This window comes from Methylobacterium symbioticum, assembly GCF_902141845.1.
GTDB lineage: Bacteria > Pseudomonadota > Alphaproteobacteria > Rhizobiales > Beijerinckiaceae > Methylobacterium > Methylobacterium symbioticum.
Map to the genome: position 1 here is coordinate 1 of NZ_CABFPH010000044.1, position 42,563 is coordinate 42,563.

Genomic DNA, 42,563 nt, shown 5'->3' on the forward strand with positions numbered 1-42,563 from the left:
CGTCCGCCACCGCCTGAAGACGGCTCTCCGGCAGACGCCGCAACGCCGCAGGCTCCTCAAGACCGTCAAGAATCGACGTCACGCTCTCTCTCTCGGCCACGGTCCACCTCGTCTTGGCCCAGGATTGGTGCAGGCCTTGCCGATCGGCGCGGAACTCACTCCACGTCGAGGGGCGCCGTCCCTTCGGCGCGCCCGTCCGGCCCGAGGGTGATCCGCTGGATCCGCGCCTCGGCCCGCTTCAGCAAATGCTCGCAATGCCGCTTCAGCATCTCGCCGCGCTCGTAGATCGCCACCGACTCGTCGAGCGGGACGTCGCCGCGTTCCAGGCGGCGGACGATCTCCTCGAGCTGCTCCAGCGCCTTCTCGAAGGGCAGGTCGGGAGCGGACGGGGCGGTGTCGGGGCGGCTCGCGTTCATCCCAGAGGGCTTCCTTTGGACCGGTTCTAGGGCGGAGCGCGCCCCCGCGACAACCCGAGGGCTCCTGCGGAGGCGGGCCGGCCCACCGTTTTCGGCTTGGCTGGCGTGGTTCGGCCACACCCGTGAGGAGGCGGCCCGAAGGCGGCGCTACGCGACGGCGAGATGGAACGGCGCGCCCTCGAAGGCGTCGGCGCCGCGTCCGATCGACTCGATCGCCGCGACCATGCGGCCCTCGCGCCCAAGCAGGCGGTCGGCGAGCTCCACGAAGCGGCGGTTGGGTGTGGCCGAGGGCGAGGCGGCGCGCAAGTCGCGCGCGAGCTCGGCCTCGTCGCGCTCCGGGTTGAGTGCGCAGGCGGCGATATAGGCCGCAGCCGTCGAGCGGCTGATCCCGGCATAGCAGTGGATGACGAGTGGCTTCTCCCGGGGCCAGGCGCGGACGAAGGCGAGGATCTGCTCCACATGCGCATCCTCGGCGAGGACGTGGCCCTCGCGCGCCGCGGCGATGTCGCTCACCGCGATCACGGCGCGGCACTCCGGTGGGACGGATGGCGGCAGCTCCGGGGCCGCGCCCGAGGTGAGCAGGCTGAGAACATGGCCGGCACCGGTCGCCGCGACGGTCTCGGGCAGGCGGGCGAGGGAGCAGACGTGAAGGCTCGGCACGGGGGTGGTCTCGGCTCTATGCGGCGGCAAGCGTGGTGAAGCGGTCGAGGTAGCGCGCCTGCGCCGCGGCAGTCGGCCAGGGCTCGGCGAGGGCCAGCACCGCCTCAGGCAGCGGCTCGGCCCGGCCGAAATAGCGCGCGGCCTCCGATTCGGAGAAGCCTGCCAGCTGCACGGCCTCCACATGGGCGGCGATCCGGTCGGCGCGCTTCACGAGGCGGGCGAAGGCGGGATCGGGCGCCGGCAGCCCGAAACGGCGGCGGATCGCGGACAGCAGCCGCCGTTCCACACCCCGATAGGCGTCGCCGATCGCGCCCTTCAGCGGCGAGATGATGTCGCCGATCACGTATTCGGGCGCGTCGTGGAGGAGGAGTTCGAGCCCCTCCGCCCGCGTGCAGCCGGGCCTCAGATGCCGGCCCACCGCCTCGACGAGCAGACTGTGCTGCGCCACCGAGAAGACGTGCTCGCCCGCAGTCTGCCCGTTCCAGCGTGCGACCCGGGCGAGGCCGTGGGCGATGTCGGCGAGCTCGATGTCGAGGGGCGAGGGGTCGAGCAGGTCGAGGCGGCGCCCCGAGAGCATGCGCTGCCAAGCCCGCGGCGGCACGGCGCTCACCGGGGACCGCCGAGGCCGGCGCAGGGGGCATGGCGGTGGCAGCCGACGAGATGGTCGTTGACGAGCCCGGTCGCCTGCATGAAGGCGTGGACGATGGTCGGCCCGCAGAAGCCGAAGCCCTCCGCCTTCAGGGCCTTGCTGACCCGCCGCGACAGCGGCGTCTCGGGCAGGATGTCGGCGCGGGACCCGGCGCGGCCCTGGACCGGCGATCCGTCCACGAAATTCCACAGGAAGGCCGAGAAGCCCGGGCCGCGTTCCTCGATCCGCAGCCAGGCCTGGGCGCCGCGGATGGTCGCCTCGATCTTGGCCCGGTTCCGGATGATGCGGGCATCCGCCATCAGCCGGGCGACATCGTCCGCGGTGAACCGGGCGATCCGCTCCGGCTCGAATTGCGCGAAGGCCTCGCGAAAGCCCTCGCGGCGGCGCAGGATGGTGATCCAGGAGAGACCGGCCTGGAATCCGTCGAGGATCAGTTTCTCGTAGAGCGCGCGTCCGTCATGCTCCGGCACGCCCCACTCCGTATCGTGGTAGGCGACGTAAACGGGGTCGAGCCCGGCCCACCAGCAGCGGGGGCAGCCATCGGGATGGGCGATGAGGCCGGTCTCGGACATGCCCTCGGTTTAGCGAGAACAGGAGCGGAACGCCATCGCTCAGGCCGCCGGCTCGCCCGCCGCGTCCGGCATCGCGAAACGCGCATAGGCCGGACGCTCCAGGACCACCGGCCTGTCCCCGGCCCGCAGCGTCTCGCCCGCGCTGAGCGCGTCGCCGAGGCGGTCGAGACGGATCGTGGCGAGGCCCCGCTCCCCGGCGGCGCTCCCCGTCGTGCCGAGCACCTTCCCTCCGGCCGTGACCTCGGTGCCCGGGCTCGCGGCCTCGCCCGCCGGATAGCGCGCGGCGAGCAGCCGGGTGCGGGCGGTACCCCGGTGCTGCATGCGCGAGACCACCTCCTGGCCGACATAGCAGCCCTTGCGGAAGTCGACGCCGCCGAGCTGGTCCATCAGCGCCTCGTGCGGGAAGGCGTCGCCGTAGGCGAAGTCGCGTCCGCCTTCGGGCACTGCCAGAGCGATGCGATGGACGTGGTAATCCTGCGGGCTCGCATCCGCCGAGAAGGCGCCTTCCTCAGCGTAGAGGCGGGCGCCGCGATCGACGGCGCGGGTATCGGCCGCCCCCCGGACCTCCCCCCCCGTGGCGGCACCGTCCCAGGCGGCGGCGACGGCCCCCGTTGGGTCGGCGGCGGTCTCGACCTTGGCGCGCAGCCGGTAAAGGCCGAGGCGCTTGGCGAGGCCTGCGGCCTGGTCGGCGGCGCAGTCGAGGCGGAAACCGCCCTGTATGCGTGAGATCAGGAAGTCGAACAGGATCTTGCCCTGCGGCGTCAGCAGGGCGCCGAGCCGAGCCTCGGCCTCGCCCAAGGTGACGACGTTGCAGGTCAGCACGCCCTGGAGCAGGTCCGGGGCGTCCTCGCCCGTCACGGTGACGAGGGCGCGGTCCGGCAGAAGCGCGATCGGCATGACATCTCCTGAAGACCTGCGGGCGCGCCGGGGCTGTGCCGCGCGCGCGACCGTGACATAAGCCCCCCCGGACAGCGCCTCAACCGCCCGGGAGATCTCCGATGGACCAGCCCTTCGACCTCGTCCTCGCCGGGGGCACCGTGGTGAACCATGACGGCGAGACCCGGGCCGATCTCGGCATCCGGGCCGGGCGCGTCGCCGAGATCGGCGATCTGACGGGCCGCGACGCCGCAGAGCGGCAGGATTGCACCGGCCTCCACCTCCTGCCCGGCGTCATCGACAGCCAGGTGCATTTCCGCGAGCCCGGCCTCGACCACAAGGAGGATCTCGAATCCGGCTCGCGCGCCGCGGTGATGGGCGGCGTGACGGCGGTGTTCGAGATGCCGAACACCAATCCGCTCACCACGAGCGCCGAGACGCTGGCCGACAAGCTGTCCCGCGCGCATCATCGCATGCATTGCGACTTCGCCTTCTGGGTCGGCGGCACCCACGAGAACGCCGATCAGGTGGCCGAGCTGGAGCGGCTGCCGGGGGCGGCGGGCATCAAGGTCTTCGTCGGATCCTCCACCGGCGCTCTGCTCGTCGAGGACGATGCGGGCGTGCGCGCCATCCTCAAGAACATCCGCCGCCGCGCCGCCTTCCATGCGGAGGACGAGCCGATGCTGCGCGAGCGCAAGGCCCTGCGCGTGCCGAACGATCCCGCCTCGCACCCGGTCTGGCGTTCGCCCGAGGTGGCCCTCAAGGCGACCGAGCGCCTCGTGGCGCTGGCCCACGAGACGGGCGCGCGTATCCACATCCTGCATATCTCCACGAAGGAGGAGATGGCCTTCCTCGCCGGCCACAAGGACGTGGCGAGCTGCGAGGTGACGCCACCCCCCCTCCCCCTCGACGGCGCCGAGGCCTATCCCCGCCTCGGCACGCTGGTGCAGATGAACCCGCCCGTACGCGACGCCGAGCACCGGGCCGGGATCTGGCGCGGCCTTGCCCAGGGCGTCGCCGACGTGCTCGGCTCCGATCACGCGCCTCACACGCTCGAGGAGAAGGCCAAGGCCTATCCCGATTCGCCCTCCGGCATGACCGGCGTCCAGACGCTGGTGCCGGTGATGCTCGACCACGTGGCGGCGGGACGGCTCTCGCTCGCCCGCTTCGTGGACCTCACCAGCGCCGGCCCGAAGCGGCTGTTCGGCATCGCGCGCAAGGGCCGCCTCGCGGTCGGCTACGACGCAGACGTGACGGTGGTGGACCTGAAGCGGCGCGAGACCATCCGCAACGGCTGGATCGCCTCGAAATGCGGCTGGACGCCCTATGACGGCGTCACCGTCACCGGCTGGCCCGTCGGCACCGTGGTGCGCGGCGCCCGCGTGATGTGGGACGGGATCCTGACCGCGCCCGCCCGCGGCGAGGCGGTGCTGTTTGAGGAGGCGCTGGGGACAGCCTGACGGGCAGCGATTTTCCCTCCCCCCGCAGAGGGGGAGGGAGGGGCCGTGTCGATCGTTATGCCTGGCGCCGCGCCCTCGCTCAGTGCTGCAGCGTCGTCGTGAAGGCACCGCCGCGGATGCGCTCCGGGAACCCCTCCGCGTAGCGCGCGGTCGCCTCCTCACCATAGGTGGTGACGAGTTCCTGGAAGGCGGCGAAGAGGGCGGCCTGGGCCATGCAGTCGGCGTCGAGTCCATCGAGGCAGCCTTCGGCAAAGGCCTCCGAGACGTAACTCAAGGCGACGCGCTTCTCCTCCACATCGGCCTCGACCGGGGTAGGGTGAAAGGTCTGGTGAAGCATGGCGCATCGTTTCCCTCGCGCCGGGCTGGGGACCCGGCGACGAGGCGAATGATAGGCGGCTCGATGGGCGCAGACCAGTCGGGAATTTCGAGTCGGTTAACGCGACCCGGATGATTTGCTCTTTCCGGCAACGGATCGCCGGGTGTTGCGCGCCTGCATCAGCCCCCGAAACGACCGGCCAGGCCGTGCGACAGACGCTCACCCTCGGCCACGAAACGCGTCACCGCCTCCTGTGCCGCCGGCGTGCAGATCCGGTAGGTCACCGCATAGGCGCGGTAGCCGCGATTGAAGGCGCCGGCGAGACGGTCGCGCCGGTTCGGGGTGACGCCCTCGGCCTCGATCAGGGCCTTCATCCGGCTCGGCCATTCCGCCGCGTCTGGCGCCGCGCAGAGTCCGCGGAGGAAGGCCAGAGACCCGATGATCTCGGCGAGCCGCATCAGGTCGCGGTCGTAGGGGGCGGGCTGCTCGGGCGGCGGGGGCGGCTCCTTTTCCTTCTCCGGCGCCTTCTGGGCCGGCCGGGCCCCGCGCTGCTGGGCCTCGGCAGGCGAGCCCGCCCCCATCAGGGAGAGGCAGCAGAGCAGGGCGGCGCAGGCCCGCAAGATCCTGGGATTCCAAAGGGATTTGTCCCTTTGGCCGGAAGCCGGAGCTGATGCTCGGATGTCTACACCAGGGCTCCGCCCTGGACCCGCAAAAGCGGTGACCCCTTTCGAAACCCAGACCTGATCCATCACAGGCTGGGCTCCAGGGCAGCGACCCGAGCGAAGGCTTCCGTCAGCGTGCCGACCAAGCCGGGTGTGGTCGCGAGGCCTGCGACCTCGTCGAGCCGGGCCCAGCGCACGTCGAGGGCTTCCGGCCCCGGCATCGGTTCGCCCGCCGTCCATAGTGCGGCGTGGGGCAGCACGACGTAGTGATGGCGAGCCCGGCCGTCACCGTCGCGCTCGATGATCTCGGTGGGGGTCAGCACGCCAACCACCTGCGCCTCCAGGCCGACCTCTTCGTGCAGCTCGCGCAGAGCCGCTTCAGCCAGCGTCTCGCCGGCCTCGACCTTGCCGCCGGGCAGCGTCCAGACCCCGCGCATCGGCTCGTTGGCGCGAGCGGCGAGCAGCACCCGGTCGCCGCGGATCACCGCGATCGAGGCGCCGACGATCGGCCGCGCCGGAAAGAGCCGCGTCTCCGCCCTGCTCACGGCGCCACCACGGCGACACGGCCGTCGGCCAGCCCGACGAGGAGGCGGGACGCAGGCCCGCGCCCGAGCGCGGCGACACCGGTCGCGGCTGGGGCGGGCAGGGGTGCGCGCAGGCGCTCGCGCGGCGGGCCGCCCTTGAACGCGACCACGGCGAGGGCGGTCCCGCCCGCGGAGGGGAGGGCGAGTTCGGCCGAGCCCTCCTGGTCCGGCTCGACCAGGGCGGCGAGATCGACCTCGGGCGGACCGGCGGCGTAGCCGGGAGCCTCTCCGACGAGGGCGAAGGCGTCCGGCGCGACCGACCAGAGCTGGAGTGTGCCGTCGCCCTTCACGGCGGCGGCCTGCGGCACGGCCGGTGCCGTGAAGGGGGCGATCGCCGCGAGCCGGATCGGGCCGCCGGCCTGCGGGGCGGTGCGCGCGAGGACGGACCAGTCGGCGCCGTCCTTCCGCCCGATCAGGGCGAGGCCGCCGTCCGCACCCGTCAGGGTCGCGGCGAGGAAGGCGGGCTTGCCCGCCAGCCGCAGGGCCCGCGGCCGGGACGTGGCAAAGACGGAATCGGAGCCGGCCGGGACCGTGGCGGTCGTCACCGGCACCGGCTTCGGCTCGGCGCTGACGGCCATCGGCTGGCGCTCGCGGATGGTCAGCGCGGCCGCGCCCGGCAGGCCGCCACCGCCGCGGGTCGGCCCGGTGAGGTAGGCGCTCAGGGCCCCGGCCAGCGCACGGCGCGAACCGGGCAGGGCACCGCGCGGCGTCTCGGCGGCGGCGAGCCCCTCGATCGCCTCGGCGCCGAGCAGGGTGGTGCGGATCTGTCCCTCGGCGAGGCTCAGCGCGGCCCCCCCGCCCTCGCCCCAGACGACGACGACCGGCGCGCGATCCTCCTCGCCGGATTCCGGGGCGGGATCGCCCGATCGCGGCCGGGCGAGCGGCAGGAGGCCGGAGGTCGCCACCGCGACCGCGACCTCGCTCGACGGACCGCGCATGGCGGTGACGCGGAAGGGCAGGTCGAGCACGCTCACTTGCGGCTCGGCCGCGGCAGGTCCGGCTGCGGCCAGTGCGATCAGCAGCGCGCCGGCCCGCCGGGCGGCATCAGACATGCTGGCCGCCGTTGATGTGCAGCTCGGCGCCGTTCACGTAGGAGGAGGCCTCGGTACAGAGGAAGTAGATCGCCTTGGCGACCTCGTCCGGCGTGCCGAGCCGGCGCTGCGGGATCTGGTCCACGAGCTTCTCGGTGCCGGGCGAGAGGATCGAGGTGTCGATCTCCCCGGGAGAGATCGCGTTGACGCGCACGCCGAGCGGCCCGAAATCCGCGGCCATCTCGCGGGTGAGGCCGGCCAGCGCCGCCTTCGAGGTGCCGTAGGCGGCACCCGCGAAGGGGTGGACGCGCGAGCCCGCGATCGAGGTCACGTTGACGATCGAGCCCTTGGCGCGGGCGAGCTCCGTCTTCAGACCTCCGGCGAGCAGGATCGGCGCGAAGAAGTTCACCTGGAAGACCCGCTGCCAGTCGGAGAACGGGGTGGCGATGGCACCGAGCCTCACGCCATCGGGCCCCTTGGGCGAGATGCCGGCATTGTTGACGAGGGCGTGCAGCACGCCGCCTTCGGCCGCCAGGCGCTCGGCCACCTCGCGCACGCCGCGCTCGGTGTCGGCGGCATCGGCGAGATCGACCTGGAGATGATCCTCGGCCCCCATCTCCCACGGGCAGTTCTCCGGGAAGGGATGGCGCGAGCAGGTGATGACGCGCCAGCCGGCCGCTGAGAAGCGCTTCACGGTGGCGTGGCCGATGCCGCGGCTCGCCCCCGTGAGGAGCATGATGCGGCGGCGCTCGTTGACGGGTGTGGCCAAGACCTGCCTCGCTGCGATCCGCGGCTGCCCAGGGGCGCCGCCCGCCGACGGACTGAGGAGGTGGTCTAAGCGCTGCGGGGCGGAAAATCCAGGCCGTGCGCCGCGGCATGGGCGGGCGTGCGCGGCCCTTGACCGGGGCCGGGCCGCGGTGTCTGGCAGGGCAGAGCCCCCGAGGAGCCCCGCATGTCCAGCCCCGACCGCGACCGCCTGCCGCCGATCCCCGAGGAGGCGCTCAGCCCCGAGCAGCGGAAGGCGGCTGCCGCCTTCGCCGAGACCCGCGGCACCCCAGTCTTCGGGCCGTTCTGGCCGTTGATCCGCAGCCCCGAGATGATGCTGCGGGCGAGCGACATGGGGATGTATCTGCGCTATGGCAGCGCGCTGCCGCTGGGCCTGAGCGAGTTCGCGATCCTCGTCGTCGCGCGGCTCTGGAGCCAGCAGGTCGAGTGGCACATCCACCACCCCATCGCCCTGAAGGCAGGCGTCCTGCCTGAGACCGCCGCCGCCCTCGCGGAAGGCCGCCGGCCGGAGACGATGAGCGCGGACGAGGCGCTGGTCTACGCCTTCTCGACGGAATTGCAGGTGAACCGCGCGGTCTCGGACGCCACCTACGCGGCCCTGGTCGCCCGCTTCGGCGAGCGCGGCGCGATCGATCTCGCGGGGATCAACGGCTACTACGCGCTGCTCGCCATGACCATGAACGTCGCCCGCACCGCGCTGCCGGAGGGCACCGAGCCGCCGCTGAAGCCGCTGACGCCCTGACCCTCCGTCAGCGCGCCGCGCCGTCGGCCCGGGCGAGCTCGCGCCATTCGAGCACCAGCCGCTCGAAGGCGGCGAGATCCTGCGGCGCGATCCGGCCGAGAGTGCGCCCGACATAGGCGGCCTGCGCGGCGAGCCCCCGGACGGCGAGGTCGCGCCCCGCCTCCGTCAGGTGCAGCGCGTGCGAGCGCCGGTCCCCGGGGATGGCGTGGCGCTCGACGAGCCCGGCCTCGACCAGCCGGTCGATCAGCCCCGACACGTTGCCCTTGGTGACGTAGAGCCGCTCGGCCAGTTCCTGCTGGGTCAGGCCCTCGCGCTCGGTCAGCGTCGAGAGCACGTCGAATTGCGGGATCGACAGGCCGAGTGCGCGCAGCTCCGTGCCGATCGCCGCCGTGACCCGGCGGCTCAGGCGGATGAAGCGGAACCAGACCCGGAGCGGGTCGGCAGGTGGACTGGGCTCGGGACGCGACATGGCATTCCAGGCTATACCAGAGGGGCCACGCCGCTTCATCCGGGCCGGGGGCGCCGTCCCCTGCCGGGTGCAACCGTTCCGCTTCCTGCCGCGTCGTGGGGATTGTAAGATCCCGCCCCGGAAACCCCGTCCGAGTGTCCATGCGCCGCCTTCAGTTCGAGGAGCCCGTCACCCGCGCCGGCCCGCTGGCGCGCCGGCTCGCCCTTCTCTCCCTCCTCGTCACCGTCCTGGCCCTGGTGCTGGTGCGTGATCCGCGGGCCGAGACCGGCCCGGCGCTGGCCACGCTCGCCGCCGGGCTCGGCGTCGCGGCCCTGGCGATCCTCGCCGCCGCCTTCGCCTTCGTGCGGGTCTGGCGGGAGGGCGCGCGGGGGCTCGGCGCCGCGCTCGCCGGTCTGTTCCTGGCCACCGTGATCCTGGCCTATCCCGCCTACGCGGCGATCCGTGGCCTGCGCCTGCCGGCGCTCGTCGACATCACCACGGATATCGACAACCCGCCGGCCTTCTCGCGCTCGCGGGCCGCCTTCGCCGCGCGGGACGGACGCTACCCGGCCGATCCCGGCCCCGCCGCCCGCGAGCGCCAGCGCGCGGCCTATCCGCAGATCGCGCCGCTCACCCTCGACCTCGACGCCGACGAGGCCTTCGAACTCGCCCGCAAGGCGGCGGTCAACCGGAAATGGCAGATCGTCGAGGCGATCCGGCCGGGCGGGCGGCTCGGCAACGGCCGGATCGAGGCGGTCTCGCGCGGCCTCGTGCTCAACCTGCCCGACGACGTGACCGTGCGCGTGCATCCCCGCGCGGACGGCGCCCGCATCGACGTGCGCTCGGCCTCGCGGCTGGGCGACCGCGACTTCGGCGCCAATGCCGACCGGATCCGGGCCTATCTCGACGAGGTGGCCAACCTCGCGCTCGCCGTGAAGTAGGAGAAGAGCCGGGGGCGCTGCCCCGGCGCCCCGCCAAAGGGGCGCCCCCTTTGGGATCCCGGACCATCAAGCCGCGGCGAGCGGCTTGGAAACGTCTTCGAGCGACTTGCCCTCGGCCGCGGTGCCCCAGATCCAGCCGACCACAGAGGCGATCAGCATGAGCGCGGCACCCAGCAGGTAGCCCGCGAAGACCGCGCCGCGCGAGCCGGTCTCGACCAGCGTCCCGAACAGGAGCGGGCCCGAGACGCCGCCGATCCCGGTGCCGAGCGCGTAGAAGGCCGCGATCGCGAGCGCCCGGATCTCCAGCGGGAAGGTCTCGGCCACCGTCAGATAGGCCGAGCTCGCCGCCGCAGAGGCGAAGAAGAACACCACCATCCAGGCCGCGGTCTGACCCGTGGCGCCGAGCGCCTCGATCTTGAACAGGTAGCCGGCGATCGCGAGCAGCACCGCCGAGATGCCGTAGGTGAAGGCGATCATCGGCCGGCGCCCGACCGTATCGAAGAAGCGCCCGAGCACCACGGGGCCGAGGAAGGAGCCGAGCGCGAAGGGGAGCAGGTACCAGCCGACATGGCCGCCCGGCACGCCGTAGAAGCGCTCCAGCACCAGGGCATAGGTGAAGAACAGAGCGTTGTAGAAGAAGGCCTGGCCGATCATCAGGCACAGCCCCACCAGCGTCTGCTTGCGGCTCGTCACGAACATCGCCTGCGCCACCTCCGAGAGCGGCGTGTGGTGGCGGACCTTGAGCCGGTTGTGCTTCGAGCCGTCCGGCGGGGGCAGGGTGACGCCGTGGTCGGTGAAGCGCTTCTCGATGCCTGCCACCACCCGGTCCGCCTCGGCCGCGTAGCCGTGGGTGACGAGCCAGCGCGGGCTCTCGGGGATCCAGCGGCGCAGGAGCAGGATCGCGAGCCCAATGCCGCCGCCGACGAAGAAGGCCACGCGCCAGCCCCAGGCCGGGTCGATCACCTCCGGCCGCAGCAGCACGATCGATAGGAAGGAGCCGAGCGCCGCCCCGATCCAGAACGAGCCGTTGATGACGAGGTTCGTCCAACCCCGCGCGCTCGCCGGCACCAGCTCCTGGATGGTGGAGTTGATCGCCGTGTACTCGCCGCCGATCCCGGCACCTGTGAGGAAGCGGAAGAGGCAGAAGGTGTAGATGTTCCACGACAGGCCCGTCGCCGCGGTGGCACAGAGGTAGAGGGCCAGCGTGATGAAGAACAGCTTCTTGCGACCGATCCGGTCGGTGAGCCAGCCGAAGCCGACCGCGCCCGTCACTGCGCCGACGAGGTAGGAGCTCGCGGCCAGTCCCACGTCGAATTCGGTGAACGACATCGGCGGCTGGCGCAGCGCGCCGACCAGCGAGCCCGCCAGCGTCACCTCCAGCCCGTCGAGCACCCAGGTGATGCCGAGGGCGACGATGACGAGGACGTGGAATCGGCCCCAGGGCAGCCGGTCGAGCCGGGCCGAGATGTCGGTGTCGATCACCGCGCCGACCGGGGCCCGCTCCGGGATGGCGCCGGCCTCGCGTCCGGTCTCGACCTTGCTCGCCATGGGCGTGTTTACCTTGTCTCGGAAGAGATGTTCACGACCGCGCCGCGGGTGTTGGGAAGTCGCCCGCGCGACGCCCCGTTGAGAACGGCCTTCAACGAACCCGGTGCGAGCTAGGGCGTTCCTTCGGACTGCCCGCTCATGACACCCGATCTTCCCGGCCGCCCCGCCCGGATTCTCCTGCTCGCCCTCCTCGCTGGCCTCGTTCCCGCCCATGCGGCCGAGAGCGGCCCCGGTGTGGACCGGCCCCGCATCGAGCTTGGAGCGGAGGTCTGGCGCCTGCGCCCGGCCGAATCCGGATTTCCGGCGAGCGCCGTCCCGCCGCAGCGCGACGCCCGCGGGCGAACCGTCACCGAGATCCCGGACTCGCGCCGCAACGTGCGCATGGTCTACCCGGCGCTGACCGAGGCTCGGTGGTCGCCGTGACCGCATCCGGCCGGACGCGGCTCGGGAGCGCCGGACTACCGCCACTTTGAGGGGGCAGGAAAGTCGCCGATCCACGCCCGATGGGGGAGCCGACGCATGCCGGTCCGACAGCTTCTCGCCGTCCTGCTTCTGCTGCAGGCCGGCGCCTGCACGCGTCTCCTGCACCCGGTCGCGCAGACCGGCACGGTGCCCCAGGGCATCGGGCCCGATCCCGTCGAGGCACGCCCCGTCGCGCCGACCCGGCGCGGGCGCGCGGCCGATGCGGTCGACCCCGAGGACGCCCTGCGCCGGTCGGCTGCCGACCGCGAGCGCTGGGCGAAGGAACGGCCCGCCGAATGAGCGGCGCTCCGGACCGCGCAAGTCGCTATCTTTCGCACCGGCGCATGCCTATTGATCCGCGCCGGCACCGCGAGGAACGGACCAGCGCGGCCAGATCGGGGCATGCCGAGCCTCACCCGAGCACGAGCAGGGATGACGCTTCATCGATGCTGACCCACACGCTCGACGATTTCGCAGTCTCCGAAGATCCGGCCGATCTCGCGATCATCTGCAACATCGCCTACAAGACGATGCTTGCGCTCTACGGCGATCTCTTGGTTCTTCACGGCCGCCACGACCTGGCGGCTGCCGAGCGGGCGAATCAGGCGATGATCGAGAAGGCGCGCCTCCATGTCCGCGAGATCCTGGCGCGCCTGCCGGACAGTCTCGTCCTGTCGGATGCGGGCGACCTCCTGAACGCGCATCTGCGCAGCATGCTGCTCGAAGCGGAGCGCGAGATGCGTGCCCGCGTGACGCAGGAGATCTGAGGGTCCCTCCGCGGCGTCGGGCACCGGTCTCAAAGGCAAAGCGGGCAGAATCGTCGCCGACGCGCGGCGGCGCGGGAGAGCGGCGCGCAAGTCCGTCCCCGGCGCGGCTGCCATGCTCGTTCGAGGCTTGCCCGAATCCACCGGATCCGTATCCCAAGCTCGGCCGTCCACACGGCCGCAGCCTGAGGAGACTGGATGATTCTCGACGCGCAGCACGATCGCTCTGCCTCGCAGCTTGCCACCGTCCCTGACGAGACTCACGCCACACCACACGCGATCCGGCCCGTCACGGCCGGCCCACAGGACCCGACACCGCCGGTGGATGCCGAGGCGGCCCCGCAGCAGAGCCCCTCGACCAACGCCTTCGAAGCCTTTGGCTCCTTCTCATAGGCGGGCGGGCGGGGGCCGCCGAAGCGGATCCCAGTTCAGCGGGCCCCGTCGACACGAGAGGGCCGCCACCGTGATCCGGCGATCATGGCGGCCGACCTCCGGAGACTCTGCGCGCCGGGGCGATCTCCGCCCCGGCCCACCCGGTCGGGCCCGGCGCTGCGCCGGGCGCGCTCTCCGACTGGGACCCGGACACCGGCCGACCGGGGGAGAGCCGGGCTTCAGTCCCAATACCGGCCCGGAACAGCATGCCCGGCCCATTCTCACCCGCATTCGGGGCGGCATCGGTTTTGCTGCCGGGCATTGCGGCCGTACAAGGCGGCTGGATATTGACCTGCCGTGAACCGGCACGGTGGGACGGGAGCGGTGGCAATGGGGTCTGAGATGGCGAGTTCCGGTGCTGCTCCGGAGATCCGTCCGGTGATCCTGTGCGGCGGCTCCGGCACACGGCTGTGGCCGGCCTCGCGCGAGAGCATGCCCAAGCAGTTCGCGCGCTTGGTCGATCCGGTCCAATCCACCTTCCAGGCGACGGCCCTGCGGGTGGCCGATCAGGCCCTGTTCGCCAAGCCGACGGTGATCGCTGCGGCCGAATCGCGCTTCATCGCCGCCGAGCAGCTCGCCCAGGTCGGGCTCTCCGCCGACATCCTGCTGGAGCCGCAGGGCCGCGACTCCGCCGCGGCCGTGGCCGTGGCCGCCCTGCACGCGGCGTCGGCCGACCCGCAGGCCATCGTGCTGATCATGGCCGCCGACCACGTCATCGGCGACGCGGACGCCTTCCGCGCCGCGGTGGCGGCGGCAGCCGAGGGCGCGCGCGCCGGCCAGATCATGACGCTCGGCATCGAGCCGACGCGGCCCGCCACCGATTACGGCTATATCCGCCGCGGCAGCGCCCTCCCGGCAGCCGCGGGTTACGCGGTCGAGCGCTTCGTGGAGAAGCCGACCCAAGCGGGCGCCGAGCGCCTCATCGCCGACGGCGCGCTCTGGAATTCCGGCTACTTCCTGTTCCGCGCCGACGTGATGCTGGCCGAGCTCGCAGCCTTCGCCCCGGACACCCTCGCCGGCGCCAGGGCCGCACTGGAGGCGGCCGCGCGCGACCTCGACTTCATCCGCCTCGACGCGGCGGCCTTCGCCACCTGCCCCAAGATCTCGATCGACTACGCGGTCATGGAGCGCACCGGCCGGGCGGGCGTGGTGCCGGTCTCCTTCCCCTGGTCGGACGTGGGCACCTGGGACGCGGTCTGGCAGGTTCTCGACCACGACGCGGCCGGCAACGCGCTACGCGGCCGGGTCGAGCTGATCGACACGAAGAACAGCCTCGTGCACAGCGCCGGGGACGGCCTGACCACGGTGGTTGGCCTCGAGGACGTGGTGGTGGTGACCACGCCCGACGCCGTGCTGGTGGCCTCGAAGGCACGCTCGGGCGCGGTCAAGGAACTGGTCGGCCAACTCCGGGCCAAGGCGCATCCCGAGGCGGACGCGCATCTGCGCATGTACCGGCCCTGGGGCTGGTACCAGCGCATCGACATCGGCGAGCGCTTCCAGGTGAAGCGGATCCAGGTCGTGCCGGGCGGGCGCCTCTCCCTGCAGAAGCACTATCACCGGGCGGAGCACTGGGTGGTGGTGAAGGGCACGGCCGAGGTGACGGTGGACGAGCGGGTAGCCCTGGTCCACGAGAACGAGGCGATCTACCTGCCGATCGGCTCGATGCACCGGCTCTCGAACCCCGGCAAGATCCCGCTGGAGCTGATCGAGGTCCAAGTCGGCTCCTATACCGGCGAGGACGACATCATCCGCGTCGAGGACATCTACGGGCGCTGAGCCGCCGCAGGCCAAAGTGTGCCGATTCCGACCGATGGCCGGGATCGGAGCGCCCGGCGGACGATTGCCGCCGTTCAGTCGCACGGGCAGACGGCGGTGAGACGCATTCATCGCCGTCTGGTATCAGCGCGCGCCGGCCTCGACGGGCGCCCCAACGGCGCTGCGCCAGTCGCCGAGCAGCCTCGCGCGCTTGGCTCGGTCCTGGATCGCGAGCAGTTCCGGGCTGATCTCGATCGGCCGCAGGATCGCCGAGGCCGGGGGCAAAGCGGGACCGTCCGCCTCCGGCACGGTGTTGCCGTCGAAGCCGAAGGCGAAGCTGGTCTCGCGGGCCCGCGCCTGGCCACGCGCGGAGAGCAGATAGGCCACGAAGGCGCGGGCGGCCTCGGTATGCGGCGCGCGCTTCGGCACGAAGATCGCCCGGCTCAGCACCAGCGTGTAGTCGCGCGGGATGACCACCCGGAGCGGGGCGCCCGCCCGGACCGCCGCCACCGCGTAGGAGCCGAGCAGGTTGTAGCCGATGGCGAGGCGGCCCGCGGACAGCGCGTCGAGGATGTCGGTGGTGCAGCAGCTCAGGGATACGCGGGCGCGGCCGAGCGCCTCCATGACGCGCCCGAACACCGCGCCGGCACGGGCGTCGTAGGCCGAGAACAGGTAGCCGATCCCCGAACTCGTCACGTCGTAGGTGCCGATCCGACCGGCATAGCGCTCGGGATCGGCGCGCAGGAGGTCGATCAGCTCGGCGCGGGTGCGGCGGACATCCTCCGGCCGGACGGCGTCGCGGTTGTAGACGATCACCGCCGGCTCGAAGGTGAAGCCGAACAGCTCGTCCCGCCAGCGGGTCCAGCGGGGCAGGCCGGTGCTGGCGAGGCCGAGCTTCTCGGCGCAGCCGTCGTTGACGAGCTTCACGAGCTGGTCGACGGAGGAGGACAGGACGAGGTCAACCCCGCCGGCCCCCTCGCAGGCGACGCGCATCCGGTCGAACAGCTCGGCGGTGACGTACTCGGTGTAGGTGATGCCGACATCCGGCCGGGTGGCCTGGAAGTCCTCGATCAGCGGGCGCATCGCCGCGACGTCGGTGGCCGCATGCAGGTTGAGGCTCACGGCCTCGGCGCCGGGCGCGGGAAAGCGGTGGGTCTCGATCGCCCGCGCCGCGCCCATGCCGAGGAGGAGCGCGAGGACGAGACCGGCGGCGAGGCGGAAGGCCCGGCTCATGCCGCCCTCGCAGTCGCGACGGCAGCGGGGATCGTGAGGCTGACGGAGAAGCGCCCATCGGCGAGGGTCGCGAAGGCGAGGCGGCCGCCATGGGCCGCGACCACGTCGCTGGCGATCGAGAGGCCGAGTCCGGCCCCCTTCTGCGCGCCCTCGCCACGCTCGCCGCGGCCCGGGCCGCCTTCGAAGGGCCGGGTCACCCGCTCGCGATCCTCCGGCGGGATGCCGGGCCCGTCGTCGATCACCGCGATCTCGCCCAGCCGGCCCAGATCGCGCACGGCGATCTCCAGCCGCGCCCGCGCGCCGTGCTTGATGGCGTTTCCGACAAGGTTGCCGAGCGCCTCCCGCAGTGAGATCGCGTCGCCCAGCACCAGGACGGGCGTCTCCGGCCCCTCGAAGGCGAGGTCGAGTTCGAAGGGGGCCGACAGCGAACCGACCGCGGAGCTCGCCGCGTCGCGCAGCACCTGGCGGCCGAGCTCCGCGAGATCGACCGGCGCGAAGGGCACGGATTCGATCCGGTGGCTCACCATCGCATGGTCGAGGAGCTGGTTGGTGAGGCGGGCAAGTTCCCGGGTGCGCGCGCGGATCCGGGTCAGGCGGGCCCGGCGCTCCTCGGCCTCCGGCCCGGTGCCGGTCTCGGACCAGGCCAGCATCTCGACCTGCGAGGAGAGGGCGGCGAGCGGCGTGCGGATCTGGTGGCTCGCCTCGGCGACGAAGCGCTGGAGCACGGCCTGATGCCGCGACAGGCGCGTGGTGAAGCCGTTGATGGCCCCGACGAGCGCGCCGATCTCCCGCGGCGTCTCGATCGCGAGCGGGGCGAGGTCCTTCGGGTCGCGCTCGCACATGGTGCGCTCGACCCGGGCCAGCGGCGCCAGGGCGAGGCGCACGGCGGCGAGGGCGGCCAGGAAGCCGAGCAGCATCATGACGGCGAGCAGCGCGAGCGCCTTCACGGTGAGGTCGCGGGCGAGCGCCCCGCGCGCCTCGTTGGTCTGGGCAAGCGCCACGCGCACCCAGCCGGGCGTGGCCGCGTCGGGGATGTAGCGCCGCGCGGCTGCGACCCGCACGGGCACGCCGCGGAAGGTGCCGTCGCCCACCGCCGAGCCGGCGCCGGGCGGATCGACCCGGACCGCAGGCGGCAGGTCGTCGTAGCCGGTGAGCACCGCGCCGTCCGGCCCCGCGACCGCGTAGAAGACCCGGTCGTCGGGAGCGAGCGCCAGGGTCTCGAAGGCCGAGAAGGGCGGGTCGGCGAGCAGCCGCCCGTCCTGCGTGTAGACGCTCTCGGCGATCTGCAGGGCGGCGGCGACCATCAGCCGGTCGTAGGCGTCGTCGGCCGCGCCGCGGGCGTAGCTCGCCGCCACCACGCCGAGCCCGATCCCGGTCACCGCCATCACCGCCGCGACGAGGCCGGTGACGCGCCGGTAGAGGGAGAGGCCGCCCGGCGCGCTCATAGGGGCTTGGGCAGGCCGGGACTGGGCAGGCCGGGATTGAGCTGGTAGCCGAGGCCGCGCAGGGTCCGGATCTGAACCTCGGAGGCCCCGAGCTTGCGCCGAACCCGGGCGACGTACTGCTCGACGGCATTGAAGCTCGGGCTCTCGTCGAGGCCGAACAGGCGGTCGAGCAGCTCGTCCTTGCTGAAGACGCGGCCGGGGCGCGCGGCCAGGATCTCGAGCAGCATCAGCTCACGGCGGGTCATCTCCACCGGGTGGCCGGCCACGCTCACGCTACGCGCCTGCCGGTCGATGGCGATGTCGCCGCAGATCAGCGCATTGGTGGCCTCGCCGGCCGAGCGGCGCAGCAGGGCCCGAGCCCGGGCCTCGAGCTCCCGGAAGTCGAAGGGCTTCACGAGGTAGTCGTCGGCGCCGAGGTCGAGCACCCGCACCCGGTCGTCCACGGCGCCGCGGGCGGTCAGCACGAGGACCGGGCTCGTCCCGCCGCGCCCGCGGAAATCCTTGAGCAGGGCGGGCCCGTCGCGGCCCGGCAGGTTCAGGTCGAGCACGACGAGGTCGTAGACCTGCGTGGCCAGGATCTCCTCGGCGGTCAGGCCATCCTGCGCCCAATCGACATTGTGGCCGATGCGGCGGAAGCCCACGACGATCGATTCGGCGACCTCGGTCGTATCCTCGACGACCAATATCCGCATCGCCGGATCCGCCCCTCAAAACACGAGATCCGAGAGGCCGCCGCGGGATGACGGATCTCGACTTCGCTCACGCGTCGCCCAAACCCGGTCATCCCAAGACTCGAACAGTCGTTCGAAGCTTCGGATCACACGATCGTGCGTCCGCCACCTGTCAGGTTGGCGTCAGAGAGGGGGCATAACAAGCACGATCAACAGAGCCAAGAGCGGCAGCGAACCGCCAGTGACGAAGTGCTCCCGGAGGAAACTTGATGCACGCCGACACCGCAGGACCGATTCCGCTCGACGCTCCGGGCGCCGTGCCCCGGACGACCGAGACCGCGCGCAAGCCGTTCTGGCCCGAGGGCTGGTGGCGGCTGATGGACGTCAAGATCGGCATCATCCCGATCCCGGTCTACCTGATCCTCTGCGCCCTCCTGACGATCCTGACCTTCGAGGGCGAGATCAAGGCCGACGCGCCGACCATGATCGCGGTCCTCGTCCTCGGCGGCTTCACCTGCGCCGAGATCGGCAAGCGGCTCCCCGTCCTGCGGGCGATCGGAGCGGGCGCGATCTTCGCGACCTTCATTCCCTCGGCACTCGCCTATTACGGCCTGATCCCGCCGCAGATCCAGAAATCGATCGTCGACTTCACCAAGTTCACCAACTTCCTCTACCTCTACATCGCCGCGATCATCGTCGGCTCGATCCTCGGCATGGACCGGCAGGTCCTGATTCGCGGCTTCCTGAAGATCTTCGTGCCGCTCGCCGTCGGCTCGGTCGCGGCGGGATGCGTGGGCACCCTGGTCGGCATGGCTCTGGGTCTCGGCGCCTACAAGACCTTCTTCTTCATCGTGGTGCCGATCATGGCCGGTGGCGTCGGCGAGGGCGCGATCCCGCTCTCGATCGGCTACGCGTCGATCCTCGGCATCCCCCAGGGCGAGCTCTTCGCACAGGTCCTGCCCCCGGTGATGCTCGGCAGCCTCACGGCCATCCTGTTCTCGGGCACGCTCAACTATGTCGGCAAGCGGATGCCCCACCTCACCGGCAACGGCCGGCTGCAGCCGGGCGAGCACGACGACATGGACACGAAGAGCGAGTCGGTGAAGAGCGAGACCGGCGGCGCCATGGACGTCTCCACCATCGCCGCCGCGGGGCTCACCGCCGTCACCCTCTACCTGCTCGGCGTGATGCTGCACCACGTCGTCGGCCTGCCTGCCCCCGTGGCGATGCTGTTCCTGGCTGTGCTCGCCAAGCTGACCCAGGCGGTCTCGCCCCATCTCCAGGCGGGCGGCTTCGTGGTCTACAAGTTCGTGCAGGTCGGCATGACCTACCCGCTGCTCTTCGCCATCGGCGTCGCCCTGACCCCCTGGGACAAGCTGATGGCCGCCTTCACCCTGGTGAACCTCATCGTCATCGTCTCGACGGTGTTCACCCTGATGGCGACGGGCTTCCTCGTCGGCCGGCGCATGGGCATGTACCCGATCGAGACCGCGATCGTGAACGCCTGCCATTCCGGCCAGGGCGGCACCGGCGACGTCGCCATCCTCACCGCCGCCGACCGGATGCAGCTCATGCCCTTCGCCCAGATCGCGACCCGCATCGGCGGCGCCATCACGGTCACCGGCGTGCTGATCTTCCTGAGCCGGCTGGTCTGAGGCTGGATCTGTCGCTCCCTCTACGGATCTCGGGCTTGCCCGAGATCCGCCCGCCCGACCTGGGCTCGGGGAGGAAAGCGACGGTGTGGACCCGAGTTCGGCATCGACGCCGAGCCGGCGCTTGAAGCGGGGGGCACTCTCCCGGCTCGCATCTGCTCGGCACCGCCCCCGCATCGGGGGCGGGAGAACGAGGCGCGACGCGCCTCAACGAATCAACCGGAGGAAACCATGACGGACAGCCCCGCCGCTGGCGCCGCACGCGCGCCCGCCGCCATCGAGGCGGCCACCATGCGCAAGGTGGGCTTCCGCCTCGTGCCGTTCCTGATCCTCTGCTACTTCATCGCCTATGTGGACCGGGTGAATGCGGGCTTCGCCGCGCTCACCATGAACAAGGATATCGGTCTCAGCCAGGCGATGTTCGGCATCGGCGGCGGCCTGTTCTTCGTCGCCTATGTGCTGTTCGAAGTACCGAGCAACCTTGCCATGGAGCGGGTCGGCGCGCGCATCTGGATCGCCCGGATCATGATCACCTGGGGCCTCGTCGGCATCGCCATGGCGTTCGTCGTCGGCCCCTACTCGTTCTACGCCGCCCGCTTCCTGCTCGGCGCGGCCGAGGCCGGCTTCTTTCCCGGCGTGATCCTCTACCTGACCTACTGGTTCCCCAAGGCCTACCGGGCGCGGGTGGTGGCGACCTTCATGGTGGCGATCCCGCTTTCGAGCTTCCTCGGCTCGCCGCTCTCGGCCGCCCTGCTCGAACTCGACGGCGCCGCGGGCCTGCACGGCTGGCAATGGCTGTTCGTGATGGAATCGATCCCCGCCGTGCTCCTGGGCCTCGGCGCCCTCGTCTTCCTTCCGAGCCGGCCCGCCGAGGCGCGCTGGCTGGCGCCGGCCGAGCGCGACTGGCTGGAGCGCGCGCTCGCCGCGGAGCGCGCCGCACCGGGGGCGCGGGCCGGGCACCTGCCGCTCTGGAAGGTTCTGGCGAGCAAGCAGGTCTGGGCGCTGGCGCTGATCTATTCCGGCTCCTCGGCCACCAGCAACGCGCTCTCCCTGTGGCAGCCGCAGATCCTCAAATCCTTCGGCCTGTCGAACCTGGAGACCGGCCTCCTCAACATGATCCCCTTCGGCATCGCCTCGGTGTTCATGATCCTGTGGGGGCTGCGCGCCGACCGCACCGGCGAGCGCGTCTGGAACACCGCCCTGCCGCTCGCGCTCACGTCCCTCTGCCTCGCGCTCACCAACCTGACGAACTCCCTCACGCTGGTGATGGTGCTGCTCAGCCTCGTCCTGATCGGCAACTACGCGATCAAGGGGCCGTTCTGGGCGCTCGCCACCGAGTGGCTCTCCCCGGCCACCGCCGCGGCGGGGATCGCGGCGATCAACACCCTGTCGCATCTCGGCACCGGCGGCGCGACCTCGCTGCTCGGCCTGATCAAGGACCGCACCGGCAGCTTCCCGCTGGCCCTGACGCCCCTGGTCTGCCTCACCGGGGCCGGCGTGGTCACGGTGCTGATCCTCGGCCGCCACCGCGGAACGCCGCCTACCGCAGAGCGGCCGGCGACGATGAATGCTGTGTAATGTCGACCACTTTCAACCGGCGCGAATCCTATACTCCGGCGCGCAGAACCGGGACTCGTCCGGTTGTCGGGGGCGCCGGCTTCACCGAAACCACCCCCTCGACGGTGGCCTGAATCGCCGCCCCGGCCGGCCGCCCCAGGCGCCAGGCCTTTGATTCGAAGAAGGAACACGTCATGCCGAAAGGATCCGATCTACTCGTCCAGGCGCTTGAGAACGAGGGGGTCGAGCGCATCTTCGGCATCCCGGGCGAGGAGAACCTCGACATCGTCGAATCGCTCCGCACCTCGAAGATCGAGCTGATCCTGACCCGCCACGAGCAGGCCGCAGCCTTCATGGCCGCCACCTACGGCCGGCTCACCGGCAAGCCGGGCGTCTGCCTCGCGACGCTCGGCCCGGGCGCGCTCAACTTCTCCACCGGCGCGGCCTATGCGCATCTCGGCGCCATGCCGATGATCATCATCACCGGTCAGAAGGGCATCCTGAAGGCCCGCCAGGCCCGCTTCCAGATCGTCGACGTGATCGCCTCGATGAAGCCGATCACCAAGATGGCCCGCCAGATCGTGTCCGCCTCCTCGATCCCGACCATCGTGCGCGATGCCTTCCGCGTCGCCATGGAGGAGCGGCCCGGCCCCGTCCTGCTGGAGCTGCCCGAGGACATCGCGGCCGAGAAGGCCGAGTCCTACACGGTGCCGAGCCACCCGGTGGACATCCCCGTGGCCCATCCCAAGGCCATCGCGCGCGCCGCCGAGATGATCATCGCGGCCAAGCGCCCGCTGATCATGCTGGGCGCCGCCGCGTCCCGCCCGCGCTCCACGAGCGACCTCGGCGGCTTCGTGCAGCGCACCGGCATCCCGTTCTTCACCACGCAGATGGGCAAGGGCACCGTCGCCCACGGCACCCGCCTCTACATGGGCACTGCGGCGCTCTCCGAGCGCGACTACGTGCACGAGGCGATCGATGCGGCCGACCTCATCATCGCCATCGGCCACGACACCGTCGAGAAGCCGCCCTTCTTCATGGGCCAGCGCGGCCAGAAGGTGCTGCACATCAGCTACATGCCGGCCAATGTCGAGGAAGTGTACTATCCCGACGCCGAGGTGGTGGGCGATCTCGGGCCCACCCTGAAGCTCATCGCCGAGCGGCTCGAGGACCGGCTGCCGAACGCCGGCGCGCTGCTCTCGCTTCGCGAGCACATCCTGGCGCGGATCTCCGACCGCAACGACGAGGACCGCTTCCCGGTCACGCCGCAGCGCCTGGTGCGCGACGTGCGGAGCGTGATCCCGGAGGACGGGATCGTGTGCCTCGACAACGGGATGTACAAGATCTGGTTTGCCCGGAACTACCGCACCTACGTCGCCAACACGCTGCTCCTCGACAACGCGCTGGCCACCATGGGTGCCGGCCTGCCCTCGGCGATGATGGCCGCGATCCTCTATCCCAACCGCCGCGTCATGGCGGTGTGCGGCGACGGCGGCTTCATGATGAACAGCCAGGAGATGGAGACCGCGGTCCGCCTCGGCCTGAATCTCGTGGTGCTGATCCTGGACGACTCGGCCTATGGCATGATCCGCTGGAAGCAGGCGGTGGACGAGTTCCCGGATTACGGCATGACCTTCAAGAACCCGGACTTCGTGAAATACGCCGAATCCTACGGCGCCACCGGCCACCGGGTCGAGTCGGTCGAGGCCCTGGTGCCGACGCTGGAGAAGGCCTTCCAGGCCGGCGGCGTGCATCTCGTGGCGGTGCCGATCGACTACTCGGAGAACACCCGCGTCCTCGTCGAGGAGCTGCGCGCGAAGGTGAAGGACCTCACCCTCGATCCGGCCGAGTGAGGTTCGGGCCCGCGACCGGGCGGGCCTTTCGAGATCGGGCGCTCGCGCGCTGTCGCGCGAGCGCCCCATGTTCAACCCTCACGTCCAGCCCTACGGCACCAGCAGGGACCTCGCGCGCGCCATGAACCCCTTCACCTTTCAGACCACGCCGAACGTCCTGTTCGAGGCCGGCGCCGCCAGGAAGCTCCCCGAGATCGTGGCTGGGCTGAAGGCCAAGCGCGTCATGCTGGTCACCGACAAGGGCGTGCGCAAGGCCGGCCTGACCGAGGCTGCCGAGGCCGCGCTGAGCCAGGCCGGCATCACCCTCGACATCTACGAGGACGTGCAGGCCGACCCGCCCTCGACCATCGTCGAGGCCGCGGCCGCCCGGGCCCGCGAGGCCGGCACCGACCTCGTCCTCTCGATCGGCGGCGGCTCCGCCCTCGATACGGCCAAGCTCGTGGCCTATCTCGCCAAGTCCGAGGAGCCCCTCGACGGCATCTACGGCGTCGGGCTCGCCAAGGGCGAGCGCCTGCCGCTCGTCCTCGTGCCGACCACCGCCGGCACCGGCTCGGAGGTGACGCCGATCTCGATCGTCACCACGCCGACCACCGAGAAGAAGGGCGTCGTCTCCCACAAGCTCCTACCCGACTGGGCGGTGCTCGACCCCGAGCTGACCCTGGGGCTGCCCGCCCCCGTCACCGCCGCGACCGGCATCGACGCGATGGTGCATGCGATCGAGGCCTTCACCAGCAAGCACAAGAAGAACCCGATCTCGGATCAGCTCGCCAAACAGGCCCTGGCTCCCCTGTCGGCCAACATCCGCACCGCCTGCACCGACCCGAAGAACCTCGAGGCGCGCTCCGGCATGCTGCTCGGCTCGATGCTCGCCGGCATGGCCTTCGCCAACGCGCCGGTCGCAGCGGTGCATGCGCTCGCCTACCCGATCGGGGCGATCTTCCACGTGCCGCACGGGCTCTCGAACGCGCTGGTGCTGATGGGCGTGATGCGGTTCAACCTGAGCCACGCGCAGGGGCTCTATGCCGAGCTCGCGCCGATCATCGACCCGGAGGCGACGGGCCTGCCCGAGGGCGAGGCCGCCGCCCGCTTCGTGGACGGGCTCGCCGCGATCTGCCGGGACTGCAAGGTGCCGGCCTCGCTGGCTGAGGTCGGCGTCACGGAAGCCGATCTGGAGCGCCTCGCCACCGACGCGATGAAGCAGACCCGCCTCCTCGTGAACAACCCGCGCGAAGTCACGCACGGCGACGCCTTCGCGATCTATTCCGAGGCGCTGGACGGCAAGGCGCGGCAGGCGGCCTGAGGCCGCCTGCCGCGGAACCACCCGTCCGCCGCTCCGGCGGGCGGGCATCCTCGTGACGGAGCGCCGGCCGCGGGACGACGGCCGGCCACGGGTAGGGAGGGGCGTGGGATGGATCCCATTGAGAGCATGAAGGCGATGGGCGAGCTGTGGAGCCGCGGCGCCCGCTCCTTCGCCGAGGCACAGGCCAACCTGTTCGGCGCCCTGCAGACCGCTGCCGGCCCGGCGCCGGCTCCCGATTTCGAGGCGGCCCGCGCCGCGCAGGCGGCCTATGCCAAGGCCTGGACCGATGCGCAGGCAGTCGCTGCCGGCTTCAGCGCCCAGCTCGGCGCCAAGCCGGGCCAGGACCCGGTGGCGGCGGAGGTGCTCGCCAAGGTCTTCGACCCACGCGGCTGGCTCTCGGCCTCAAGCGAGGTGGACGCGGCGCTGAGCCGCCTCGCCGAGGGGCCGCAATTCGCCGACCTGTTCCAGGTCGAGCGCAAGTTCGCCGGCCTGACCACGGCCTGGACGGCGCTGCGTCGGCGCAATCTCGAGCACAACACCCTGATGCTGGAGGCCTGGACCCGGGCCACCGGCGCCTTCTCCAAGGCCGTCAACGCGAAGGCCGAGGCCGGCCAGCCGCTGGAATCCGCCCGCGCCCTGATGGCCCTGTGGATCGAGACCGCCAACGACGTCCTGGTGGAGACGCAGCGCTCCGAGGCCTTCCTGAAGAGCCAGCGGGAATCGCTCAAGGCCGCCACGGATCTGCGCCTCGCGCAGCAGGATCTCGGCGAATATTATAGCCAGATGTTCGGCTACCCGACGCGGGCGGAGCTCGACGACCTGCACAAGACGGTGACGGAGCTCCGCCGCGAGCTGCGCGCCCTCAAGCGCGCGAAGGGAGCCACGCGCCAGAAGGAGGCCACGCCGTGAGCCGCCCCACCATCACGCCGGCCGACGCGGTCGCCGAGGTCTCGGCGCTCGGGCGCCGCATCGCGGAGGGCGCCAAGCTTTTCGGCGAGATCCGCGATGCGGACGTACAGATCGCCACCACGCCGAAGGACCTCGTCTGGAGCCAGGACAAGGTCTCGCTCTACCGCTACCGGCCGCTCGCCGAATCCAAGGGCCTGCCTCCGGTGCTGATCGTCTACGGGCTGATCGGCCGCTACACCATGGCGGACCTGCAGGAGGACCGCTCGCTGGTCCGCAACCTGCTCAATCTCGGTCTCGACCTCTACGTGGTCGACTGGGGCAATCCGAGCCGCGCCGAGCGCTTCGTCACCATCGACGACTATGTCGACGGCTACCTCGCCGAGTGCGTGTCCTTCATCCAGGATCAGGCCGGCCGCGAGCGCGTCAACCTGCTCGGCATCTGCGAGGGCGGGGTCTTCACCACCTGCTACGCGGCGCTCTACCCAGCCGACGTCAACGCGATGGTGCTGACCATCACGCCGATCGACTTCCACGCCGATCAGGTCGAGAACCGCCCCGGCCACGGCTTCATCAATCTCTGGATGCGCTCCCTCAGCCCCGAGGACATCGACCGGCTGATCGAGTCGCAGGGCTCGCTGCCCGGCGCCTTCATGGGCTCGGTCTTCTCGATGATGACGCCGATGCGGACGCTGACGAAGTACAACCTCGACCTGCTCGACGCGCTCGCCGACAAGAAGAAGTTCCTGAACTTCCTCCGCATGGAGAAGTGGATCGCCGACCGGCCGGATCATCCGGGCGAGGCGGCCAAGCAGTGGCTCAAGGATCTCTACCAGGACAACAAACTGGTCGAGAACCGCTTCGAGCTGTCCGGCCGTACGGTGAAGCTGTCCGACATCACCTGCCCGGTGCTCAACGTCTTCGCCAAGGACGACCACATCATCCCGCCCGCCACCTCGCGGGCGCTCGGGCCCAAGATCGGCACGCAGGACTACACGGAGCTCGGCCTGCCCGGCGGCCATGTCGGCGTCTTCGTCGGCGGCAAGGCGCAGGCCTTGCTGGGCTCCGGCATCGCCGACTGGCTGAGCGCGCGCGGCTGAGGGAGATCCGGGGTTGGGCAGCCTGAAGAACAAGATCGTCAGCGCCGACGAGGCGGTCGCGATCATCCACGACGGCGACATGGTCGCGGTGTCGGGCTTCGTCGGCATCGGCACGCCGGATGAGCTGATCCTGGCGCTCGCCCGCCGCTTCGAGGTCAGCCAGGGCCCGCGCGACCTCGGGCTGATGTTCGCCGCCGCGCCCGGCGACGGCAAGGAGCGCGGCCTCAACCGCCTCGCGCTGCCGGGTCTCGTCCGCCGGGTCGTCGGCGGGCACTGGGCGCTGGTGCCCAGGCTCGGCGCCCTCGCGGTCGAGGGGCAGATCGAGGCCTACAACCTGCCGCTCGGCGTGGTCTCGCATCTTTACCGCGAGATCGCCGCCCATACGCCGGGGCACATCACCAAGGTCGGGCTCAACACCTTCGTCGATCCGCGTCTCGAAGGCGGCAAGCTCAACGCGATCACCACGGAGGACCTCGTCAGCGTGGTCGAGCTCGGGGGCGAGCCCTGGCTGCACTACAAGGCCTTCCCGGTGAATGTCGCCCTGATCCGCGGCACCACGGCGGATCCCGCCGGCAACATCACCATGGAGCGCGAGGCGCTGACCCTCGACAACCTCGCCGCCGCCATGGCCGCCAAGAACTCCGGCGGCTTCGTGATCGCGCAGGTGGAGCGGCTGGCGGAAGCCGGTTCGCTCAACCCGCGCGAGGTGCAGGTGCCGGGCGTGCTGGTCGACTGCGTGGTGCTGAGCGAGCCCGAGAACCACCGCCAGACCTACGGCACCGCCTACAACCACGCCTATACGGGCCGCCAGCGGGTGCCCCTCGACCGTATCGTCCCGATGAGCCTCGACGCGCGCAAGGTGATCGCCCGGCGCTGCGCCTTCGAATTGCCGCTGGGCGGCGTGGTCAATCTCGGCATCGGCATGCCCGAGGGCGTCGCCGCGGTGGCGGCCGAGGAGCGGGTGCTGCGCTACCTCACGCTCACCGCCGAGCCCGGCGTGATCGGCGGCCTGCCGCAGGGCGGGCTCGATTTCGGCGCGGCGCTCAACCCGGCGGCGGTGCTGCATCAGAACCAGCAATTCGACTTCTACGACGGCGGCGGCCTCGATCTCGCCTGCCTCGGCCTGGCGCAGTGCGACGGGGCGGGAAACGTCAATGTCAGCCGCTTCGGCAAGCGGCTGGCCGGCGCCGGGGGCTTCATCAACATCTCGCAGAACGCGAAGTCGCTGGTCTTCGCCGGCACCTTCACGGCCGACGGGCTCAAGGTCGCGGTGGTGGATGGGGGCGTGCGCATCCTGCAGGAAGGCCGCTCGCGCAAGTTCATCGAGGCGGTGGAGCAGGTCACCTTCTCGGGGTCCTACGCCGCCGAGCGCGGCCAGCCGGTGCTCTACGTGACCGAGCGCTGCACCTTCCGCCGCACCCGGGCCGGGATGGAGCTCGTGGAGGTGGCGCCCGGCATCGACATCGAGCGGGACATCCTCGCCCAGATGGGTTTCGAGCCCATCGTCCAGGACCCGAAGCCGATGGACCCGCGCCTGTTCCGGGAGGGCGTGATGGGGCTGGAGCCCTGGCTCCTCGGCCTCTCCCTCGCCGAGCGGCTCAGCTACGATGCCGAGCGCAACATCCTGTTCTGCAACCTCGAAGGTTTCCAGGTCCGGACCATCGAGGATGTCGAGCTGGTGCGCCGTGAATACGAGCGCACCTGTCAGGAGATCGGGCGCAAGGTGCACCTGATCGCCAACTACGACGGCGTCGAGATCGATCCGACGGTCAGCGACGCCTACTTCTCCACGGTCGCTTATCTGGAGAACCGCTACTACGAGACCGCGTCTCGCTATACGACGAGCGCGTTCATGAGACTGAAACTCGGCGCATCGCTGGCAAGTCGGGACCTGGCTCCCCACGTCTTCGAGACAAAAGCCGAGGCACAGGCGAGGAATACGGCCCAGAGCGTGCCCATCAAGCCGCGGAACGCCGCGCCACAGCCTCCGAAGGAAACCTCGAATGCCTGAGACCGAGACCCTGTCCCTCAAGGACCCGAGCCTGCTCGTCGATGCCTGCCTGATTGGCGGCGAATGGTCGAAGAGCGGCGCCGGGTCGATCGAGGTGAACAACCCCGCCACCGGCGCGATCATCGCCCGGGTGCCGAATGCCGGAACCGAGGAGACGCGCCGCGCGATCGAAGCCGCGCACGCCGCCTTCCCGGCCTGGCGCGCCAAGACCGCCAACGAGCGCGCCACGCTCCTCAAGAAGCTCGCCGCGCTCGTCACCGAGAACCAGGAGGATCTCGCCCGCATCCTCACCGCCGAGCAGGGCAAGTCGCTGGCCGAGGCCCGCGCCGAGGTCGGCATGTCGGCGGCCTACGTCACTTGGTTCGCGGAAGAGGCGCGGCGCGTCTACGGCGACGTCGTTCCCTCGCCCTGGGCCGACCGCCGGATCCTCGTCACCAAGGAGCCGGTCGGCGTGGTGGCGGCGATCACGCCGTGGAATTTCCCCTCGTCCATGATCGCCCGCAAGCTCGCCCCGGCGCTGGCCGCCGGCTGCCCGATCGTGATCAAGCCGGCAACGCAGACGCCGCTGTCGGGCCTGGTCTGGGGCCTGCTCTGCGAGCGCGCCGGGATCCCCGCGGGCATCGTCTCGGTGCTCACCGGCTCGGCCAAGGCGATCGGCGGTGAGATGACCGGCAGCGCGCTCGTGAAGAAGATCACCTTCACGGGCTCCACCGAGATCGGCAAGCTGCTGATGAGCCAAGCGGCCGGCACGGTGAAGAAGGTCTCGATGGAGCTCGGCGGCAACGCACCCTTCATCGTCTTCGACGACGCCGATCTCGACCGCGCGGTCGAGGGCGCGATGCTGGCCAAGTACCGCAATTCGGGTCAGACCTGCATCTGTACCAACCGGCTGCTGGTGCAGGACGGCATCTACGACGCCTTCGCGGAGCGGATGGCCAAGGCCGCCAATGCGCTCAAGGTCGGCAACGGCACGGAGGAGGGCGTGGTCCAGGGCCCGCTCATCGACCACGCCGCCGTGGAGAAGGTCGAGGCGCATATCCGCGACGCCACCGCCAAGGGCGCGCGGGTGATCGCGGGCGGCAAGCGCCACGCGCTCGGCGGCTCCTTCTTCGAGCCCACCGTGCTGGTCGATGTCGTCCCCGGCATGGCGGTGGCGAAGGAGGAGACCTTCGGGCCGCTCGCGCCGATCTTCCGCTTCCGCGACGAGGCGGAAGCGATCGCGATGGCCAACGACACCGAGTTCGGGCTGGCCTGCTACGTCTACACCAAGGATCTCGGCCGGACCTTCCGGGTCTCGGAGGCGCTCGAATACGGCATGGTCGGCGTCAACGAGGGCATCATCACCACCGAGGTGGCGCCCTTCGGCGGCGTCAAGGAATCAGGTGTCGGCCGCGAGGGCTCCTACCAGGGCATCGAGGACTACCTGAACACCAAGTACGTCTGCGTCGGCGGCCTCGGCGCCTGACGAAGGCTTTCCCTCCCCCCTCTGCGGGGGAGGGTGGCCCCCGCAAGGGGGTCGGGAGAGGGGAGCGGCGGTGCAGGAGGGTGCTCCGCATCGACGTTGCGCCAGCGCCTGAAGCCGGGTCTCCTCTCCCGCCTCGCATCGCTCGGCACCCTCCCCCGCAGTGGGGGGGAGGGAGGGCGCTACCCTTGCGACGCATAGCGGAACGACTCGGCCCGTCCCGCCTCGTAGACCGGCTCGCCCGCGACCCAGGTCGCCTTCACCCGCTCGTGGCCGAGCGTCATCACCACGAAGAGCAGTTCCTCGATATCGGTGCAGTAGCGCGCCCGGTGGGCCATGAGGGGCGTCGCCGCGGTGTCGAGCACGCAGAGATCGGCCTCGTAGCCCACCGCGATCCGGCCGATCCGGTCCTCCAGGTGGAGGGCCTCGGCGCCGCCCGCCGTGGCGAGCCAGAGGGCGCGCACCGCATCGAGCTTGTCACCGCGGAGCGCAGCCACCTTGTAGGCCTCGCCCAGCGTCCGCACGAGGGAGAGCGAGGTACCGGCCCCCACATCGGTGCCGAGCCCCACCCGCACCGGCCGGCGCGGATCGAGGGCATCGAACAGACGGAACAGGCCGCTGCCGAGGAAGAGGTTCGAGCTGGGGCAGTGCGCGAGCGCTGCCCCCGCCCGGTGGCAGGTGCAGAAATCCGCCTCGTCCATGTGGATCGCGTGGCCGAACACCGCACGGGGCCGGACGAGCCCGGCCTGGGCGTAGACGTCGAGATAGCTGGAGCGGGCCGGGAACAGCTCGCGCACCCAGGCCACCTCCGCCTCGCTCTCGCAAAGATGGGTCTGCAGGTAGAGATCCGGCCGCTCGGCGAGGAGCGCCCCGGCCGCATCGAGCTGGGCATCCGAGCAGGACGGGGCGAAGCGCGGGGTGACGGCGTAGAGCTGGCGCCCGCGTCCGTGCCAGCGCGCGGCCAGATCCCGGCTCTCCCGGTAGCCGCGCTCGGCCGTGTCGAGGAGGGCTGCGGGGGCGTTGCGGTCCATCATCACCTTGCCGGCCACCATGCGGGTGTTGAACCGCTCGGATTCCGCGAAGAAGGCCTCGGCCGAATGTGGATGCACCGTGCAGTAGACCGCGGCCGTGGTGGTGCCGCAGGCCAGAACCGCGCGCAGGAACAGCCGCGCCGTCTCCTCGGCATGGACCCGGTCGGCGAAGGCGAACTCCGCCGGGAAGGTGTAGCGCGTCAGCCAGGCGAGGAGCTCCTCCCCGAAGGCGCCGATCATCTGGATCTGCGGGTAGTGGACATGGGTGTCGATCAGCCCCGGGACGATGAGGCTGTCGGGATATTCCACCGGCACCACGCCCTCGGGCAGGGCGCCACAGGTGGTGGCATAGGCGCCGAAGGCGGTGACGCGCCCGCCCTGCATCACGACGAGCCCATCCTCGTGGTGGACGAGGCAGGCGCCGGGCTCGTCGAGGAACGGGTTGCCCTTGAGCGTGAGCACGCGCCCACGCAGGGCCCGCACGGTCGAGTCGGTCATGCGGGATCGATCCGGGTTTCCAAAGGGATGATCCCTTTGGTGGGGGTATCGGGGCGAAGTCCCGATGCAAATTCCGGGCTCCGCCCGGACCCGCGAGAGGGATGATCCCTCTCGACACCCGGACGATTGAGCCGGAGCGCCGCGCCCTACTTGTCGTACTTGATGTAGGCGAAGCGCGGGTCGGTCGGCGTCCCTTCGAGGGCGCCGCCCTCGCGGCCCGGCTGCCAGCCCACCACCTGCTCGATCTTGGCGGCCAGGGCGAAATCCTTGTCGGTGATGCCCTTCGCCGCATGGTTCATCAGCCGCACCTCGACCCAGGCGTAGGAAGCCGTGAGATCGGGATGGTGCCAGGCCGCCTCGGCGAGATGGCCCACCGTGTTGATCACCATCAGCGTGCTCTTCCAGCCCGCCGTCTTGTAGGTGCGCCGGATCCAGCCGTCCTCGTAGCGCCAGTCCGGCAGCTCGGCCTTCAGCCGGGCCTCGATGGTGGCGTCGTCCAGAGCCCCCTCGCGCCGCTCGCTCATCGCTCGTCTCCTCCGCTGCCTCGCGGGAGGGTGCCTCGCGCCGGAAAAGCGCGCAAGCCGCGCGCAAGGTCCGCGCACATGGCCGGTGGACGCCTCGCCGGGGGCGCCCTATGACCTTTTGGCAATGGCCCCGGCCGAACGCGCGCGCCAAGCTCGCATCCGGACCGGCGGCATCGAAGAACCGTCTAGGACATCAGGGAGAGGGCGCCATGCTGTCACGGCGCGGATTGCTCGCCGGGGCGCTCGCGGGCGCGGCCGCCGTCTCGGCGCGCCCGGCCGCTGCGGCGGCGCCGGCCTTCCGCCTCGGCAGCCTGCCCTTCGGCACGGTCGCCTGGGAGGCGGCGGTGATCAAGGCCCGCGGCCTCGACGCGGCCAACGGCTTCGAACTGGACGTGGTGAAGCTCGCCGGCAACGACGCGGCGCGCATCGCCTTCATGGGCGGACAGGTCGACGCCATCGTCGGCGACCTGCTCTGGGCGGCCCGCCTCGGCAACGAGGGCCGCAATCTCCGCTTCATCCCCTACTCGACCACGGAAGGCGCGGTGATGGTGCCGGGCGACAGCCCGATCCGCGGCCTCAAGGCCCTCGCCGGCAAGCGCCTCGGCGTGGCGGGCGGCCCCCTCGACAAGAACTGGCTCCTCCTGAAGGCCCAGGCGCGCGACGCCGCTGACCTCGACCTGGAGACCAAGGCCGAGCTGGCCTACGGCGCCCCGCCGCTGATCACCCTGAAACTGGAGCAGGGGGCGCTCGACGCCGCGCTCACCTACTGGACCTATTGCGCGCGGCTCGAGGCCAAGGGCTTCCGCCGGCTGGTCGGGGCCGACGACATCATGCGCGCCTTCGGGGCGACCGGCGCCGTGTCGCTGATCGGCTACCTCGTGGACGGGGCCGCCGTGCAGCAGAAGCCGGAGATGGTGGCCGGCTTCGCCCGGGCCTCGCGGGCGGCCAAGGACCTCCTCGCCTCGGATCCGAAGGCGTGGGAGATCGTGCGTCCGCTGATGACGGCGGAGGACGAGCCCACCTTCGAGGCGCTGAAGCGCGACTTCCTCGCCGGCATCCCGCGCCGGACGATCGCCGAGGAGCGCGGCGACGGCGAGCGGCTCTACGCGGTGATGCAGCGGCTCGGCGGCGAGCGGCTCGTCGGCGCGGGCACTGCCCTGCCGCCGAACCTCTACTTCGACGGGAGCCGGAATGGCTGAGCCGGCCGGCCGGGGGCGCCGGCCCCCCGCATGAACCTTCTCACCCGCCTCGTCTCGGTGGCGGTCCTGGTCGCCGCCTGGCAGGCGGCGGCGCAGGCCGCCGGCTCGCGCCTGCTGCCGGCCCCGCTGGCGGTCGCCACCTTCATCGCCGAGGAGGCGGCGCGCGGCGACCTGTTCCACAATGTCGGCGTCACGCTCCTGCGGGTCGGGGTCTCCTTCGGCCTCGCCATGGCGCTGGGCGTGCTGCTCGGCGTGGCCCTGGGGCGCGCGAAGGCCCTGAACCTCGCCCTCGACACGCCGCTCCTCGTCGTCCTCAACACCCCGGCCCTCGTGATCACGGTGCTGGCCTATATCTGGGTCGGCCTCAACGAGACCGCGGCGATCCTGGCGGTGGTGCTGAACAAGCTGCCGAACGTCGCGGTGATCGTCCGCGAGGGCGCCCGCGAGCTCGATCCGGGCCTTGAGGAGATGGCCCGCACCTACCGCTTCGACCGGCGCACCTGGATCGCGCATGTGCTGGTGCCCCAGCTGCAGCCCTACGTGGTGGCCGCGGCGCGCTCCGGCCTCTCGCTGGCCTGGAAGATCGTGCTCGTGATCGAGCTGCTGGGGCGACCCGACGGCGTCGGCTTCGCGATCAACTTCTACTTCGTGCAGTCGACGAACGTGGCGGCGATCCTCGGCTACAGCATCGTCTTCATGAGCGTGATGATCGCCATCGACATCCTGATCCTCCAGCGGCTGCAGGCGCATGTCCGGCGCTGGCGCTGAGCCCACGGTCCTTCGGGTCGCCATCGACCGCAAGGTCTATCACCCGGCCTCGGCCGAGCCCGTCGAGGCGGTGCGCGGCCTCGCCTTCGCCGTACGATCGGGCGAGATCGTCTGCCTGATCGGCCCGTCCGGCGCGGGCAAGTCGACCACCCTGCGCATCCTGCTCGGGCTCGACCCGGACTACGAGGGCCGCGTCGAGCCCGATCCCCGGACGGACTCGGCCCGGCCCGGCATGGTCTTCCAGGAGCCGCGGCTCCTGCCCTGGCGCACGGTGGAGCAGAACGTGCGCCTCGCCATGCCGCGGGCGCGGCGCGGGCGCGACCTCGACGCCCTGTTCGCGCATCTCGGCCTGGCGCCCTGGCGCGGGCGCTATCCCGGCGCACTCTCGCTCGGCATGCAGCGGCGTGTGGCGCTCGCCCGGGCGCTCGCCGACGAGCCGCGCCTCCTCGTCCTCGACGAGCCCTTCGTCTCCCTCGACGACGCGGCGGCGGCCTCGCTCCGCGGCCTCGTGGTCGAGACGGTCGACCGGCTCGGCATGAGCGTGCTGATGGTCACCCACAACGTCGCCGAGGCGATCGCAGTCGCCGACCGGCTGCTGCTGCTCTCGGCGCGGCCCGCGAGCCTCGTGGCCGAGGTCACGCTCGACCGGCCGCGCCAGGTCCGCGATCGCGCCTGGGCGGAGGCGACCCGCGCCGGCCTCGCGGCGGCGCATCCGGGGGTGATCGCGGAGTAGGGGGCGCGGGCCTACTCGGCCTTGGCGTCCACCTCGATCTTGTCGAACACCGCCGCCGGAGAGCGGGCGAAGGCGAAATCGGCGAAACCCAGGCCCGCATCGGTCTTGGCCTTGGCGTTGACCACGAGGCGGCCGGGCTTCGTCACGAACTGGCCCATCGCCGTGCCGATCGCCTTCGCGCCGGCCGAACCGCCGAGGATGATCGGCACGCCGAACTGGCTGGCGTTCACGTATTCCTGGCGCAGCTCATCGGGCTTCAGGCTGAGACTCTTCGACTGCGCCGCGATGAAGCGCTCGAACAGGCCGGTATTCTCGACCGTCACGTCGAGGGCCTTGGCGTTCGCGGTGAACATCAGGAGCTGGGTGGCCGGGACCTTGGCGGTGAGGACCTCCGGCCCGACGCCGCCGACGAGGCCGGAGAGCCGCACTGTGCCCATGTCGCGGCCGGTCAGCGTCATCTCGCGCAAGGAAACCTCGCGCTTGCCCTCGTCCCAGGCGAGGTCGGCGACGAAGGTGAGGTCGAGGTCGCGGTAGCCGTAGGCCGGCAACGCCCCGAGGACCGGCGCATCCGCCATCATCGCGGCCGGCATGACGAGGCCCGACAGGCTGAAGCGGGTCGCGGTCGGAACCCCCTCCTTGAGGGGGCCGAAGCTGACCGCCGCGTCGCGCAGCGCCACATGCGTGACGGCGGGCGGAGCGGCCGCGGGAGCGGCGAGGGGATCGCCGGCAGCCCTCTGATCCGCCTTCGGCTCGGGCTTGGCCTCGGGTCTGCCGGGCTTCGCCTCCACCTTCGGGTTGAGCTTGGCGGACGGCTTCCCGGCGGACGGTTCGGCCGGCAGGTCGAGGCTCATCTCCTGCAGGGTCAGCCCGCCGATCGCCGGCATCAGGCGGCGCATCTCGTCCTCGCCGATCTCGGCGTCGGGCTTGGCGAGGCGGCGCAGGGTCTCGATGGTCGGCGCCAGTGAGACGCCGGTCAGCGCGAGCCGCGCGAGGCGGGCTCGGGTCGCCCCTTGCGTGAAGGCGAGGCCCTCCATCCGGAAGCCCGCCTCGGGCCCGCTCGCATAGGTGAGGCGGCCCACCTCGATGAGGAGCGGCCCGTCGGCGTCGGTCTCGCTGAGGGAGAGGTCGCGCGCCTCGAGCGTGCCGACATCGAGGGCGCCGAGCAGGTCGGCGCCGGCTCCGGCGAGCCGGGCGCGCTCGGGCGCGGGCAGGGCCTCGGCCTCGGGGTCGGCGCTCAGCGCCGCCAGGCCGGCGGAGATCGCGTCGAGGGCGCCGCTCCAGCCGCCGGGGACCTGGCGCCCGCCGAGGTCGCGGCCCTCCAGCCGGCCGAGCTTCACCGTGGTGCCCGAGGCATCGGTATAGACCACGTCCGAGACCTGGACGGCGGCGTAGAGGCGCTGCACCGTGCCCTTGCCGTCGCCCGGCATCGTGTAGAGGCGGGTCAGCGCCGCGAGGTCCACGTCGGTGGCGCGGATCGGGCCGTAGGTGCCGGTGCCCGTCTCGGTCCCATCCGTGACGGTCAGCGCGGCGCCGGCCGTGGTCAGCTCGGCGATGCGGCCGGCGCGCACGTCGCGGGCGCTGATCTCGCGGTAGGTCACGGTCTGGCGCATCGCGCCGGGGCCGGCATGCTCGGAGATCAACACCGGGGCGCTGACGCTCGCCGCCTCCAGCCGGGCAAGCCGGGCGGGCCAGGGCTCGGGCCCATCGGCCTTGAGGAGGGCGGTGAGCTCGTCCTTCGAGAGACGGGTGCCGCTCACCGTGATCTTCGGTGCCCGGAACACCGTGGTGCCGAGCGGCAGGCTCACGTCGGCGAGGGTCACGTCCTGCACCGCCGAGGCCGCCTCCTGCGCGGCCAGCGGCGTCGCCGTCATGCAGAGGACAGGCAGGGCGGCGGCGAGCGCGGACGCGAGAACCGCCGGCGCGAGGCGGGCGCGGCCCTTCGGGTGACTCATGTGCGTGTCCGGATCGCCGACGGCATGTCGAGGTGTGCGGGGCGGCAGGCATCTCGGCGCACCGCGCACGATTCCCGAACTCCGGGAATCCTCCCATGACCGCGACGGCGCGAAGGGAGTTGTACGAGAGGCACCAAGCCGGCCGTTCTCATCCGTGACGCAGTTCGCGACCGCATGCAATTGCGGCGCATTACGGCAGGCGCGACGGTTCGCACCTGTCGTCTCACTGCAACGGCGGGCAGGCTCGGCGCCGGCCCCGAGAGCAATCCCGCCGGACGGCGAGCTCAGATCGAGAACGAGGTGCCGCAGCCGCAGGAGGCGGTGGCTTGCGGGTTCTCGATCTTGAAGGACTGGCCGATCAGGTCGTTCACGAAGTCGATAGTCGAGCCGGCCATGTATTCGAGCGAGACCGGATCGATGATCACCGTGGCGCCGTCACGCTCGATGGCGACATCCTGCTCGGCCCTGTCGCGGGCGATGTCGAAGGCGTAGGAGAAGCCCGAGCAGCCGCCGCCGTTCACGCTGATGCGCAGCGACGAGCCGGGCGGCTCGGCGCCCATGATCTCGTTGATGCGCTTGGCGGCGCGGGGCGTCAGGTTGATCTCGGTCATGGGGCGAACCGGACTGCTCTGTGGGTACCGTGCGGTCCAGCGATTGCCGGGCGCCGCGTCACCCACAAGATATGGGCGAGGCACGAACCCCGCAACGCGCGGGGGCCGAGGGGGAGCCATGCGAAGATCCGACCGGAGCGGGGCGAGGAGGCGGCACGGTGCGGCCCCCCGGTGAGCGCTGGCGTGCGCCCTACGCCACGGACCCGGCGCGCACGCGCGGGCGCCTGATCCCGGAGCCGTCCTCTCCGACGCGCAGCGACTTCCAGCGCGACCGCGACCGCATCGTGCACTCGACGGCCTTCCGGCGGCTCAAGCACAAGACCCAGGTCTTCGTGCACCACGAGGGCGACCATTACCGCACGCGGCTCACCCACACCCTGGAGGTGGCCCAGGTTGCCCGCGCGCTCGCGCGCTCGCTCGGCCTGGACGAGGACCTGGCCGAGGCGCTGGCGCTCTCCCACGATCTCGGCCACACCTGTTTCGGCCATACGGGCGAGGATGCCCTCGACGCCTGCATGGAGGCGTTCGGCGGCTTCGACCACAACGCGCAGGCCCTGCGCATCGTCACCCGGCTGGAGCGGCGCTACGCCGGCTTCGACGGGCTGAACCTCGCCTGGGAGACCCTGGAGGGGCTCGTCAAGCATAACGGGCCGCTCCTCGACGGCGAGGGCCGCCCGACGCCGCGCTACAGCCGGGCCGGCATCCCGGCCGCGATCCTCGAATACGACGCCGCGCACCCGCTCGACCTGTCTCTCCATGCGGGACCGGAGGCGCAGGTCGCGGCGCTCGCCGACGACATCGCCTACGACGCCCACGACCTCGACGACGGCTTGCGCGCCGGCCTGTTCGACCTCGAAGACCTCACCGAGGTGCCCTTCCTCGCCGGCCTCCTCGACGAGATCGAGGCACTGTATCCGGGCCTCGAGACCTCGCGCCGGATCCACGAATTGGCACGGCGGGTCATCACCCGCTTCGTGGAGGACCTGATCCGCGAGGGCGAGCGCCGGATCGACGCCCTGCACCCGGCCCGCGTCGAGGACATCCGCGCCGCGGGTGCGCCGGTGATCGCGTTCTCGGAGCCGGTCGCCACCGCGGATGCCGGCATCAAGCGCTTCCTCTACGCGCGGATGTACCGGCATCCCGGCGTGATGGCGGTGCGTGCCAAGGCCAACACCATCGTGGCCGAGCTGTTCGCGGCCTTCCGCGCCGATCCGGCGCGCATGCCCGAGGAGTGGAGCGCGGGGCTCGACGGCGCCTCCGAGGCGAAGGTCGCCCGCCGCATCGCCGACTATATCGCCGGCATGACCGACACCTATGCGGTGCTGGCCCACCGGCGGCTCTACGCGAGGACTCCCGACCTGCACTGGACCCCGCCGAGCCGTGGGCTGCCGCTCGCCGAGCCGTGATGCCCCGATGGATCTCGGGCCTGCCCGAGATCCGGTCGCCCTTCCGTCAGCCGGGGCCGGACGAGAGGATCGGCGCCTCGTCCGACACCGCCGCGGGCCTCTGCCACCTCACCAGCCGTAGCAATCGGCTCCGTAGCCGTAGGCCGGCGCGGCATAGGCGGCGGGGTAGCTGTAGCCGACCGGAGCGTAACCGTAATTGCTGTAGCCGTTGCTGCCATAGGCGTAGCCGTAGGCCGGAGCGGCGTAGCCGTAGCCGTAGCCGTAGCCCGTCGAGACGGCGCCGGCCGCGAGGCCGACGCCAAGCCCGACCCCGGTCCCCGCGAGGCCGAGCCCAAGGCCGTAGCCGCGCCCACCGTAATAGCCGCCCCGATAGCCGTAGCCGCGATAGCCGAGCCCGGCCGCGCGGTAGCCGACGCTGCCCGTCCGGTAGCCGTAGCCGCGATGGCCGAAGCCGCCGGCCCGGGCGAAGCCGCCGCGATAGCCGCCCCGGACGCCGGCGACGCCGCCATGGCCGAAGCCGTGGCCGCCGCGGTATCCGCCATGCCCGTAGGGGCCGGCCTCGGCGGCCGGCGGCGCCATGACGAGGCCGGCGGCGAGAACGGCACCGGACAGAACAAGGGCCTTCATCGACAGTTTCTCCCGTGCATCGATTTGCGTGGATCGAGTGATCGCGAGAGTCCGGCTCGCCCTTCAACGAGGCAGTCTACGCAAGGGGGGGGAAACCCCGGGACAGCGCGGCGGGCCCGGCCCTGAGGCCGCCATCCGTGACTTGGGCCGCCCCCCTTGCTATGGCGCCCGCTTCAGGCACCGGCGGCGCGGCGACGCCCCGGGCGACGGATTCGAAATATCGCGATGAACATCTTTGCCCTGTTCGAGGCCCGCGTGCGCGAGGCCCTCGAAGCGCTGACCCGTTCCGGCACCCTGCCCGAGGGGCTCGACCTGACCCGCGTCGTGGTGGAGCCGCCGCGCGATCCCGCGCATGGCGACCTCGCCACCAACGCTGCCCTGGTGCTCGCCAAGGAAGCGCGCGCCAACCCGAAGCAGCTCGGCGAGGCGCTCGCCGCGGAATTGCGCGCCGACCCGCGGGTGACCGAGGCGAGCGTGGCGGGCCCCGGCTTCATCAACCTGCGGCTGGCGCCGTCCGTGCTCCACGAAGTGGTGCGCAGCGCCGCGACCGATCCGGCCGCCTTCGGCCGGATCGCCATGGCGGGCGGACCCGTCAATATCGAGTACGTCTCGGCCAACCCCACCGGTCCGATGCATGTCGGGCACGGACGCGGCGCGGTGTTCGGTGACGCACTGGCCAACCTTCTCGTCGCGGCCGGCCGCGCGGTGACGCGCGAGTACTACATCAACGATGCCGGCGCGCAGGTCGTGGTGCTCGCCCGCTCCGCCCATATCCGCTACCTGCAGGCGCTGGGCCGCAGCGACGCGGTCGTCGGGGAGGGGCTCTATCCCGGAGACTACCTGATCCCGGTGGGCGAAAGCCTCGCGGCGACCTATGGCGATTCTCTCGCCGACAGGCCCGAATCCGAGTGGCTGCCGGTGGTGCGCGACGCGGCGCTCGCCGCGATGATGGACATGATCCGCGACGACCTCGCGGCGATCGGCATCCGCCACGACGTGTTCTTCTCGGAGCGCAAGCTCCAGGACAGCGGCGCCGTCGGCGAATTGCTCGACGCGCTGCGCGGGCGCGGCCTCGTCTACGAGGGCCGGCTGCCCCCGCCCAAGGGCCAGTTGCCGGAGGATTGGGAGGACCGCGAGCAGACCCTGTTCCGCACGAAGGAATTCGGCGACGACACCGACCGTCCGCTGCTGAAATCGGATGGCAGCTTCACCTACTTCGCGGCCGACATCGCCTATCACCGCGACAAGTTCCTGCGCGGCGCCCGCGAGATGATCGACGTGCTCGGCGCCGATCACGGCGGCTACGTCAAGCGCATGCAGGCGGCGGTGAAGGCGGTCTCGAACGGCGAGGCGACCCTCGACGTGAAGCTGTGCCAGCTGGTGCGGCTGCTGCGCGCCGGCGAACCGGTGAAGATGAGCAAGCGCGCCGGCGAGTTCGTGACGCTGCGCGAGGTGATCGACGAGGTCGGCCGCGACGCGATCCGCTTCATGATGCTCTACCGGAAGAACGACGCCACCCTCGACTTCGATCTCGCCAAGGTGGTCGAGCAGTCGAAGGACAACCCGGTCTTCTACGTGCAATATGCCCATGCCCGGGCCCGCTCGGTGCAGCGGCAGGCGCGCGAGGCCTATCCCGACACCGATTTCACGGACCGGACGCTGCTCGCCCGCGCCGACCTCGAATCACTTGCCGATTCGGGGGAGATCGAGATGATGCGTCTGATCGCGCAGTACCCACGTGTGCTGGAGGCGGCCGCCTCCGCGCACGAACCCCACAGAATCGCATTCCATCTCTACGAAATCGCGAGTTCGCTGCATAGTTTCTGGAACAAGGGCAAAGACTTGCCGCAATTACGGTTTGTTAATGCAACCGACCGAAAGTCGACCGAGGCGAGGCTTGCCCTTGTCGAGGCCTTGAGAGGCACGCTTGCCTCCGGTCTCGCGATTCTGGGTGTTTCCGCACCGGACGAGATGCGCTGACGCCCCGCCGGCGTTGAAGTGAGGATGCTGCCATGACGAATGCTTCGCGTGCGCCCGTCGACCTGGAGGACTTCGCGCGCGCGTTGGAGCAGCATCCGGCGAGCCAGGCGGCCGCGGCCGCCCCGGCCGGCGCGCCGAAGGCGGACCCGCTCGCCGAGCTGGCGCGCATCGTCGGCCAGGACGACCCCTTCCGCCAGCTTCTGGCCGCTCGCGAGGAGCGCCGCGCCGAGGTGCCGGCGGCGAACCAGGACTGGCGCGGCCGGATCGAGCCGAGCTTCACCCCGGAGGCTGCCACCCGCGAGACGCCGGCGGATGCCTTCAACCAGTATCTCGCCTCGGTCGAGCAGGACCAGTCGGCCGCCTATGACGAGCAGGCCGGGGAGGTTGCCGAGGACCAGCGCCCGCTCAAGCGCGTCGATCCGCGCCGCCGCCTGATGACGGTCGGCGCCGGCCTCGCCGTCGTCGCCGTCGCGGTGACCGGGGCGCTCACCTACAAGGGCCTGCACGGCACCAGCTCCGGCGGCGTGCCGGTGATCCAGGCCGACACCTCGCCGCTCAAGGTCGCGCCGAAGGTCGCCGACGGGGTCGAGATCCCGGACCAGAACCGCCAGATCTACGAGCCCAAGGCGAAGGACAGCCCGGTCCGCATCGTCAACCGCGAGGAGCAGCCGATCGACATCGCGCAGGCGACCCGCGCCGCGCCGTCCACCTCCGCCACGGCCTCCACCACGGGCGCCGTGACCCCGGGCAGCGCGTCCCTCGACGCCTTCGGCGAGCCGCGCCGGGTCCGCACCGTCGCGGTCAAGCCCGACACGCCGCCCCCGCCGCCGCAGCGCGAGCAGGCCGCCGACCTCCGCCAAGCCGATATGCAGGCGTTCGAGCGCGGCACATTCCTCCGCGGTGGGCTCACGATCCAGCACCGCGACGAAATCGATGTCGC

General features: G+C 71.4%; 41 protein-coding genes and 1 pseudogene. 22 read left to right on the forward strand and 20 right to left on the reverse strand.

Annotation, left to right across the window (positions count from 1 at the left end; all coding sequences use genetic code 11):
- Positions 1–155 precede the first annotated feature (155 nt).
- The 5 genes from MET9862_RS15615 to ygfZ all read right to left on the reverse strand — a co-directional run bounded on the left by MET9862_RS15615 (position 156) and on the right by ygfZ (position 3,194).
- Positions 156–416: an exodeoxyribonuclease VII small subunit gene (locus MET9862_RS15615; RefSeq protein ID WP_142583832.1), complete on the reverse strand. Its 261-nt coding sequence runs from the start codon at positions 414–416 to the stop codon at positions 156–158.
- 147 nt (positions 417–563) lie between these two features.
- The gene (locus MET9862_RS15620) at positions 564–1,076 is read right to left on the reverse strand and encodes a tyrosine phosphatase family protein (RefSeq protein ID WP_142583833.1); all 513 of its coding nucleotides are present in this window, start codon (positions 1,074–1,076) and stop codon (positions 564–566) included.
- Positions 1,077–1,092: 16 nt separating this feature from the next.
- Complete coding sequence (locus tag MET9862_RS15625; protein ID WP_142583868.1) at positions 1,093–1,653, reverse strand: HD domain-containing protein; 561 nt, start codon at positions 1,651–1,653, stop codon at positions 1,093–1,095.
- Between the two features lie 29 nt (positions 1,654–1,682).
- Positions 1,683–2,297 carry a DNA-3-methyladenine glycosylase I gene (locus MET9862_RS15630; RefSeq protein WP_142583834.1) on the reverse strand — a complete coding sequence of 205 codons (615 nt, stop codon included), beginning with the start codon at positions 2,295–2,297 and terminating at the stop codon, positions 1,683–1,685.
- 39 nt (positions 2,298–2,336) lie between these two features.
- Complete coding sequence (gene ygfZ / locus MET9862_RS15635) at positions 2,337–3,194, reverse strand: CAF17-like 4Fe-4S cluster assembly/insertion protein YgfZ (RefSeq protein ID WP_142583835.1); 858 nt, start codon at positions 3,192–3,194, stop codon at positions 2,337–2,339.
- A 101-nt stretch (positions 3,195–3,295) separates the two neighbouring features.
- On the opposite strand from ygfZ, the gene MET9862_RS15640 reads away from it, so the two are divergent.
- Positions 3,296–4,633, forward strand: a complete 1,338-nt coding sequence (locus MET9862_RS15640; RefSeq protein WP_142583836.1) for a dihydroorotase — start codon at positions 3,296–3,298, stop codon at positions 4,631–4,633.
- Positions 4,634–4,712: 79 nt separating this feature from the next.
- Here the strand turns inward: MET9862_RS15640 and MET9862_RS15645 are convergent, their stop codons facing one another.
- The 5 genes from MET9862_RS15645 to MET9862_RS15665 form a co-directional block, all read right to left on the reverse strand.
- Positions 4,713–4,970 (reverse strand): hypothetical protein, encoded by a 258-nt coding sequence (locus tag MET9862_RS15645; RefSeq protein ID WP_142583837.1) that lies wholly within the window; start codon positions 4,968–4,970, stop codon positions 4,713–4,715.
- A gap of 158 nt (positions 4,971–5,128) precedes the next feature.
- Positions 5,129–5,530, reverse strand: a complete 402-nt coding sequence (locus tag MET9862_RS15650; RefSeq protein ID WP_142583869.1) for a TIGR02301 family protein — start codon at positions 5,528–5,530, stop codon at positions 5,129–5,131.
- A gap of 167 nt (positions 5,531–5,697) precedes the next feature.
- Entirely contained in the window at positions 5,698–6,156 is a 459-nt protein-coding gene (locus MET9862_RS15655; RefSeq protein WP_142583838.1) for an NUDIX hydrolase, read from the reverse strand.
- Positions 6,153–7,247, reverse strand: coding sequence for a hypothetical protein (locus MET9862_RS15660; protein WP_142583839.1), 1,095 nt, complete (start codon positions 7,245–7,247; stop codon positions 6,153–6,155). The genes MET9862_RS15655 and MET9862_RS15660 overlap by 4 nt, the downstream gene beginning before the upstream one ends.
- Positions 7,240–7,962, reverse strand: a complete 723-nt coding sequence (locus tag MET9862_RS15665) for an SDR family NAD(P)-dependent oxidoreductase (RefSeq protein ID WP_142583870.1) — start codon at positions 7,960–7,962, stop codon at positions 7,240–7,242. The genes MET9862_RS15660 and MET9862_RS15665 overlap by 8 nt, the downstream gene beginning before the upstream one ends.
- A 216-nt stretch (positions 7,963–8,178) precedes the next feature.
- On the opposite strand from MET9862_RS15665, the gene MET9862_RS15670 reads away from it, so the two are divergent.
- Complete coding sequence (locus tag MET9862_RS15670; RefSeq protein ID WP_142583840.1) at positions 8,179–8,754, forward strand: carboxymuconolactone decarboxylase family protein; 576 nt, start codon at positions 8,179–8,181, stop codon at positions 8,752–8,754.
- A gap of 7 nt (positions 8,755–8,761) precedes the next feature.
- On the opposite strand, the gene MET9862_RS15675 is transcribed toward MET9862_RS15670, so the two are convergent.
- Positions 8,762–9,223: a MarR family winged helix-turn-helix transcriptional regulator gene (locus tag MET9862_RS15675; RefSeq protein ID WP_142583841.1), complete on the reverse strand. Its 462-nt coding sequence runs from the start codon at positions 9,221–9,223 to the stop codon at positions 8,762–8,764.
- A gap of 140 nt (positions 9,224–9,363) precedes the next feature.
- Here MET9862_RS15675 and MET9862_RS15680 point away from each other — a divergent pair, with 140 nt between their 5' ends.
- Positions 9,364–10,143 carry a DUF1499 domain-containing protein gene (locus MET9862_RS15680; protein ID WP_142583842.1) on the forward strand — a complete coding sequence of 260 codons (780 nt, stop codon included), beginning with the start codon at positions 9,364–9,366 and terminating at the stop codon, positions 10,141–10,143.
- A 66-nt stretch (positions 10,144–10,209) separates the two neighbouring features.
- Here the strand turns inward: MET9862_RS15680 and MET9862_RS15685 are convergent, their stop codons facing one another.
- Entirely contained in the window at positions 10,210–11,691 is a 1,482-nt protein-coding gene (locus tag MET9862_RS15685) for an MFS transporter (RefSeq protein ID WP_142583843.1), read from the reverse strand.
- A gap of 138 nt (positions 11,692–11,829) precedes the next feature.
- Here MET9862_RS15685 and MET9862_RS15690 point away from each other — a divergent pair, with 138 nt between their 5' ends.
- The 5 genes from MET9862_RS15690 to MET9862_RS15710 all read left to right on the forward strand — a co-directional run bounded on the left by MET9862_RS15690 (position 11,830) and on the right by MET9862_RS15710 (position 15,125).
- A complete protein-coding gene (locus MET9862_RS15690; RefSeq protein ID WP_142583844.1) occupies positions 11,830–12,114 on the forward strand; it encodes a hypothetical protein in 285 nt (94 codons plus the stop codon).
- A gap of 96 nt (positions 12,115–12,210) precedes the next feature.
- Positions 12,211–12,453 carry a hypothetical protein gene (locus MET9862_RS15695; protein ID WP_142583845.1) on the forward strand — a complete coding sequence of 81 codons (243 nt, stop codon included), beginning with the start codon at positions 12,211–12,213 and terminating at the stop codon, positions 12,451–12,453.
- The gene (locus tag MET9862_RS15700) at positions 12,450–12,920 is read left to right on the forward strand and encodes a hypothetical protein (RefSeq protein ID WP_142583846.1); all 471 of its coding nucleotides are present in this window, start codon (positions 12,450–12,452) and stop codon (positions 12,918–12,920) included. Before MET9862_RS15695 ends, MET9862_RS15700 begins: the two co-directional genes overlap by 4 nt.
- Positions 12,921–13,115: 195 nt before the next feature.
- Positions 13,116–13,310 carry a hypothetical protein gene (locus MET9862_RS15705; RefSeq protein ID WP_142583847.1) on the forward strand — a complete coding sequence of 65 codons (195 nt, stop codon included), beginning with the start codon at positions 13,116–13,118 and terminating at the stop codon, positions 13,308–13,310.
- Between the two features lie 381 nt (positions 13,311–13,691).
- On the forward strand, positions 13,692–15,125 hold the full coding sequence (locus MET9862_RS15710; RefSeq protein ID WP_142583848.1) for a mannose-1-phosphate guanylyltransferase/mannose-6-phosphate isomerase: 1,434 nt from the start codon (positions 13,692–13,694) through the stop codon (positions 15,123–15,125).
- A gap of 123 nt (positions 15,126–15,248) precedes the next feature.
- Here MET9862_RS15710 and MET9862_RS15715 read toward each other — a convergent pair whose 3' ends face one another.
- From MET9862_RS15715 to MET9862_RS15725, 3 genes are read right to left on the reverse strand one after another with little or no spacing between them, the layout of a single operon-like run.
- Positions 15,249–16,337, reverse strand: a complete 1,089-nt coding sequence (locus tag MET9862_RS15715; protein WP_142583849.1) for an ABC transporter substrate-binding protein — start codon at positions 16,335–16,337, stop codon at positions 15,249–15,251.
- Positions 16,334–17,782, reverse strand: a complete 1,449-nt coding sequence (locus MET9862_RS15720) for a sensor histidine kinase (RefSeq protein ID WP_142583850.1) — start codon at positions 17,780–17,782, stop codon at positions 16,334–16,336. The genes MET9862_RS15715 and MET9862_RS15720 overlap by 4 nt, the downstream gene beginning before the upstream one ends.
- Complete coding sequence (locus MET9862_RS15725) at positions 17,779–18,474, reverse strand: response regulator transcription factor (RefSeq protein WP_142583851.1); 696 nt, start codon at positions 18,472–18,474, stop codon at positions 17,779–17,781. The genes MET9862_RS15720 and MET9862_RS15725 overlap by 4 nt, the downstream gene beginning before the upstream one ends.
- 248 nt (positions 18,475–18,722) lie before the next feature.
- On the opposite strand from MET9862_RS15725, the gene MET9862_RS15730 reads away from it, so the two are divergent.
- From MET9862_RS15730 to MET9862_RS15765, 8 genes are all read left to right on the forward strand, one after another.
- Complete coding sequence (locus MET9862_RS15730) at positions 18,723–20,108, forward strand: 2-hydroxycarboxylate transporter family protein (protein WP_142583852.1); 1,386 nt, start codon at positions 18,723–18,725, stop codon at positions 20,106–20,108.
- 228 nt (positions 20,109–20,336) lie between these two features.
- Positions 20,337–21,683, forward strand: coding sequence for an MFS transporter (locus MET9862_RS15735; protein ID WP_185156883.1), 1,347 nt, complete (start codon positions 20,337–20,339; stop codon positions 21,681–21,683).
- Positions 21,684–21,856: 173 nt separating this feature from the next.
- A complete protein-coding gene (locus MET9862_RS15740; RefSeq protein WP_142583853.1) occupies positions 21,857–23,515 on the forward strand; it encodes an acetolactate synthase large subunit in 1,659 nt (552 codons plus the stop codon).
- 121 nt (positions 23,516–23,636) lie between these two features.
- Positions 23,637–24,815: an iron-containing alcohol dehydrogenase gene (locus MET9862_RS15745; protein WP_142583872.1), complete on the forward strand. Its 1,179-nt coding sequence runs from the start codon at positions 23,637–23,639 to the stop codon at positions 24,813–24,815.
- 108 nt (positions 24,816–24,923) lie between these two features.
- Positions 24,924–25,724 (forward strand): poly(R)-hydroxyalkanoic acid synthase subunit PhaE, encoded by an 801-nt coding sequence (locus MET9862_RS15750; protein WP_142583854.1) that lies wholly within the window; start codon positions 24,924–24,926, stop codon positions 25,722–25,724.
- Entirely contained in the window at positions 25,721–26,821 is a 1,101-nt protein-coding gene (gene phaC / locus MET9862_RS15755; protein ID WP_142583855.1) for a class III poly(R)-hydroxyalkanoic acid synthase subunit PhaC, read from the forward strand. The genes MET9862_RS15750 and phaC overlap by 4 nt, the downstream gene beginning before the upstream one ends.
- A gap of 13 nt (positions 26,822–26,834) precedes the next feature.
- Positions 26,835–28,832 (forward strand): acyl CoA:acetate/3-ketoacid CoA transferase, encoded by a 1,998-nt coding sequence (locus MET9862_RS15760; protein ID WP_142583856.1) that lies wholly within the window; start codon positions 26,835–26,837, stop codon positions 28,830–28,832.
- Complete coding sequence (locus tag MET9862_RS15765) at positions 28,825–30,297, forward strand: NAD-dependent succinate-semialdehyde dehydrogenase (RefSeq protein WP_142583857.1); 1,473 nt, start codon at positions 28,825–28,827, stop codon at positions 30,295–30,297. The genes MET9862_RS15760 and MET9862_RS15765 overlap by 8 nt, the downstream gene beginning before the upstream one ends.
- Before the next feature lie 179 nt (positions 30,298–30,476).
- Here MET9862_RS15765 and guaD read toward each other — a convergent pair whose 3' ends face one another.
- Positions 30,477–31,823: a guanine deaminase gene (gene guaD / locus MET9862_RS15770; protein ID WP_142583858.1), complete on the reverse strand. Its 1,347-nt coding sequence runs from the start codon at positions 31,821–31,823 to the stop codon at positions 30,477–30,479.
- A gap of 146 nt (positions 31,824–31,969) precedes the next feature.
- On the reverse strand, positions 31,970–32,347 hold the full coding sequence (locus tag MET9862_RS15775) for a 4a-hydroxytetrahydrobiopterin dehydratase (protein ID WP_142583859.1): 378 nt from the start codon (positions 32,345–32,347) through the stop codon (positions 31,970–31,972).
- 209 nt (positions 32,348–32,556) lie between these two features.
- Here MET9862_RS15775 and MET9862_RS15780 point away from each other — a divergent pair, with 209 nt between their 5' ends.
- The 3 genes from MET9862_RS15780 to MET9862_RS15790 are packed head-to-tail and all read left to right on the forward strand — an operon-like array spanning position 32,557 to position 35,047.
- A complete protein-coding gene (locus MET9862_RS15780) occupies positions 32,557–33,546 on the forward strand; it encodes an ABC transporter substrate-binding protein (protein ID WP_142583860.1) in 990 nt (329 codons plus the stop codon).
- 30 nt (positions 33,547–33,576) lie between these two features.
- Positions 33,577–34,314, forward strand: coding sequence for an ABC transporter permease (locus tag MET9862_RS15785; RefSeq protein WP_142583861.1), 738 nt, complete (start codon positions 33,577–33,579; stop codon positions 34,312–34,314).
- Positions 34,295–35,047: an ABC transporter ATP-binding protein gene (locus tag MET9862_RS15790; RefSeq protein WP_142583862.1), complete on the forward strand. Its 753-nt coding sequence runs from the start codon at positions 34,295–34,297 to the stop codon at positions 35,045–35,047. Before MET9862_RS15785 ends, MET9862_RS15790 begins: the two co-directional genes overlap by 20 nt.
- 11 nt (positions 35,048–35,058) lie before the next feature.
- Here MET9862_RS15790 and MET9862_RS15795 read toward each other — a convergent pair whose 3' ends face one another.
- Both MET9862_RS15795 and MET9862_RS15800 read right to left on the reverse strand, forming a co-directional pair.
- Positions 35,059–36,999, reverse strand: coding sequence for an aq_1923 C-terminal domain (locus MET9862_RS15795; RefSeq protein ID WP_142583863.1), 1,941 nt, complete (start codon positions 36,997–36,999; stop codon positions 35,059–35,061).
- Between the two features lie 284 nt (positions 37,000–37,283).
- The gene (locus tag MET9862_RS15800) at positions 37,284–37,610 is read right to left on the reverse strand and encodes a HesB/IscA family protein (RefSeq protein WP_142583864.1); all 327 of its coding nucleotides are present in this window, start codon (positions 37,608–37,610) and stop codon (positions 37,284–37,286) included.
- A 158-nt stretch (positions 37,611–37,768) separates the two neighbouring features.
- Here MET9862_RS15800 and MET9862_RS15805 point away from each other — a divergent pair, with 158 nt between their 5' ends.
- Positions 37,769–39,016 (forward strand): deoxyguanosinetriphosphate triphosphohydrolase, encoded by a 1,248-nt coding sequence (locus tag MET9862_RS15805; RefSeq protein WP_244612736.1) that lies wholly within the window; start codon positions 37,769–37,771, stop codon positions 39,014–39,016.
- Between the two features lie 108 nt (positions 39,017–39,124).
- Here MET9862_RS15805 and MET9862_RS30105 read toward each other — a convergent pair whose 3' ends face one another.
- A complete protein-coding gene (locus MET9862_RS30105; RefSeq protein ID WP_142583866.1) occupies positions 39,125–39,643 on the reverse strand; it encodes a hypothetical protein in 519 nt (172 codons plus the stop codon).
- A gap of 225 nt (positions 39,644–39,868) precedes the next feature.
- Here MET9862_RS30105 and argS point away from each other — a divergent pair, with 225 nt between their 5' ends.
- Positions 39,869–41,623 carry an arginine--tRNA ligase gene (argS, locus tag MET9862_RS15815; RefSeq protein ID WP_142583867.1) on the forward strand — a complete coding sequence of 585 codons (1,755 nt, stop codon included), beginning with the start codon at positions 39,869–39,871 and terminating at the stop codon, positions 41,621–41,623.
- Positions 41,624–41,655: 32 nt separating this feature from the next.
- Positions 41,656–42,563: pseudogene (locus MET9862_RS29430) on the forward strand (SPOR domain-containing protein); the annotation flags it as partial.

Bases quoted from the DNA above. Each gene is read 5' to 3' on its own strand.
- MET9862_RS15615 (WP_142583832.1), bottom strand. From the start codon at position 416: ATGAACGCGAGCCGCCCCGACACCGCCCCGTCCGCTCCCGACCTGCCC.
- MET9862_RS15625 (WP_142583868.1), bottom strand. From the start codon at position 1,653: ATGCTCTCGGGGCGCCGCCTCGACCTGCTCGACCCCTCGCCCCTCGAC.
- MET9862_RS15630 (WP_142583834.1), bottom strand. From the start codon at position 2,297: ATGTCCGAGACCGGCCTCATCGCCCATCCCGATGGCTGCCCCCGCTGC.
- ygfZ (WP_142583835.1), bottom strand. From the start codon at position 3,194: ATGCCGATCGCGCTTCTGCCGGACCGCGCCCTCGTCACCGTGACGGGC.
- MET9862_RS15640 (WP_142583836.1), top strand. From the start codon at position 3,296: ATGGACCAGCCCTTCGACCTCGTCCTCGCCGGGGGCACCGTGGTGAAC.
- MET9862_RS15645 (WP_142583837.1), bottom strand. From the start codon at position 4,970: ATGCTTCACCAGACCTTTCACCCTACCCCGGTCGAGGCCGATGTGGAG.
- MET9862_RS15650 (WP_142583869.1), bottom strand. From the start codon at position 5,530: ATGGGGGCGGGCTCGCCTGCCGAGGCCCAGCAGCGCGGGGCCCGGCCG.
- MET9862_RS15660 (WP_142583839.1), bottom strand. From the start codon at position 7,247: ATGTCTGATGCCGCCCGGCGGGCCGGCGCGCTGCTGATCGCACTGGCC.
- MET9862_RS15665 (WP_142583870.1), bottom strand. From the start codon at position 7,962: ATGCTCCTCACGGGGGCGAGCCGCGGCATCGGCCACGCCACCGTGAAG.
- MET9862_RS15670 (WP_142583840.1), top strand. From the start codon at position 8,179: ATGTCCAGCCCCGACCGCGACCGCCTGCCGCCGATCCCCGAGGAGGCG.
- MET9862_RS15675 (WP_142583841.1), bottom strand. From the start codon at position 9,223: ATGTCGCGTCCCGAGCCCAGTCCACCTGCCGACCCGCTCCGGGTCTGG.
- MET9862_RS15680 (WP_142583842.1), top strand. From the start codon at position 9,364: ATGCGCCGCCTTCAGTTCGAGGAGCCCGTCACCCGCGCCGGCCCGCTG.
- MET9862_RS15685 (WP_142583843.1), bottom strand. From the start codon at position 11,691: ATGGCGAGCAAGGTCGAGACCGGACGCGAGGCCGGCGCCATCCCGGAG.
- MET9862_RS15690 (WP_142583844.1), top strand. From the start codon at position 11,830: ATGACACCCGATCTTCCCGGCCGCCCCGCCCGGATTCTCCTGCTCGCC.
- MET9862_RS15695 (WP_142583845.1), top strand. From the start codon at position 12,211: ATGCCGGTCCGACAGCTTCTCGCCGTCCTGCTTCTGCTGCAGGCCGGC.
- MET9862_RS15700 (WP_142583846.1), top strand. From the start codon at position 12,450: ATGAGCGGCGCTCCGGACCGCGCAAGTCGCTATCTTTCGCACCGGCGC.
- MET9862_RS15705 (WP_142583847.1), top strand. From the start codon at position 13,116: ATGATTCTCGACGCGCAGCACGATCGCTCTGCCTCGCAGCTTGCCACC.
- MET9862_RS15710 (WP_142583848.1), top strand. From the start codon at position 13,692: ATGGCGAGTTCCGGTGCTGCTCCGGAGATCCGTCCGGTGATCCTGTGC.
- MET9862_RS15715 (WP_142583849.1), bottom strand. From the start codon at position 16,337: ATGAGCCGGGCCTTCCGCCTCGCCGCCGGTCTCGTCCTCGCGCTCCTC.
- MET9862_RS15720 (WP_142583850.1), bottom strand. From the start codon at position 17,782: ATGAGCGCGCCGGGCGGCCTCTCCCTCTACCGGCGCGTCACCGGCCTC.
- MET9862_RS15725 (WP_142583851.1), bottom strand. From the start codon at position 18,474: ATGCGGATATTGGTCGTCGAGGATACGACCGAGGTCGCCGAATCGATC.
- MET9862_RS15730 (WP_142583852.1), top strand. From the start codon at position 18,723: ATGCACGCCGACACCGCAGGACCGATTCCGCTCGACGCTCCGGGCGCC.
- MET9862_RS15735 (WP_185156883.1), top strand. From the start codon at position 20,337: ATGACGGACAGCCCCGCCGCTGGCGCCGCACGCGCGCCCGCCGCCATC.
- MET9862_RS15740 (WP_142583853.1), top strand. From the start codon at position 21,857: ATGCCGAAAGGATCCGATCTACTCGTCCAGGCGCTTGAGAACGAGGGG.
- MET9862_RS15745 (WP_142583872.1), top strand. From the start codon at position 23,637: ATGAACCCCTTCACCTTTCAGACCACGCCGAACGTCCTGTTCGAGGCC.
- MET9862_RS15750 (WP_142583854.1), top strand. From the start codon at position 24,924: ATGGATCCCATTGAGAGCATGAAGGCGATGGGCGAGCTGTGGAGCCGC.
- MET9862_RS15765 (WP_142583857.1), top strand. From the start codon at position 28,825: ATGCCTGAGACCGAGACCCTGTCCCTCAAGGACCCGAGCCTGCTCGTC.
- guaD (WP_142583858.1), bottom strand. From the start codon at position 31,823: ATGACCGACTCGACCGTGCGGGCCCTGCGTGGGCGCGTGCTCACGCTC.
- MET9862_RS15775 (WP_142583859.1), bottom strand. From the start codon at position 32,347: ATGAGCGAGCGGCGCGAGGGGGCTCTGGACGACGCCACCATCGAGGCC.
- MET9862_RS15780 (WP_142583860.1), top strand. From the start codon at position 32,557: ATGCTGTCACGGCGCGGATTGCTCGCCGGGGCGCTCGCGGGCGCGGCC.
- MET9862_RS15785 (WP_142583861.1), top strand. From the start codon at position 33,577: ATGAACCTTCTCACCCGCCTCGTCTCGGTGGCGGTCCTGGTCGCCGCC.
- MET9862_RS15790 (WP_142583862.1), top strand. From the start codon at position 34,295: ATGTCCGGCGCTGGCGCTGAGCCCACGGTCCTTCGGGTCGCCATCGAC.
- MET9862_RS15795 (WP_142583863.1), bottom strand. From the start codon at position 36,999: ATGAGTCACCCGAAGGGCCGCGCCCGCCTCGCGCCGGCGGTTCTCGCG.
- MET9862_RS15800 (WP_142583864.1), bottom strand. From the start codon at position 37,610: ATGACCGAGATCAACCTGACGCCCCGCGCCGCCAAGCGCATCAACGAG.
- MET9862_RS30105 (WP_142583866.1), bottom strand. From the start codon at position 39,643: ATGAAGGCCCTTGTTCTGTCCGGTGCCGTTCTCGCCGCCGGCCTCGTC.
- argS (WP_142583867.1), top strand. From the start codon at position 39,869: ATGAACATCTTTGCCCTGTTCGAGGCCCGCGTGCGCGAGGCCCTCGAA.